This window comes from Binatus soli (SeqCode), from assembly GCF_050015535.1.
In the GTDB taxonomy this organism is placed as follows: Bacteria; Desulfobacterota; Binatia; order Binatales; family Binataceae; genus Binatus; species Binatus soli.
Genome location: NZ_JBEKBF010000007.1, coordinates 114,290 through 170,980, shown reverse-complemented (window position 1 = coordinate 170,980; position 56,691 = coordinate 114,290). Strand labels below are relative to the sequence as shown.

Annotated in this window: 53 protein-coding genes, 1 tRNA gene and 1 pseudogene (2 of these 55 only partly in view); 22 read left to right on the top strand and 33 right to left on the bottom strand. The window is 60.7% G+C overall.

What is annotated here, in order from left to right; translation table 11 throughout:
- Both ABR989_RS07515 and ABR989_RS07510 read left to right on the top strand, forming a co-directional pair.
- Positions 1 to 658, top strand: partial view of a tRNA1(Val) (adenine(37)-N6)-methyltransferase gene (locus tag ABR989_RS07515; RefSeq protein ID WP_428127138.1) — the 3' portion only. It extends 86 nt beyond the left edge of the window; 658 of the gene's 744 nt are visible here — the last part of the coding sequence; its start codon lies off the left edge, out of view; its stop codon occupies positions 656 to 658.
- Positions 659 to 733: 75 nt separating this feature from the next.
- Positions 734 to 1,294 carry a CPBP family intramembrane glutamic endopeptidase gene (locus ABR989_RS07510; RefSeq protein ID WP_428127136.1) on the top strand — a complete coding sequence of 187 codons (561 nt, stop codon included), beginning with the start codon at positions 734 to 736 and terminating at the stop codon, positions 1,292 to 1,294.
- A gap of 45 nt (positions 1,295 to 1,339) precedes the next feature.
- Here the strand turns inward: ABR989_RS07510 and ABR989_RS07505 are convergent, their stop codons facing one another.
- The gene (locus ABR989_RS07505) at positions 1,340 to 2,224 is read right to left on the bottom strand and encodes an alpha/beta fold hydrolase (RefSeq protein WP_428127134.1); all 885 of its coding nucleotides are present in this window, start codon (positions 2,222 to 2,224) and stop codon (positions 1,340 to 1,342) included.
- 101 nt (positions 2,225 to 2,325) lie between these two features.
- On the opposite strand from ABR989_RS07505, the gene ABR989_RS07500 reads away from it, so the two are divergent.
- Genes ABR989_RS07500 through coaE form a run of 3 tightly spaced genes read left to right on the top strand, consistent with a single transcriptional unit; the run spans position 2,326 to position 7,208 of the window.
- A complete protein-coding gene (locus tag ABR989_RS07500) occupies positions 2,326 to 4,779 on the top strand; it encodes a glycosyltransferase family 2 protein (protein ID WP_428127132.1) in 2,454 nt (817 codons plus the stop codon).
- Complete coding sequence (locus tag ABR989_RS07495; protein ID WP_428127129.1) at positions 4,780 to 6,558, top strand: ABC transporter ATP-binding protein; 1,779 nt, start codon at positions 4,780 to 4,782, stop codon at positions 6,556 to 6,558.
- 44 nt (positions 6,559 to 6,602) lie between these two features.
- Positions 6,603 to 7,208 carry a dephospho-CoA kinase gene (gene coaE / locus ABR989_RS07490; RefSeq protein ID WP_428127126.1) on the top strand — a complete coding sequence of 202 codons (606 nt, stop codon included), beginning with the start codon at positions 6,603 to 6,605 and terminating at the stop codon, positions 7,206 to 7,208.
- Here the strand turns inward: coaE and ABR989_RS07485 are convergent.
- Positions 7,205 to 7,981 carry an adenosylcobinamide-GDP ribazoletransferase gene (locus tag ABR989_RS07485; protein WP_428127124.1) on the bottom strand — a complete coding sequence of 259 codons (777 nt, stop codon included), beginning with the start codon at positions 7,979 to 7,981 and terminating at the stop codon, positions 7,205 to 7,207. The genes coaE and ABR989_RS07485 overlap by 4 nt on opposite strands.
- Before the next feature lie 124 nt (positions 7,982 to 8,105).
- Here ABR989_RS07485 and ABR989_RS07480 point away from each other — a divergent pair, with 124 nt between their 5' ends.
- Positions 8,106 to 9,029, top strand: coding sequence for a ketopantoate reductase family protein (locus ABR989_RS07480; RefSeq protein ID WP_428127122.1), 924 nt, complete (start codon positions 8,106 to 8,108; stop codon positions 9,027 to 9,029).
- A 15-nt stretch (positions 9,030 to 9,044) separates the two neighbouring features.
- Here ABR989_RS07480 and ABR989_RS07475 read toward each other — a convergent pair whose 3' ends face one another.
- The 8 genes from ABR989_RS07475 to alaS form a co-directional block, all read right to left on the bottom strand.
- Complete coding sequence (locus tag ABR989_RS07475) at positions 9,045 to 9,764, bottom strand: glutathione binding-like protein (RefSeq protein ID WP_428127120.1); 720 nt, start codon at positions 9,762 to 9,764, stop codon at positions 9,045 to 9,047.
- A gap of 93 nt (positions 9,765 to 9,857) precedes the next feature.
- Positions 9,858 to 12,302: a penicillin acylase family protein gene (locus tag ABR989_RS07470; RefSeq protein WP_428127114.1), complete on the bottom strand. Its 2,445-nt coding sequence runs from the start codon at positions 12,300 to 12,302 to the stop codon at positions 9,858 to 9,860.
- A 42-nt stretch (positions 12,303 to 12,344) separates the two neighbouring features.
- A protein-coding gene (gene prfB / locus ABR989_RS07465; protein ID WP_428127111.1) for a peptide chain release factor 2 occupies positions 12,345 to 13,473 on the bottom strand; the annotation gives its coding sequence in 2 pieces (ribosomal slippage) (positions 12,345 to 13,403 and positions 13,405 to 13,473; 1,128 coding nt in all).
- A 72-nt stretch (positions 13,474 to 13,545) separates the two neighbouring features.
- Positions 13,546 to 15,159 (bottom strand): apolipoprotein N-acyltransferase, encoded by a 1,614-nt coding sequence (lnt, locus tag ABR989_RS07460; protein WP_428127109.1) that lies wholly within the window; start codon positions 15,157 to 15,159, stop codon positions 13,546 to 13,548.
- 2 nt (positions 15,160 to 15,161) lie between these two features.
- Positions 15,162 to 15,716 (bottom strand): hypothetical protein, encoded by a 555-nt coding sequence (locus ABR989_RS07455; protein ID WP_428127107.1) that lies wholly within the window; start codon positions 15,714 to 15,716, stop codon positions 15,162 to 15,164.
- Complete coding sequence (gene ybeY, locus ABR989_RS07450) at positions 15,713 to 16,255, bottom strand: rRNA maturation RNase YbeY (protein WP_428127105.1); 543 nt, start codon at positions 16,253 to 16,255, stop codon at positions 15,713 to 15,715. Before ybeY ends, ABR989_RS07455 begins: the two co-directional genes overlap by 4 nt.
- Before the next feature lie 5 nt (positions 16,256 to 16,260).
- Positions 16,261 to 17,274: a PhoH family protein gene (locus tag ABR989_RS07445; protein ID WP_428127153.1), complete on the bottom strand. Its 1,014-nt coding sequence runs from the start codon at positions 17,272 to 17,274 to the stop codon at positions 16,261 to 16,263.
- A 109-nt stretch (positions 17,275 to 17,383) separates the two neighbouring features.
- Positions 17,384 to 20,065, bottom strand: coding sequence for an alanine--tRNA ligase (gene alaS, locus ABR989_RS07440; RefSeq protein ID WP_428127103.1), 2,682 nt, complete (start codon positions 20,063 to 20,065; stop codon positions 17,384 to 17,386).
- A gap of 207 nt (positions 20,066 to 20,272) precedes the next feature.
- Here alaS and ABR989_RS07435 point away from each other — a divergent pair, with 207 nt between their 5' ends.
- Positions 20,273 to 21,253 (top strand): DUF445 family protein, encoded by a 981-nt coding sequence (locus tag ABR989_RS07435; RefSeq protein ID WP_428127102.1) that lies wholly within the window; start codon positions 20,273 to 20,275, stop codon positions 21,251 to 21,253.
- 76 nt (positions 21,254 to 21,329) lie between these two features.
- On the opposite strand, the gene ABR989_RS07430 is transcribed toward ABR989_RS07435, so the two are convergent.
- The 5 genes from ABR989_RS07430 to ABR989_RS07410 are packed head-to-tail and all read right to left on the bottom strand — an operon-like array spanning position 21,330 to position 26,487.
- A complete protein-coding gene (locus ABR989_RS07430) occupies positions 21,330 to 22,463 on the bottom strand; it encodes an ABC transporter permease (RefSeq protein ID WP_428127100.1) in 1,134 nt (377 codons plus the stop codon).
- A 9-nt stretch (positions 22,464 to 22,472) separates the two neighbouring features.
- Entirely contained in the window at positions 22,473 to 23,585 is a 1,113-nt protein-coding gene (locus ABR989_RS07425) for an ABC transporter permease (RefSeq protein ID WP_428127097.1), read from the bottom strand.
- Positions 23,586 to 23,605: 20 nt separating this feature from the next.
- Entirely contained in the window at positions 23,606 to 24,559 is a 954-nt protein-coding gene (locus tag ABR989_RS07420; RefSeq protein ID WP_428127096.1) for an ABC transporter ATP-binding protein, read from the bottom strand.
- Between the two features lie 3 nt (positions 24,560 to 24,562).
- On the bottom strand, positions 24,563 to 25,504 hold the full coding sequence (locus ABR989_RS07415) for an ABC transporter ATP-binding protein (RefSeq protein WP_428127094.1): 942 nt from the start codon (positions 25,502 to 25,504) through the stop codon (positions 24,563 to 24,565).
- Complete coding sequence (locus ABR989_RS07410; RefSeq protein ID WP_428127092.1) at positions 25,501 to 26,487, bottom strand: HlyD family secretion protein; 987 nt, start codon at positions 26,485 to 26,487, stop codon at positions 25,501 to 25,503. The genes ABR989_RS07415 and ABR989_RS07410 overlap by 4 nt, the downstream gene beginning before the upstream one ends.
- Positions 26,488 to 26,613: 126 nt before the next feature.
- Here ABR989_RS07410 and ABR989_RS07405 point away from each other — a divergent pair, with 126 nt between their 5' ends.
- Positions 26,614 to 27,861, top strand: coding sequence for an alkaline phosphatase family protein (locus ABR989_RS07405; protein ID WP_428127090.1), 1,248 nt, complete (start codon positions 26,614 to 26,616; stop codon positions 27,859 to 27,861).
- 160 nt (positions 27,862 to 28,021) lie between these two features.
- On the opposite strand, the gene ABR989_RS07400 is transcribed toward ABR989_RS07405, so the two are convergent.
- Positions 28,022 to 28,348: a hypothetical protein gene (locus ABR989_RS07400; protein WP_428127088.1), complete on the bottom strand. Its 327-nt coding sequence runs from the start codon at positions 28,346 to 28,348 to the stop codon at positions 28,022 to 28,024.
- A 149-nt stretch (positions 28,349 to 28,497) separates the two neighbouring features.
- Positions 28,498 to 29,142, bottom strand: a complete 645-nt coding sequence (locus ABR989_RS07395) for an NYN domain-containing protein (RefSeq protein WP_428127086.1) — start codon at positions 29,140 to 29,142, stop codon at positions 28,498 to 28,500.
- A 153-nt stretch (positions 29,143 to 29,295) separates the two neighbouring features.
- On the opposite strand from ABR989_RS07395, the gene ABR989_RS07390 reads away from it, so the two are divergent.
- Positions 29,296 to 29,383: transfer RNA gene (locus tag ABR989_RS07390), tRNA-Leu, on the top strand.
- A gap of 136 nt (positions 29,384 to 29,519) precedes the next feature.
- Complete coding sequence (locus ABR989_RS07385; RefSeq protein ID WP_428127085.1) at positions 29,520 to 30,209, top strand: hypothetical protein; 690 nt, start codon at positions 29,520 to 29,522, stop codon at positions 30,207 to 30,209.
- 569 nt (positions 30,210 to 30,778) lie between these two features.
- Here ABR989_RS07385 and ABR989_RS07380 read toward each other — a convergent pair.
- The 3 genes from ABR989_RS07380 to ABR989_RS07370 all read right to left on the bottom strand — a co-directional run bounded on the left by ABR989_RS07380 (position 30,779) and on the right by ABR989_RS07370 (position 33,450).
- The gene (locus tag ABR989_RS07380; protein WP_428127082.1) at positions 30,779 to 31,276 is read right to left on the bottom strand and encodes a hypothetical protein; all 498 of its coding nucleotides are present in this window, start codon (positions 31,274 to 31,276) and stop codon (positions 30,779 to 30,781) included.
- A 490-nt stretch (positions 31,277 to 31,766) separates the two neighbouring features.
- Positions 31,767 to 32,588, bottom strand: coding sequence for a phosphonoacetaldehyde hydrolase (gene phnX / locus ABR989_RS07375; RefSeq protein ID WP_428127080.1), 822 nt, complete (start codon positions 32,586 to 32,588; stop codon positions 31,767 to 31,769).
- 52 nt (positions 32,589 to 32,640) lie between these two features.
- A complete protein-coding gene (locus ABR989_RS07370; RefSeq protein WP_428127077.1) occupies positions 32,641 to 33,450 on the bottom strand; it encodes a class I SAM-dependent DNA methyltransferase in 810 nt (269 codons plus the stop codon).
- 117 nt (positions 33,451 to 33,567) lie between these two features.
- Here ABR989_RS07370 and cysK point away from each other — a divergent pair, with 117 nt between their 5' ends.
- The gene (gene cysK / locus ABR989_RS07365) at positions 33,568 to 34,503 is read left to right on the top strand and encodes a cysteine synthase A (RefSeq protein ID WP_428127075.1); all 936 of its coding nucleotides are present in this window, start codon (positions 33,568 to 33,570) and stop codon (positions 34,501 to 34,503) included.
- A gap of 27 nt (positions 34,504 to 34,530) precedes the next feature.
- A complete protein-coding gene (gene larE / locus ABR989_RS07360; protein WP_428127074.1) occupies positions 34,531 to 35,382 on the top strand; it encodes an ATP-dependent sacrificial sulfur transferase LarE in 852 nt (283 codons plus the stop codon).
- A gap of 5 nt (positions 35,383 to 35,387) precedes the next feature.
- Here larE and ispD read toward each other — a convergent pair whose 3' ends face one another.
- The 4 genes and pseudogenes from ispD to ABR989_RS07340 form a co-directional block, all read right to left on the bottom strand.
- The gene (gene ispD / locus ABR989_RS07355; RefSeq protein ID WP_428127072.1) at positions 35,388 to 36,077 is read right to left on the bottom strand and encodes a 2-C-methyl-D-erythritol 4-phosphate cytidylyltransferase; all 690 of its coding nucleotides are present in this window, start codon (positions 36,075 to 36,077) and stop codon (positions 35,388 to 35,390) included.
- Between the two features lie 236 nt (positions 36,078 to 36,313).
- The gene (locus ABR989_RS07350) at positions 36,314 to 36,808 is read right to left on the bottom strand and encodes a CarD family transcriptional regulator (protein ID WP_324094479.1); all 495 of its coding nucleotides are present in this window, start codon (positions 36,806 to 36,808) and stop codon (positions 36,314 to 36,316) included.
- Between the two features lie 196 nt (positions 36,809 to 37,004).
- Positions 37,005 to 37,481, bottom strand: a complete 477-nt coding sequence (gene rimI / locus ABR989_RS07345) for a ribosomal protein S18-alanine N-acetyltransferase (protein ID WP_428127070.1) — start codon at positions 37,479 to 37,481, stop codon at positions 37,005 to 37,007.
- A 1,356-nt stretch (positions 37,482 to 38,837) separates the two neighbouring features.
- Positions 38,838 to 39,131 (bottom strand): annotated as a pseudogene (locus ABR989_RS07340) (4Fe-4S dicluster domain-containing protein); the annotation flags it as partial.
- A 307-nt stretch (positions 39,132 to 39,438) separates the two neighbouring features.
- On the opposite strand from ABR989_RS07340, the gene ABR989_RS07335 reads away from it, so the two are divergent.
- Positions 39,439 to 39,720 carry a hypothetical protein gene (locus ABR989_RS07335; RefSeq protein ID WP_428127068.1) on the top strand — a complete coding sequence of 94 codons (282 nt, stop codon included), beginning with the start codon at positions 39,439 to 39,441 and terminating at the stop codon, positions 39,718 to 39,720.
- A 118-nt stretch (positions 39,721 to 39,838) separates the two neighbouring features.
- Here ABR989_RS07335 and ABR989_RS07330 read toward each other — a convergent pair whose 3' ends face one another.
- Positions 39,839 to 40,342: a hypothetical protein gene (locus tag ABR989_RS07330; protein WP_428127065.1), complete on the bottom strand. Its 504-nt coding sequence runs from the start codon at positions 40,340 to 40,342 to the stop codon at positions 39,839 to 39,841.
- A gap of 163 nt (positions 40,343 to 40,505) precedes the next feature.
- Here ABR989_RS07330 and groL point away from each other — a divergent pair, with 163 nt between their 5' ends.
- Entirely contained in the window at positions 40,506 to 42,188 is a 1,683-nt protein-coding gene (gene groL / locus ABR989_RS07325; RefSeq protein WP_428127064.1) for a chaperonin GroEL, read from the top strand.
- A gap of 466 nt (positions 42,189 to 42,654) precedes the next feature.
- Here the strand turns inward: groL and ABR989_RS07320 are convergent, their stop codons facing one another.
- The gene (locus ABR989_RS07320; RefSeq protein WP_428127061.1) at positions 42,655 to 42,936 is read right to left on the bottom strand and encodes a hypothetical protein; all 282 of its coding nucleotides are present in this window, start codon (positions 42,934 to 42,936) and stop codon (positions 42,655 to 42,657) included.
- A gap of 297 nt (positions 42,937 to 43,233) precedes the next feature.
- A complete protein-coding gene (locus ABR989_RS07315; protein WP_428127059.1) occupies positions 43,234 to 44,256 on the bottom strand; it encodes an alcohol dehydrogenase catalytic domain-containing protein in 1,023 nt (340 codons plus the stop codon).
- A gap of 108 nt (positions 44,257 to 44,364) precedes the next feature.
- Here ABR989_RS07315 and ABR989_RS07310 point away from each other — a divergent pair, with 108 nt between their 5' ends.
- Entirely contained in the window at positions 44,365 to 44,802 is a 438-nt protein-coding gene (locus tag ABR989_RS07310; RefSeq protein WP_428127057.1) for an NUDIX domain-containing protein, read from the top strand.
- 93 nt (positions 44,803 to 44,895) lie between these two features.
- Here ABR989_RS07310 and ABR989_RS07305 read toward each other — a convergent pair whose 3' ends face one another.
- The 3 genes from ABR989_RS07305 to rsmD form a co-directional block, all read right to left on the bottom strand.
- Positions 44,896 to 46,095, bottom strand: coding sequence for a pyridoxal phosphate-dependent aminotransferase (locus tag ABR989_RS07305; RefSeq protein ID WP_428127054.1), 1,200 nt, complete (start codon positions 46,093 to 46,095; stop codon positions 44,896 to 44,898).
- 127 nt (positions 46,096 to 46,222) lie between these two features.
- On the bottom strand, positions 46,223 to 46,738 hold the full coding sequence (gene coaD / locus ABR989_RS07300) for a pantetheine-phosphate adenylyltransferase (RefSeq protein ID WP_428127053.1): 516 nt from the start codon (positions 46,736 to 46,738) through the stop codon (positions 46,223 to 46,225).
- A gap of 13 nt (positions 46,739 to 46,751) precedes the next feature.
- On the bottom strand, positions 46,752 to 47,399 hold the full coding sequence (gene rsmD, locus ABR989_RS07295) for a 16S rRNA (guanine(966)-N(2))-methyltransferase RsmD (protein WP_428127051.1): 648 nt from the start codon (positions 47,397 to 47,399) through the stop codon (positions 46,752 to 46,754).
- A 182-nt stretch (positions 47,400 to 47,581) separates the two neighbouring features.
- On the opposite strand from rsmD, the gene ABR989_RS07290 reads away from it, so the two are divergent.
- From ABR989_RS07290 to ABR989_RS07260, 7 genes are read left to right on the top strand one after another with little or no spacing between them, the layout of a single operon-like run.
- Positions 47,582 to 48,082, top strand: a complete 501-nt coding sequence (locus ABR989_RS07290; protein ID WP_428127049.1) for an NADH-quinone oxidoreductase subunit NuoE family protein — start codon at positions 47,582 to 47,584, stop codon at positions 48,080 to 48,082.
- Positions 48,072 to 49,187, top strand: a complete 1,116-nt coding sequence (locus ABR989_RS07285) for a complex I subunit 1/NuoH family protein (RefSeq protein WP_428127047.1) — start codon at positions 48,072 to 48,074, stop codon at positions 49,185 to 49,187. Before ABR989_RS07290 ends, ABR989_RS07285 begins: the two co-directional genes overlap by 11 nt.
- Complete coding sequence (locus tag ABR989_RS07280) at positions 49,187 to 49,720, top strand: NADH-quinone oxidoreductase subunit J family protein (RefSeq protein ID WP_428127152.1); 534 nt, start codon at positions 49,187 to 49,189, stop codon at positions 49,718 to 49,720. Before ABR989_RS07285 ends, ABR989_RS07280 begins: the two co-directional genes overlap by 1 nt.
- Entirely contained in the window at positions 49,717 to 50,019 is a 303-nt protein-coding gene (gene nuoK / locus ABR989_RS07275) for an NADH-quinone oxidoreductase subunit NuoK (protein WP_333648409.1), read from the top strand. Before ABR989_RS07280 ends, nuoK begins: the two co-directional genes overlap by 4 nt.
- A gap of 9 nt (positions 50,020 to 50,028) precedes the next feature.
- The gene (gene nuoL / locus ABR989_RS07270) at positions 50,029 to 51,951 is read left to right on the top strand and encodes an NADH-quinone oxidoreductase subunit L (RefSeq protein WP_428127046.1); all 1,923 of its coding nucleotides are present in this window, start codon (positions 50,029 to 50,031) and stop codon (positions 51,949 to 51,951) included.
- Entirely contained in the window at positions 51,951 to 53,534 is a 1,584-nt protein-coding gene (locus ABR989_RS07265) for an NADH-quinone oxidoreductase subunit M (protein ID WP_428127044.1), read from the top strand. Before nuoL ends, ABR989_RS07265 begins: the two co-directional genes overlap by 1 nt.
- Entirely contained in the window at positions 53,531 to 55,027 is a 1,497-nt protein-coding gene (locus ABR989_RS07260) for an NADH-quinone oxidoreductase subunit N (RefSeq protein ID WP_428127041.1), read from the top strand. Before ABR989_RS07265 ends, ABR989_RS07260 begins: the two co-directional genes overlap by 4 nt.
- Positions 55,028 to 55,046: 19 nt before the next feature.
- Here the strand turns inward: ABR989_RS07260 and ABR989_RS07255 are convergent, their stop codons facing one another.
- From ABR989_RS07255 to ABR989_RS07245, 3 genes are all read right to left on the bottom strand, one after another.
- Positions 55,047 to 55,562 (bottom strand): RidA family protein, encoded by a 516-nt coding sequence (locus ABR989_RS07255; RefSeq protein WP_428127039.1) that lies wholly within the window; start codon positions 55,560 to 55,562, stop codon positions 55,047 to 55,049.
- Positions 55,563 to 55,612: 50 nt separating this feature from the next.
- Complete coding sequence (locus tag ABR989_RS07250; protein ID WP_428127037.1) at positions 55,613 to 55,843, bottom strand: hypothetical protein; 231 nt, start codon at positions 55,841 to 55,843, stop codon at positions 55,613 to 55,615.
- Between the two features lie 750 nt (positions 55,844 to 56,593).
- Positions 56,594 to 56,691, bottom strand: partial view of a hypothetical protein gene (locus tag ABR989_RS07245; RefSeq protein ID WP_428127034.1) — the 3' end only. Its footprint extends 457 nt past the window's final position; only the last 98 of its 555 coding nucleotides appear in the window; its start codon lies beyond the right edge, outside the window; its stop codon occupies positions 56,594 to 56,596.

The window sequence follows — 56,691 nt, the reverse complement described above, 5'->3', positions numbered from 1 at the left end:
CCGCTTCTCGGTCGAGGCGATTTTGCTCGGCCGCTTCGCGCGCGCGAGTATGCGCGAGCGAGTGCTGGAGTTGGGCGCGGGCTGCGGCGTCGTCGCGATCGTGATGGCCGCCCTTTATCGACCGCGCGAAGTCGTTGCGATCGAGATCCAGCCGCCGCTGGCGGCCATGATCGCTCGTAGCGCCGCGATCAACGGCATCGAGTCGGTGAATGCGGTTTGCGCCGATCTTCGGCAGAGAAAAATCGCGGGCGTCGAGCCGGCAAGTTTCGACCTGGTCGTCGCGAATCCTCCCTATCGCGCGGCGGCCGCCGGCCGCGAGAATCCCGACCGCGGCCGCCGCCTGGCACGCGGCGAAAGCAACGCGGTGCTCATGGATTTCGTCGCGGCCGCGCGCCGCTACGCGCGCAGCGGAGGGCGGGTTGCGTTCGTCTTCACCGCACGCAGAAGCGCCGAGCTGATTTCCGCGATGCGCTCGAAGCAGCTCGAGCCCAAGCGCATCCGTTTCGTTCATCCGCGGATTGCGATGCCGGCATCGGTGATGTTGATCGAAGCCCGCGCCGGCGGCGGAATCGAAGTAACTATCGAGCCGCCGTTGATTCTCTACGAACGCCCGGGGATATACACCAGCGAAGCGCGCGCAATACTCAGTTCGCCCTGACTGAGCAATAGTACATTCGAAATTGTACTATGGTAAATATCATCACCAACAAGCGCGACAAGCGTATACGAACCAATGGCGAATAGCGCTCCGATCATTTCGATGCAAGAGCTCGGACTCAGTAGCTCCGTATCATGGCTCTCGACAATTGGATTTGCCGTAGCATGGCTGGCGATAATGTTGGCCTATAGCCCATTAGCGGACAGGCTGGCGACACGATGGGTTGATAAGCCGCCAATCCTGGACGCGTTTCGCGCGCTGCAGCAATCCAGGAGCAAACTCTTGATTGGGATCGTAGTGGCTTGGGCCCTCGGGGGATTTTTGGAGGAACTTATCTTCCGGGGAATCATCCTTCAATCGATTGAAGCACTACTGTCGGCATGGCTCGTCGCGCCGATGGCGACTGGTATCGCGGTATGTGCCGCCGCGGCGGGAGCGGGTCTCATTCACTTATACCAAGGTCTGCGAGCCGTGATCATCGTAACTCAGCTCTCAGTTCTATTTGGCCTGCTATTTGTCGTAAGCGGGCACAACCTGTGGGCTGTCATATTGTGTCATGGGCTGTACGACACGATCGCGTTCGTCAGGTTTGCCAACAAAAAATCCAAGTACTCAAGACTTGACGGTGATTCGTAGCCAGGTGTTGAGGAGTCGCTTGCGCGTAACGTTAATGGGCCACTATTACTCAGACGTCAGGAATTCGCTCGCTTGATCCGCGACGTAACCGGGCATTTCCATCGGCATAAAATGACCCGCGCCGGCCACATCGATCACGCGTCCGTTCTTGAGCTGCCTCGCGACTTTTCCGGATAGCGCCACGCCGAGCGAATCGCCGCGCGCGCCGAACATTATCAATAGCGGCGCCGTGCAGCGGAGAATTCGCCCGAGCCCGTCGAAATCGCGCGACGTCTCGTAGAATTTTGCCTCGACCTCGGGCGCGCATTTGAGTTCGCGCCTGCCATCGCTGGTCGGGCGCGTACCGAACTGGCAATAGTCGTGCAGAATATCCTTCTGCCAGGTGCTATATGGCGGCTTGTCGTGGAAGCTCGAGTACATCGCCTCGACGCTGTCGAAAATGCGCCTGCGCTTCAGCGTCCGCTCGATGAACGGATTGCGCCATCCGAGTTCCGGCGCGGTCGGCGACTCGAAGATTACCGGCTCGACCAGGATCGCGCGTGAGATCAGGTCCGGGCGCTCGCAAGCAAGCCCGCCGATCGCCGTCGCGCCGGCGGAATGGCCGACCGCCCGGACGCCAGACCATCCCATGGCAGTTATAAACCCTTCGAGGTCCCGCATCGTCGAGTCCCAGCTATAGTCGCCGTCGGGTGGCGCCGAACTGTCGCCGTGGCCGCGCTGGTCGTAGCCGTACACGTGGCCGATCGCGCGCAGCTGCTCTGCGAGCGGCCGGTAGATGCGGGCGAGAAATCCGGTCGCGTGCAGGATCACGATTGGCGCACCGTCGCCGCCCCAGTCCAGCGTATGGATTCGGATGCCGTTGACGTTCATGAAGCTCGACGCCGGTTCACTGAATGTCGAGTTGATGCTGCGGGGTTCGATTTTTTCCATGTCTTGAGGAATCGATTGTCAGGGCGTGACTTGCGCGATGTCAAGGGTGCGGCCGCACCGCGCGTTGCGCGCCCATGCGCTTTGCGATTAGCTCATCGTTCATGACTCGGCTGGCAGCGCACGGAAAATACCTTCTCGACGGCGCGCAAAAATTCTACCTTCGCGGCGTTTCGTACGGGCCGTTTGCTCCGAATTCCCGCGGCGAAAGGTATCCCGAGCCCGAACGCACCGCCGCCGACTTCGCCCTGATGAACAGGCTCGGCGCCAATCTGATTCGTCTGTACGTTCCACCGCCGCCGTGGATGGTCGAGGAGGCGCAGAAGGCTGGACTGCGCATGATGCTCGGCATCCCGTGGCCGTTTCACATGGCGTTTTTGGATTCACGCGACATGATGCGCGAAATCCGCGACGCGATCCGCAAGACGGTTCTCGAGACGCGCGAATTCGGCGAAACCATCGCAGCCTACAGCGTCGGCAACGAGATTCGATCGGATATCGTGCGCTGGCACGGGCCGCGCGCCGTCAGCCGCTTTCTCGCCGAACTCCGTGACCTCGGAAAACAGATCGATCCCGGCGCGCTTTTCACCTATTCGAACTATCCGTCGGCCGAATATCTCGATCTGAGTTTTCTCGATTTCATTTCGTTTAACGTGTATCTGCATCGCGAGGAAGACTTCCGCCGCTACTTGACGCATCTGATGGGACAAGCTGGGGAACTGCCGTTGGTGCTCAGCGAAACCGGCATGGATACGGTTCGCGAAGGCGAGCAACATCAGGCCGAACTCCTTTCATGGCAGTGCCGCGCGGCATTCGAACTCGGATTGTCCGGCTTCATCGTGTTCGCGTTCACCGACGAATGGCACACCGGCGGATCCGAGATTACCGACTGGGCATTTGGACTGACCCGCCGCGATCGCTCGCCCAAACTCGCGTTCGATGCGGTCGCCAAAGTCTTCGGCGGCAATCTGCCGCCCCCGCTTGAGGCCGCTCCCAAAGCGACCGTGGTGGTGGCCGCCTACAATGCGGCATCGACGCTTGGTGAATGTCTCTCCTCGATTCGCGAGCTCAACTATCCAGACTACGAAACAATCGTCATCGACGACGGATCGACCGATTCGACTTCTGAAATCGCCGGCCGATCCGGGGTCCGCGCGATTCGCATCGAGCACAATGGCCTCGCCGCCGCGCGCAACGCAGGCGTCGGCGCCGCATCCGGCGAAGTCGTCGCGTTCATCGATGCCGACGCGCGTGCCGATCGCGACTGGCTGTATCATCTGGTCGAGACGATCGAGCGCCGCGATGCGGCCGCGGCGGCCGGCCCGAATTTCGCCCCCGCTCCCGCATCTGCTCGCGCCGCCGCGATGGCTGCCGCGCCCGGACTGCCGCGCGAGGTGCGTGCCGGCGACGATCGCCTCGCGCAGCTGTGCGGATGCAACATGGCGATTACCAAAGCCGCGCTGCTGAAGGTCGGCGGCTTCGATCCGATGTTTGCCACCGCCGGCGACGACGTGGATCTTTCCTGGCGCCTTGCGGCGTCGGCTGAAACGCTCGCGTACGCGCCTGGAGCGGTCGTGATTCATGAGCGGCGTGCGACGCTCGCTGCCTACCTCCGCCAGCAACGCGGCTACGGCGCCGGCGAAGGCTTGCTGCTGCGCAAATATCCGCTCCGGATCGCAGACCAGGACGGGATCTACGCGGGGCCGTCATGGATCGGCTCGATGCTCGGCGGCGCGCGCGTCTATTACGGCGCTTTCGGCCGCGGCCTCTTTCAGACCGTCTATTCGGCGGACAACTCGTACGCCGACCTGCCGCTGACCATTCAATGGGTCGGGTTGTCGCTGATTCTTCTGATCCTTGGCGGGGTCAATCGGTTGCCGGGCGTGCTCGGCGCTGGTGGAATCGCGCTCTCGATGCTGGCCGCGGCGGCGGGCGCAGCGTCGGCGCCCTTGCCGCGCGCGCATTGCGGCCCGGCGGCGCGAATCTATCTCTGGATTCTCAATCTGTTCGGCCCTGCCGTTCGCAGTCTTGCGCGCGAGCGCGTCAGATGGCGATTTGAGCCCGCGACCGCCGGCGGAGATTACAACGGTCCGGTTGAATTAAACGGCCAGGTCGAGTTCGTCATGTCAGGCGGCGCTGCGCGAATCGATTCCGCGACGATACTTGCCGCCATCCGCGAAGCACTGGTTCGCCGCGGCGTTGCAGTGGCCGAGACCGACGGCTTCCAGTCCTACGACCTCGAGATCGTGGTTGCGCCGACGATTCGCGTGCCGATAAACGCGTTGCTCCGGAACGACGGGAGCATCGCGCTGCTCTGGCGTCTTCGATCGGCGCCGCGCCGGGCGCTGATCGCCGCGGCGATCGCGCTGCTGGTCTTGCTGGCCGCGGGATTCTCGCTTCGCGCGGGAATCCTCGGCGTATTATGGGCCGCAATCGTAGTCGGGCTGTTGGCGATCAATCGCGCGCGGCGTATTCCCGCGATCATCAAAGTCTGCGCAGTCGAGGTAGCCGGGTCGCTTGGAATCTCAATGGCAAAGCGCTCGGAAGACGAAACGTAAATGCGCACGCTGGAACTTTACGGCCACGTTATTCGCAGGATGCGCCCGCATCTGGGCCGTCTCGCGATCGCAATCGGCGGTGTGCTGCTTGCCTCGGCGACCGAGGTGCTCAAGCCGTGGCCGCTCAAGATTGTAATCGACAATGTGCTGCGTGGCGCGCCGTTGGTGAGCAAATGGATTGCGCCGATGCCGCGCGGCGAGCTTCTGGCAGCCGCGTGCATCAGCCTCGTCATCTTGTACGCGCTGCTCGGCCTGCTCAACGTCATGACGAATTACGTCACCGTTTCGATCGGCCAGCGGATGGTCAACGAGTTGCGCGCGCGCCTGTTCGATCATTTGCAGCGCCTTTCGCTGTCATTTCATCGCCGGCGCGAAGTCGGCGACTTGATGGTGCGCATCACCTACGACACCTACTCGATTCAAACGATCGCCATGAATGGATTCTTCCCGGTGTTGTCGTCGCTGATTCTGCTGGGTGGGATGTTCGTCGTGATGATCAGGATGGACGCGACGCTGACGCTCGTGGCGCTCGCGATCATACCGCTCCTGATTCTGCTGATCATGTCGATCAGCGGTCGAATCGACGCGATCGCGGGCGGCGCGCGAATCAAGGAGAGCCGTCTGTTCACCGTCGCGCAGAGCGCGCTCGCCGCGATTCACGTCGTGCAGGCCTTCACGCGAGAGGGCGAGTCGTACCGCGAGTTCGTCGAATCGAGCAGCGAAAGTCTGGAGGCGACCCTGCGTCTGTACACCCTGCAAACGATTTACGCCGGCGCGGTCGGCGTGTTGATCGCGTGCGGCACGGCGATCGTGATTTACCTCGGCGCGCAGCACGTCCTTGATGGGCGGCTCACCATCGGTGACCTGATCGTTTTTACGACTTACCTCGCCTCGCTCTACGCGCCGGTGAACCAGATTTCGCAAACCTACGGACAGATCGAAGGCGCGAAGGCGGGACTCAGGCGATGCCTCGAGTTGCTCGCAATCGATCCTGAAATCAAGGACCGTGCGGGCGCGCAGACGCTTGGCCGCTCGCGTGGCGAGATCGAATTCGACAATGTCGTGTTCGGCTACGATCCGGGCCGAACCGTGCTCAAGGGGATCAGCTTCAAGGCTGCGCCAGGCGAGACCATCGCGATCGTCGGTCCGAGCGGCTCCGGAAAAACCACGATGGCCAGTCTGCTCGCGCGTTTTTACGAACCCCAGCAGGGCGTGATCAAGATTGACGGCAACGATACCCGATACCTCACCCTCGATTCGATCCGCAGCAACATCGCGATGGTCCTGCAGCCGCCGCTCGTGCTCGGCGATACTTTGCGCGTCAACGTCGCGTTCGGGAAGCCGGCGGTTGACGACGCGAAAGTGCTCCGCGCGATCGAAATGGCGCGGCTCGGACCCGTGCTCGCCAAGTTGCCGGACGGCCTGAACGAAGTGTTGGGGCAGGGCGGACACAGTCTTTCCGAAGGGGAGGCGCAGCGCGTCACGATCGCGCGCGCGTTGCTGAAGGACGCTCCGATTCTGATCATGGATGAACCGACCAGCGCGCTGGATTCTGAAACCGAATCGATGGTGCTCGCCGCCGTGCGCGAGGCGATGCGGGGACGGACCACGCTGGTGATTGCGCACCGGCTCTCGACGGTTCAGAACGCCGATCGAATACTCGTGCTGCGCGATGGCGTAATTGCCGAGCAGGGATCGTTCAACGAGTTACTGGCTCGAGGCGGCTTCTTCAGCTACCTCTACAACATTCAGGCGTGGAGCCGCGAAGCCGCCGGCTAAAGATTCACGGCGCTTGGCGCTGCGCGCATTTGGCGGGAAGATAGATGCTTACAATTGGTCTCACTGGTGGAATCGGTTCGGGCAAGAGCACCGTCGCGGGGATCCTCGGCGAATTCGGTGCGCCGATTCTCGACGCCGACAAAATCGCGCACACCACTTACGCTCCCGGCGGTCCCGCCTACGACGCAGTCGTCGCGGCCTTCGGCGCGGATATTGTTGCTCCCGATCGCACAATCGATCGCAAGAAACTCGGTTCCATCGTGTTTGGAAATCCCGAACAACTGGACAGGCTGACGTCGATCGTATGGCCCGCCACGTCCGAGAGCATCCGCCGCAACGTCGCCGAATTGCGCGCGAGCGGCGTGAAGATGCCGATCGTTGTCGAGGCTGCGATTCTGATCGAAGCAAATTGGCAACCGCTGTTTGACGAAATCTGGCTGGTGCGCGCCTCGCGCGAGCAAGTGGTTGGCCGAATCGAGCGCCAACGCGGGCTGAAACCGGCTGAAACCGAGGCGCGAATCCGCGCGCAGTTGCCCGACGAGCAACGCGCGAAGCATGCCAGCCTCGTGATCGAGAACAATGGATCGCTCGACGAGTTGCGCGACCTGCTGAAATCGGCGTGGTCCGATGCGCTCAAGCGAAACGGTTAGGCACGAAGCGCCGCCAGCACCGCGAACGTAACGACTTCGACCAGCGCACATCCTCCCGCCAGCGTATAGCCCGAGGCCCCGCCCATGCGGCGGCTGAGCATCAGACGCATCGCAAGAATGGTCAGCGCCAGCGCGACGATCACCGCCAGCCCGACGTTTTGATACAGCCCCATCGTGAGTCCTAGAGCGACCGCGCTGGAGACGGCGAACTCGCGAAACGAGATGCCGCCTTCATACGGGATGCCGAGGCCCCAATGCTCCAGCGGTTTCAGCCCGTAGCCGATCGGAATGATCGCCCATCGCGACAGCATCATCGCCATCACGATCGCCGCCGCCCGTCCCGCGTCGTCGGTGATTCGCGACAAGCACCAAACCTCGAATGCGAACGCTACGATCGATGCGCCCGCACCGACCGGTCCGATTCGCGCCAGTCCGGTCGAGGCTGGCCGTGCGCCCCGCCGAATCACCTCGACCGTGTCAGCGACTCCGCGATTTGCCAGCCCCAGCGACAGCCCCGCTCCTGCGATCAGCACGACGAACGAGCGTCCGACCGGTCCGGATACCAAGCCGGCGGTTCGATCGGCAATTGCGAGAATTACGCCGAGGATGAATCCGACAATCGGGAAATAGACCATCGCGCGCGAGCGCTGCGCGGCGTTGCCCTGCGATCTTTCGTCGAGGATCGGCCACAGTGTGAGCGTCGCGGCTGCCAGCACGGCTTCGAACAGCAACTCGCGCGCACTTGGAAGACTCGTATCGCTCGCCGATTCCATCGCGACCCCGGTTGAATAGCTGATTACAACAGATCGCGGCGGCGCTACGATAGGCAGTGAAAAGTGAAAAAGTGAAAAGTGAAAAAGTGATTACTCGGAAAAGAAATCGGAACCGCACTGTGCCATGAAAATTCTGGTAATGGGCGCGGGCGCGGTCGGATCCTACTTCGGTGCGCGGCTGCGGGCGTCTGGCGAGGACGTCGTATTGTGTGCACGCGGCGAAAATTTGCGCGCGATTCGCGAGCGCGGCCTCGACATCACGAGTATTCGCGGCGATTTACGAATCGATGTCGTAGCGACTGACAAGCCGCGCGACTTCGCACCGTACGATCTGATTTTGTTCTGCGTGAAGGCCTACGACACCGACGCCGCCGCCGATGCTGTGTCAGGATGCCTCAAGCCGGGCGGCGCGATTCTGACGCTTCAGAACGGCGTCGAGAATGAGGCAAGGCTCGCCGGGATCTTCGGCCGTGAGGCAGTCATGGGCGGGAACGCGCGCGTGGGAGTCGAGATGGTCGCGCCGGGCAAAATTGTTCATCTGAGCACCGGCGACATCGACTTCGGCGAACTCGACGGCCGCGAGACGGATCGTGTCAGGGCGATCGCCGACGTGTTTCGACGCGCGGGGATTCTCGGCCAGACCTCGGCCGACATCATGACTGCGCGATGGGACAAGCTCGTCTGGAATGGCGCGCTCAACACCGTGACGACGCTGACCCGCCGGCGCGTCGGGGAAATTCTCGATGACCCCGAAGGCCTGAAACTCCTGCGCACGCTGATGCGGGAGATTGTCGAGGTTGCGCGCGCCGAGGGCGCGCTGATTTCCGACGACCGCATCGACGCGTACATCGCTCACTCGCAGAAGAACTTGCGCGCGCTCAAGACCTCGACCCAGCAGGACCTCGAGCGCGGCAAAGCGCTGGAATATGAGGCGCTCAGCGGCGCCGTCGTGCGCGCGGCGCGCCGCCACGGCCTGAGCGTTCCCGCGGTCGAAACCGTCTATGCGCTTTTGCGATTGCTCGACGGCGCCCCGAAGCCGCGCAGCTAGCTAAGCGCGTCGTCTTCAGCGCTTCTCGAACTGTTTGTTGCCGAACAGTATCTCCCACGATTTCTGGTCATGGGCCGGTTGATTCGCCGCCGCCGCCGCGCGCATCCTTTCGACAACCTCGCTCATCACGGCAAACCCGCGCTGGGTCGCGGGCCGCGCGCGCAGCTCGTCGTACCATTTCTTCAGGTTCGGAAAATCTTCGAGGTTCTGTCCCTGCATCGAATGCGGCACCAGCCACGGGTAGGTCGCGATATCGGCGATCGAGTAATCGCCCGCCAGGTACTTCGCTTCGCCCAGCCGCTTGTCGATCACTCCGTAAATGCGCTTTGCTTCGTTGGTGTAGCGGTTGATCGCGTACTCGAGTTTCTCGGGCGCGTAGCGGCGGAAGTGATGCGCCTGGCCGAGCATCGGGCCGACGCTCGCCATCTGAAACATCAGCCACTCAATCACGTTGTACTTTCCGCGCGTGTCCGACGGCATCAGCTTGCCGGTCTTCTCGGCCAGGTACATCAGAATCGCGCCCGACTCGAAAATCGAAATCGGTTTTCCATCTGGACCGTCGGGATCGGTGATCGCGGGCATTTTGTTGTTCGGGCTGATTTTCAGGAACTCGGGCTTGAACTGATCGCCCGTACCGATATTGACCGGGATCACATTGTACTTGAGGCCGACTTCCTCGAGCATCCACGTGATCTTGTAGCCGTTGGGCGTTGGCCAGAAATATACGTCGATCATCCGCGACTCCTTGTATGATTTAGTCGAACCGAAGCGTCCGTTTCACATTGCAACTTTGATCAGTCCGGCGCGCGACGCAAACTGAAAACGCAACTAGCGCGGCACCAGATCCAATTCCGCCTCGGCCGACGACTGCGCGCGGCTATAACTCGGGTCGAGTGCATGATACTCGCCGCGGCTCCAGGGGCCGATCATATCGTCGTAGTGACGCGCCGCCGGGTGATCCGATTCGCCGCTGTGATTCATTCCGAGCGCGCCTTCGGGGTCGGCAAGGTCGGCGATGAACCGGTACGACGAAATCTGCGTGACCTTGAATTGATCCGGCGCATCGCCCAAATCGAACCACGAGTTGTTGACCGTATGCCGTCCGCCTTCGGTCTGGTATGGCCCGCGGTTGAAGTACCATCCGAGCACGCCGCCGCGCTCGCCCAGCGGATGCGTAAATTCGATCGTCGTCAACGCGCCCCATCGCCACTTGTCGCGATCGTTGCCGAGCCGGGAAGCCAGCAGCGCGAGCGAGTCCTTCAGACTCGCGCGCAGCGTCGCGCTCGCGCCGCCGGCTCCTCGCGGCCACAGCGCACTTGCGGGTCGTACGATTATGTCTTCGCTCGCCGGATATGTTCCGGTGTCCTCGAGCAGCATGAACGATTTGTAATCGTCGCCGAGAAGAGGCTTAAATACGCGCCTCGCCATCGTCACTTCGGTCGCCGCGACAATCGCGGCAGGCCTGCTGTTCGCCGTCATTGCACCGTCCCATCCGCGGATTTCGCCAAGCGCCCACCGCACGTCTTCGTCGTCGCCGTCGCCGGCCTGTACGAGCGCGTCGCGCAGCTTGAGCGCGAAGATCGATACGCGGTCGCGCTGGATCGATTTGAAATGGTCCGCCGTCATCTTGTCGCCCGCGCGGATCAGGTCCGAGATACGATCGAAGCGCCACGGCGCGACCCAACTTCCATTCCAGGGTACGTCGGCCAGGCGATTGTTCGCAGTGACGATGAAATGCGAGGGCGGATTCTCGATATGCGGCAAACTGTCGAACGGGATCATTCCGTTCCATTCGAAATTTCCCGTGAATCCCGCGGTCGGGTATTTGCCGTCGAAGCCGGTGCGATTCGGTATCGCGCCAACGATATGCCATCCGATATTTCCCGAATCATCGCCCCAAACGAGATTGAGCGGCGTCGTCGTGAAGGTGCGATAGGATTCGACCAGCTCCTTTCCCGTGCGCGCGGTGGCCGAGCCGAATCCAAACGCTGCCGACGGCCCGGGAGTCAGTCCCGCAAATCGCAAGGACAGCGCGTAATTCCCCCGCATCTTGACGCCGCTCAGCGGGTTGTCCTCGCGCGCAAGCACGTCGCTGACTATAGGGCCGTGCCGCGTCGAAAGGATCGTCCGCGTCACGTCGCTCGCGTCTCTGACGTGAATCGTCACGTCGCGCCGCTCCAGCGGAAGCCATTTTCCCTGAAACTCGTAATTCATCCCGTCGGCCGAGAGATGCTCGAGGCTGAGATCCATCACATCCGCGCACACGCTCGTCACGCCCCACGCGACATGCCCGTTGGTGCCGATCGCGACTGCCGGGGAACCCGCCGCGAGCGCGCCCGACGTGAAGCCGTCGGGAGTGACCAGCACCGCCTCGTACCAAATCGACGGGATCGATTGCGGCAGATGCGGGTCGCTCGCGAGCATCGGCTTGCCGGACATCGACTTGGTGCCATCGACCACCCAGTTATTGCTCGCGGGGATGCCCATATGCCCGATGCGCGCGAAGCCGGGCGTGAGATGGAACGACAGCTTTGCGCCGCCGAACAGCGCGGTTGTCTCGGGCGGCGGCGCCTCCAGCGGCAGCGACGGATACACCGGCATCAGCGCAGCGATCTCGCTCGGCGCCATCTTCGGCGCGAGGTTGATATACACCGACTCCTCGGTCGCGTTGTAACCGAGCAGCATCGCAATCGTCAGCGCGCCTGCTTCGAGGTCTTCGGCCGTGTAATGCGCCGGCTTGATGCCGAGCAGCCGAAACGCGGGCTCCAGACTGTCCTGATGGCCGTCGATATATGCGTTGATTCCGCCGACGAACGCGTCCACTTGCGCGCGCATCTCGGGCGGATAGGTCGCGACACTGTCGCGTGCGAATTTCTCAGGATCGAACAGCCGATAGACATAATCGCTTTCGACCAGGTCGGCGCCAAACACTTCGGCCAGACCGCCCTCGGCCAGCCGCCGGCGCATCTCGAGCTGGAACAGCCTGTCCTGCGCCTGCGTGTAGCCCAGCGCCCGCGCGAGGTCGAGCCGGTTCTGTGCATAGATATGCGGCACGCCGGCCGTGTCGCGAATCACCTTGACCGGCGCAGTCAGCCCGGCGAGATGGACGACGCCCGACTCCGGCGCGAGCCCGCTCTGGGTCGCTTGGTAGAACAACCCCGTCATCACGGCCACAAAAATGAACGCGACCACGAGTCCGACCACCGCGCGTCTGCGCGCGCGCGGCGAACGATACTGACGGCGCCGGGGACCTTCGCTTGGATGTTCCGCCATCGGTGGGTTCACACTGGATCGGCGGAGACTCGGCGCGCAAGCCTAGGTTGGCACCGAGTCGGCGTCGCCCTTGCGCACGCCCATCAGGTAGGCCTGGATAAATTCGTCAATCGCGCCGTCGAGCACCGCGCCGGTGTTGCCGACCTCGATGCCGGTGCGATGGTCCTTGACCATCTGATAGGGCTGCAGCACGTAAGAACGAATCTGACTGCCCCAGGCGATATCTTTTTTGTCCTTGCTGAACTTCTCGAGCTCTTCTTTTTTCTTGCGCTGCTCGAGTTCGAACAGCCGCGCGCGCAATATCTTCATCGCCATCGCGCGGTTCTTGTGCTGCGAGCGTTCATTCTGGCAGGTCACAACGATGTTGGTCGGGAGATGTGTGAATCGTACGGCGGAGTCGGTCTTGTTGACGTGCTGGCCGCCCGCACCCGATGCGCGGAACGTATCGATTCTCAAGTCGGCGGGATTGATCGTTATCTCGACCTTGTCGTCAACCGCCGGAAAAACAAAGACCGATGCGAACGAGGTATGGCGCCGCGCGTTGGCGTCGTACGGCGAGATTCGCACCAGCCGATGAATCCCGGTCTCGGCCCGTAAATATCCGTACGCGAAGTCTCCTTCGACCGTGACGGTTGCGCTCTTGATTCCCGCGCCGTCGCCCGGCTGCAAGTCTGCAATCTCGGTTTTGAAGCCGCGCCGCTCGGCCCATCGAAGATAAAGGCGCAGCAACATCTCGGCCCAGTCCTGCGCCTCCATGCCGCCGGCGCCGGGATGTATCGAAACGATCGCGCCGAGGCGATCGTGCTCGCCGCCGAGCATCAGCCGCAGTTCCTGGCGCTCGAGCTCGGCTCGCGACGCCTCCAGGGCGGCGGCAGTCTCGCGCGCCGCTTCGGAATCGTCGGCGCCTTCTTCTTCGGCCATCTGCAGGAACACGCGCGCCTCGTCCAGCTTGTCGCGGAGCATCTTGTAGCCCCCCAGCTGAGCGCGAATCTGTTCCTGCTCCCTGAGCGCCGCTTGTGCGGTCTCCTGCCGATCCCAGAAATCGGGCTTGGCAGATTGTTCGACGAGTTGGTTCTGGCGGCCGGTCAGTGCGGGGACGTCAAAGACGCCTCCCGAGCTTTTCGGCGCGGTCGTCAAACTCGGAAAGCTGCTGTCTCATGTCGCTGAGCATCGGAAAATCATACCTCACGCCGGCGCCGCCCGCCGGCCAATGTCAGTATTATGTCACGAAACGCTACTCGGATTAATGGGGCCTGCGGTTTGTAGGTAGCCGCCGCGATCGAGCGGCTTCAACCGGGGCGGAGCGTGGCCATCGCCACGCGAGCAGTAATCCAATCGCCGTCAGCACGAAGCAAATCTCCGCAAATAAATCGCCCACGATCGTGTACACGGTCCGCACCGGCCGCCACGACACGTCCACCATCACCGTGCCACGCTTGAACAGCGGCGTGCGATTCGTGATTTGCCCCGACGGCTTGATGAGCGCGCTGATTCCCGTGTTCGCCACCCGTACCATCGGGACCTTCGTTTCGACCGAGCGCATCGCCGCCATTGCGAGCACCTGGTATGGCGCTGAACTTTCGCCGTACCACGCGTCGTTGGTGATGTTCACGAGCACATCGGCGCCCCGGTTCACCTCGCGCCGCGTGAAATCGGCAAAGATACTCTCGTAACAGATCAAGATTCCGAGCTGCGCGCCTTTGACGTTGAACAGCGTCTGCTCTTCGCCGGGAACCAAATCGCCGAAGCCCTCCACGACGCGGTTGACGAAGTAGCCGAGGATCGAGCGAGCCGGGACATACTCGCCGAATGGCACCAGCTCGATCTTGTCGTAATGCGCGGCCACTTCGCCCTTGGCCGACACCAGGTACGCGCGATTGTAAAATCCCAGGCGCCCGTCCTGGCGCGCCAGCGCCGGTGCTCCGAACAACACCGGCTCGCCGATATTGCGCGCGAGCGTCAGCAGCGCAGTGCGATACGCTGCGTCGTTTGCGAGCTCGGCGGGATATTGATCATCGGGCTCGAACAGGAACGCCGCCGCTGCCTCGGGCCAGACGATGAGGTCGGCGCCGCGCTTCGCCGCGCTCGCGGTTTCGTCCTGGTAGACTTTGTAGCTCTCGGGCAGGAACTTCGGATCCCACTTGAGCGATTGCGGGATATTTCCCTGCACCATCGCGACCTTGAAACTCCCCGCGTGCGGTGCGTTCTCGAGATTGCTGATCCGCCACGCGCCAAACCCGCACAGCGCGATCATTATCGCGGTCAACGCGCTCAGGCTGATGGCCTGCAAGCGATAGACGCCGCGGCGGAAAATCACGACATACACCACGGCGTTGAAGAACACGATCAACGCCGAAACGCCGTAAACGCCGGTGAACTCCGCGAATTGGATCAATTCCAGATTGCGGTAAGCCGCGTATCCGAGCAGATTCCACGGGAAACCGATCGGGGCATAGGTGCGAATCCATTCGACCGCCGTCCACGCAACCGGCATCGTGAGCACGGCCGGAATTCGCATCCGCCGCGCGACGAATTCACCCGCCCAAATGGCAGCCGCCGTGTCGGTCGCGACGATGCCCGCCAGCAGCAGCATCGGAAAGATCGCGAACGTCATGCGCACGTCGGCGAAGTCGTGCAGCGGAATCGGGATCCAGTAGAGCGATACGACGTACGAGGCGAAACCTTGCAGGTATGCCCACGCGAATACGCGCCGCATGCTTTCGCCTTCGATCGCGTAAAAGAGCGGCACCAAGGCCACCCACGCCAGCAGTCCGTAATCGAACTTCGGAAATGCCAGTCCCAGCGCGAGACCGCTGGCTACGGCGAGCGCCGCGCGCGTTGCATTGTTCGACGACATCGTCAGGCGGGCGGCGCAAACATCTCGGCGATCGGAATCACGCCGGCGCAAGGCGGCCGGCCGTTGAAGCGCTCGAAAATCTCGTCCACGTCCTTCCAGGTTTCGACCAGCGCGGCCGCCAGCGGCGGCTCGAACGCGAGATCGCCGGCGGCGCGCCATTCGCGCTCGAAGCTCCAATCGACCGGCGGATTCTTGTCGATTTCGATCGATACCACACGCCAACTCTCTTCCGGAGCGAGGATTTTTTCCGCCTCGCGCCATGGCAGGTAAATAACCGGGCGCGCACCCATCGTGAAAGCATACCGCTTGTCCACCGCGATCCCGAATGGTTCATAACGGCGACGATTGCGCCGGTCGAGGATCGTGCGCAGTTCCGCAATCGGCACGTCGAACATGCAAACTGCGGGACGCGCGCCGCGGACCATTCGGCTTCCGCCACGAATAACGCCATCCTTGAGAATCGCCACCAGGTTGTCCAGGGCAGACGCAGCCGTCGAGGCGCGCGTGAAATGCGTCAGCATCGCGACCGCGGGAATCCTGGCGGGCTCGCGCTTCATCGCGACGATTCGCGCCGGCCGGCGACTTTGCGTTTGCGTTGATCGCCGGCCTTGCGCCGCGACCGGACGACGCGTCTTTCGCCGATCTTCGCCGCCAGCGTTCGCTCGCGCGCAAGCATCCGCCGCGCGTCGGCTGCCGAGCGTTCGTGGTCGTAACCGATCAAATGCAGAAATCCGTGAATCAGAAGCCGGCGCAATCGCGACGCGGGGCTCACGCGGAACTCGCGCGCCTGCCGGATTGCCGTATCGATCGAGATCACCACGTCTCCGACCGGAAGTCCCGGACTGTTCTTTACGCTGCGGGGATCCAATGGCGCGGCGCCTGCTTGTTCAATCTGCGAGAAAGAAAGAACGTCGGTGGCCGCATCGATTCCCCGAAAATCACGATTCAGCCTGCGCATCGCGCGATCGGTTGTGAGCGTAAGCGACAATTCGCATTCCGCAAGCCCCGCCGCGCGCATCAGCCGATCCGCATCGGCGCGAAGCCCGTGCGCGTAGCATCGTCCGCGCGCCGTCGCGCATCGGAACTCCACCGCCACGCGCTTCAATCCCGACGGTTACCGTCAGTTTGCGGCGCCGACGCCGGTCCTTCAGCGTTGAACGATTCGTACGCCTTGATGATCGATTGCACCAGCCGATGCCGTACGACGTCGCGGTCGTTGAACCTCACGAAGGAAATCCCCGGCGTGTTGCCGAGCACGATGCTTGCTTCCTTGAGGCCCGACAGCTTGCCGCTGGGTAAATCGATTTGCGTGACATCGCCGGTGATGACCGCCTGGGAATTGTAGCCGAGCCGCGTCAGGAACATCTTCATTTGCTCGGAGGTCGTGTTTTGCGCCTCATCGAGAATGATGAACGAGTCGTTGAGCGTGCGCCCGCGCATGAACGCGAGCGGCGCGACTTCGATCGTCCCGCGCTCGAGCATCCGCCGCGCCCGATCGAAATCCACCATGTCATGCAGCGCATCGTAGAGCGGCCGCAGGTACGGATTCACTTTCTCCGCGAGGTCGCCCGGCAGGAAGCCCAGCTTCTCGCCCGCTTCGACCGCCGGCCGGCACAGCACCATTCGCGTGACCTGGTTCTTCATCAACGCGGCCAGCGCCATCGCCATCGCAAGGTACGTCTTGCCGGTGCCCGCGGGACCGATTCCGAAAACGATATCGTGGCTGCGAATCGAGTCGATGTAAAGTTTCTGGTTGATGCTCTTGGGAGAGATGACGCGCTTGTTCGGGGAGATGTAAACCGTGTCGAGAAAAATATCCTTCAGCTCGGCGTTGCGGTCGCCGCGAATAATCCGGATCGCATACTCGACGTCGCTCGGAAAGATCGGGTAGCCGTGCTTCAGCAGATCGTAAATCTCGCCGATCACCTTGCCCGCGAGCGCCTGCTCGGCGTGCGCGCCCGAAATTTTAAGCGAGGTTCCGGTCACGCCAATCCGGACTCCCAGCGTCGCCTCGACGGTGCGGACGTGGGCGTCGTGCTGGCCGAGCAAATCGGTGAACAGGCGCGGATCGTCGAAATGGAGTTCGAGCGAATCTTCAGTGGCTAACTGGGAAATCGCCGGGGCCTCTTGAGGTACTGATTTCGTCTCTGTCGCCCGCCGGCCATGCAGTCGTTCACGCACCGGCGAAAATAATCGTAATCATTTCGCCGGGCGTATGAAAGCGCTACCGAAATGCTAGTGCTGCCAGCGCGGCGACTTTGGCCAGCGCCTCGTCGAGCTTCGACGCGTCGCGGCCACCGGCCTGCGCGAGGTCCGGCCGCCCGCCGCCCGTGCCGCCGACGATCGGCGCGATATTCTTGATGATGTCGCCCGCTTTGATCTTCGCCGTCAGGTCAGGCGTCACCGCGACCAGCAGCGCCACCTTGCCCTCGCCGAGGTCGGAGCCGAGCGCGACCACCGCGGAGCCGTGCTTTTGACGCATCCGATCCGCCATCTCGCGCATCGTGCGCGGATCGACTCCGTCGAGCTTGCGCGTCACGACCTTGACGCCGCTGATCTGGCGCACTTCTTCTTCGGCCGCCGCGCCGCCGGCGCCCGCGGCCAGCTTCTGCTCCATCGCGCGGAGCTTTTTCTCCAGCTCCTTTTCGCGCGCCAGAAGTTTTTCAAGCCGCTCGATCGCCGCGCCGTCGCGCGCGCCGAGCTGCGCGCCGATTTCCTCGAGGATCTTCTCGCGCTTGCGAATCGTTTCGAGCGCGCCCTGTCCCGTCACCGCTTCGATCCGCCGCACTCCCGCCGCGACGCCCGATTCCGCTTCGAGTTTGAAAACGCCGACGTCGCCGGTGCGCGAGATATGCGTGCCGCCGCATAGCTCGACCGAAAAATCGCCCATCCTGACCACGCGCACGCGGTCGCCGTACTTGTCGCCGAAAAATGCGAGCGCGCCCGCCTTGATTGCGTCGTCGTACGCCATCTCCTCGGTCGTCACTTCGGCGTTCTCGCGGATGCGCGCGTTGATCTCTTCCTCGATCGTCGCCAGAGCGTCGTCCTTGACCGGCCCCTGATGCGCGAAGTCAAAGCGTAGCTTGTCCGGATCGACCAGCGAGCCCGCCTGATGCACGGTATTGCCCAGTATGTCGCGCAATGCGTAATGCAAAATGTGCGTCGCGGAATGATTGAGCATGGCGGCGTCGCGCCTGATTCGATCGACCTTGAGCTTGACGCGCGCGCCGCGTGCGAAGTCGCCGGCCTCGCCGTGGATAATCCGCCCGACATGAACTATCGAGCCTTCGGCCTTGCGTGTGTCCGACACTTCGAGAATTGCGCCTGACGCGGCCTCGATTACTCCGCGGTCTCCCACCTGCCCGCCGCCCTCGGGATAGAAGGGCGTCTCCGCGACGACGACCGCTACGTGCTCCCCGTCCTTGCCTCCCGCCGCGAGCACTTCGGACTCGCCCTCGTAACTGCGATAGCCGACGAATCGCGACGCAGTTCCTGCCCCGAGGCTGATCTCCGGTGCGACCGCGTCATCCTTGCGTGCGGCGCGCCCGCGCTCTTTCTGCTCGTCCATCAGCCGGTTGAAGCCCGCGACATCCACATCGACGTGATGTTCACGAAGCACGTCTTGCGTCAGGTCTAAGGGAAACCCGTATGTGTCGTGTAGCCGGAACGCCAGCTCTCCAGGAAATCTTCGGCCATGGTTTCGCTCTAGCCAGCCAGCTATTAATTCCAATCCGCGGTCAAGAGTCTGATCGAAGCGGAAGGACTCGGCAGCCGTAACCTCGCCAATTTCCCCCGCTTTTTCTCGCAGTTCAGGATAAGCATCGCCCATTGCTTCGACTACGATGCCGCAAACGCCTTGCAGAATATCGCCGTGTATCCCAATCCTCCGGCCATGACGAATCGCTCTACGCATCAGCCGCCGCAGCACGTACTCGCGATCGGTGTTGCCTGGTTTGATGCCGTCCGCTATCAGGAAACTGATTGCGCGCGCATGGTCCGCGATCGCTCGGAAAGAAATATCTTTCTCGGCATCGGCCCCGTACTTGACCGGCTGTCCGTAGATTTCACCTCTCAGCTCTACCTGGCGGATGATTGTCTGGAACAAATCGATGTCGTAGTTGCCGAGGATGACCTGCTTGCCGAGCCTTTTGCTTTCCTCGATGCTCTGCAATGCGGCCGCAACACGCTCGAGCCCGGTGCCTGTATCGACGTGCTTCTTCGCCAGCGGCATCAGCGCGCCCGACGCATCGCGGTTGTATTGAATGAAGACCAGGTTGCCGATCTCGATGAATCGCTCGCATCCATCGACGTTCACGAAACATTTCTGCCCCGGATGATTTTTTTCCGGATTGCACGCGCCTTCGCCGCGGTCGATGCTGATTTCCGAGTTGGGACCGCACGGCCCCGTCTCACCCATCTCCCAGAAATTATCTTTGTCGCCGAATCGCAGAATCCGCTCGCGCGGCAGCACGCCCATTTTCAGCCAGATGTCCTCGGCCTCTTTGTCGTCCTTGTGAACGGTCGCATAGAGCAGCTTCGGATCGATTTCCCAGACCTTGGTGATCAGCTCCCAATGCCACCGAATCGCTTCTTGCTTGTAATAGTCGCCGAACGACCAGTTGCCGAGCATTTCGAAAAAAGTGTGATGGTAAGTGTCGCGGCCGACCGCTTCGAGATCGTTATGCTTGCCCGAGATGCGCAGGCATTTCTGACAATCCGCCACGCGCAGGTGCTGGGGCGAGCGCACGCCCAGGAAATAATCCTTGAACTGCACCATCCCGGCGTTGGTGAACAGCAACGTGGGATCGCCCTTGGGAATCAGCGACGCCGACGGCACGATCGTATGACCGTGCGCGGCGAAGAAATCGAGAAACGATTGCCTTATCTTTGCAGTAGTCCAGCGCATGCAGTCCTGATTCTATTTGAGCGACGGCCCGGAAAGAATAATCGCAGGGGTGACCTCTGGCCGTTGGCACGGCTGGCCAGTATTAAGAGGCCGCGCTCCGTTGTCGCGCGCGGCCTCTACCAACGGCTTAATACTGCGCTGCCGTCGCCACGGCTTGGACTGCGGCGAGTGGTTGGCCCGGCGCGCAAGGTCGGCCAAACTGGATCCATGGATATCAGCATCGACGCGCCCACCCGCACCGGAGAGCACTTCTCCTTCACCAATTTTTTTCTTTCCCATAAAGGTGATCTGACGCTGGCTTTTTCAGCGTTCGTTTACCTCGTGAGCCTGGCCGCCCTGATGCTTACGCATTGGAGAACCTCGTCGGAGATTGCGGTCTCGATGGCGGAGGCGGCGCTCATCGGCGGTCTATGCGACTACATCGCGCTCAAGATGATCTTCGAGCGGCGGTGGTACCTGCCCAACTCCGGCGTGCTGCCGCGTAATCGCGCGAAGCTGATCGACGGAATCGCCGCCACCATCGAGAACGAATGGCTCACGCCACAGATGATCGGGCGCAAGCTCAGCGATATGGATCTAGTCGGCCGTCTCGGCACGTATCTACAGGAGCTCAAGCTGCACGACGTGCTGGGGCAGGCAGGGCTCGAGCGGATACTGAGCAATGCGATCGAATACCTGGAATCACCGGAGAAACGCGATCGCCTTGAAGCCGTCCTCAAGCGGATGCTTCCGAAGACGGTCACGCGAATCTACGCGGTGATGAGTCGGCTCGGCGCGGATTCGATCGGCGCGCGTATCGCGGCGAATTTGCGCAAAAGACTTCCCGAGCTGCAAAACGACCCCGAGCTGCGCGACACGCTCGAAAGCGCAATTCACGAGTTTGGGAGTCAGCTTCACGATCCCGACAGCTACGCAAATCAATTTGCACAGCGATTGATCGACAACCTGGTGCGCAGGACCGTCGAATCAAGCCGCGGTCAGATAACGCAAATGGTCCGCGAGAATCTGGCGCGGCTCTCTGACGACCAGATCAGAATTCAGATCGAATCGAAGACGCGCACGCACCTGGACTGGATTCGCGTCAACGGCGGCCTGTTCGGCGCCTTCTTCGGGCTGCTCTTCGCGCTATCGCGAATCCTTTCGCACAACGGCCCCGCAATCCTCGCCCACTTCCACCTCGCGATGTAACGCGTTACACGACCGTCAAGGAATTGATGAATTTCCTGTCGCCGAGCGAAGTCGCCGAGCCCATCAACGAGCTTTCTTAATCGATGGACTTGTGGAAGCGCGCCACGCTGGCCAGCAGCAGAACCGAGGTCAGCAGGGCGAGCGCCAGCATCTGGGGCCACAGGATGCCGAGGCCCACGCCTTTGAGGAAAGTGCCGCGTAAGATAACTAGAAAATACCGTAGCGGATTGGCGTAGGTGATCATCTGCATGGCCTTGGGCATGCTCGTGATCGGGAAGGCGAAGCCCGAGAGCGTGAAAGCCGGGTTGAGGAAGAAGAACCCCAAGACGAAGGCTTGCTGCTGGGTCGATGAGAGTGTGGAGATGAGCAGGCCCACGTTCAGGGTGCTCATAAGGAACAGAACGACGCCCAGCAGCAGCACCAGCGGGTTGCCGCGAAAGGGCACCTGGAACCAGAGGGTTCCGACCACCGCCACCAGCACAACGTCCGCCAGGCCCACCACGAAAAAAGGAATGGTCTTACCGAGGATCAACTCGAAGGGCCTGATCGGCGTAACCATGATCTGTTCGAGTGTCCCGATTTCGCGTTCGCGGACGATCGCGAACGCGGTCAGGGTCACTACCATCATAAGCGTGATGCTGCCGATAACTCCCGGGACGAAAAACCATTGACTGTTGAGGTCGGGGTTGTACCACGGCCGTTGCTCGAGGCTTATCTGCGGAACGGTTGCAGCGAGTGCGGGCATCATCTGATTGAGTCGATCGCGCGCGTAGTCCTGGGAAAACTGATTGGCGATCTGGTTGACGTATCCGACGGCGATCAGGGCGGTATTGGAATTGGTGCCGTCGACGATGACCTGCAAATGCGCGGTCTGTCCCTTGCGCAGCAGCTCGGCGAAGCCGGGTTCGATCTTGAGCGCCATCGGGATGTCGCTACTGCCGATGAGCGATTTCAACTCATGCTCATTGGAAAGGACCTTCGCGACTTCAAACCGGCCTGTAAACGTGAAGCGGCTCAAGAGGTCACGGCTTTCCTGGCTATGGTCAAAGTCCATCACCGCGATCTGGACCCGGTTCACCTCAAATGTGGCTGCGTAGCCGTAGATGAGCATCTGGAGGATCGGCGGAACTATCAATCGAAACCTCGCGTACTTGTCGCGCCTTAGCTGTAGGAACTCCTTGACGATCATGCACCAGATGCGGTCGAACATGGCTTTCCTCTACTGCAGGCTTTTGTGAAACGCGCGCGTGGCAAAAAAGCCGATGACCAGCGCGTAGATGGTCATTGCCACGATCTCCGGAACAAGGTCGTTAATGCCCGCGCCGCCGAGAAAAATACGTTTGAGGGCGCTCACGTAATAGCGGCTATAGACCAGGTAAGTGATAGCTCGTATGGGCGCCGGCATCTGATCGATCGGAAAGGCGAAGCCCGACAGCATCGAGGTAGGCAGCAGCGTGACCAGCACCGCGTACTGGCTTGCGCCGAGCTGGCTCTTGGTCGCAACCGAGATCATGTAGCCGATGCCGAGAATCACGATCAGGAACAAGATTGTCGTGAAAAAGAACGCCCCCAATCCGCCGCGGAAGGGCACCCCGAACCAGCCGACCGCGAAGACCGCGCAGAGTGCGGCGTCGAGCAATCCGATACCCACGTAGGGAACCAGCTTTCCCACCATTATCTCCAGCGCGGTTACCGGACTGGCGATCAGCTGCTCCATGGTGCCACGTTCCCACTCGCGCGCGATCGTAAGCGATGACAGCAAAGCGCCCATCAGCGCCATCACCAGCGCGACAGTTCCCGGTATGATGAAATTTTTGCTTTCCAGGTCTTCGTTGAACCAGGTGCGGTAGTCGACACTGAGAGGGTTGCTTGCATCCTGGGCAAGACCATGACGTCCAAACCATTCAAGCTGCACGTTGCTGGCATAGGTTGCCACCACCGCCTGGGCGTAACCCTCGGCGAGTTGGGCGCTGTTGTCGTCGGTCCCGTCAACTATAGCTTGGACACTGGTCCGGCCGGCATCGTCAAGACGCTCGGAGAAGTTCCAGGGGATCACAATACCGAGCTTGCATTGGTCGGCATCGATAGCCCGCACGAGGGCGTGATAGTTGTTAACGGCCTTGATCACGTCGAAGTAAGGCGATGCTTGAAATGCCTTGAGCAGAGCCTGACTGTCCTGGCTCCCTTCCTGGTCCAGGACGTACACAGGTATATGGTTGGCATCGAGCCGCGCCCCGTAGCCGAGCAACAGGATCTGAATCAGGGGCAGGAAGAGCACAATGATCAGGCTATGCGGATCCCGCCGAATCTGGGTGAATTCCTTGCGGCTCATGGCCGCTGTTCGTCGCAGATTCATTGAGGAGGCTCACTGCTGAGGGCCCGGCTTCCAGTAAGAGAGACAAAGGCGTCCTCAAGCGATGGGCTGATGGGTTCGATTCGGCCGACTCGGACGTCGTGACCCGCCAGGAAGGCGGGGAGTTCTGTCACAGGATCCCGCCCGGCGCTGACTACCACATGCAGGGCGGCGCCGAAGACCGAGGCGTCGATCACGCCGGGCGCCTGCTTGATGGCCGCGAGTCCGCCACCGAGCGGGCTGCATTCGATCAATAACAAATCGCCTTTTACGGCGGTCTGCTTGATTTCCGTTGGGGTTCCCATCTCCACTATCCGGCCCTCGTCTATCAAGGCCAGCCGGTTACAGTATTCCGCCTCGTCCATGTAGTGGGTGGTGACCAGGATCGTCACTCCTTCGCGCGACATCTGGTGAATCAGTTCCCAGAACTGACGGCGCGAAAGCGGATCGACTCCGGCGGTGGGTTCGTCGAGAAAGAGCACCCGCGGGCGGTGCAGTACGGCGCAGCCCAAAGCGAGTCGCTGTTTCCAACCGCCTGACAGCTCGCCCGTCAGCAATTGCTCGCTGCCTGCGAGCCCGGACATTTTGATTGCCCAGGCGATGCGCTCGTCGAGCGCGCGCCCCTTGACCCCGTAAAGGCCGGCGAAGAATTGAAGGTTCTCGATCGCAGTCAGATCGTTGTAGAGAGAAAATTTTTGCGACATGTACCCGATGTGCCGGCGGACATCTTCAGCCTGGCGCGCGACGTCAAAGCCGACGACCGTGGCGGACCCTGAGCTGGGAGTCAGGAGGCCGCAGAGCATCCGTATGATGGTGGATTTTCCCGATCCGTTAGGCCCCAGCAGACCGAAGATCTCGCCGGAGCGGATTTCAAAGCTGACCTGGTTGACGGCGGTGAAGGCGCCGAACCGCTTCACCAGCTGATCGACTACGATTGACGGTACGTCGTTCATTGCTCACGAGCCTTGCTGCGTTTCTTGCTGCGAGATTACGTAAACAAAAACGTCCTCGACGCTCGCCGCTATGCGCCGCGGCTCGCCGAACGGAACTCCCGCGTGTTCAAATCCCGCGCGCAATTGCGCAAGGCGGCGGTCAGGATCATCCACCACCACATGGAGCGTGTCGCCCATAGCCGTTGCGCTCAAAATACCCTGCTCACCGGCGACCGCCGTTTGGAGCGCCTGGGGATCGGGCGAGCTGATCGACAAGACCGCACCGGGCAGCATGTTCTTAAGCTCGTCGGGAGTGCCAAAGAAGAGACGGCGGCCTTGATACATCAGCAGCAGCCGGTGGCAGCGCTCGGCCTCATCGAGATAAGCGGTCGAGACCAGCACCGTTACCCCCTCGAAGACCAGCGAGTAAAGGATGCTCCAAAGCTCACGGCGCGAGACGGGATCGACCCCGGTAGTGGGCTCATCGAGCAGCAGCAGTTGCGGCGTGTGGATCAGGGCACAGGCAATGCCAAGCTTGCGCTTCATACCTCCGGAGAGCTGGCCGGCAAGCCGGTTTCGAAAACGGCTCATACCCGAAGCTTCAAGCAGCTGATCTTCCCGTTGTTGCCTCACGGTCCGGCTGACTTCGAAGATGTCGGCATAGAAGCGGATGTTCTCGGTGACCGTCAGATCCTCATAGAGGCCGAATTGCTGGGGCATATAACTGATCCGGCTCTTGACGGCTTCCGGCTGCACCAGAACATCCTGCCCGGCGACAAGGACGGCGCCGGCATCGGCGGAGAGAACTCCCGCGAGAATCCGCAGCGTCGTCGTTTTCCCCGCGCCGTCGGGACCCACCAATCCAAGGATCTCCCCTTTGCGCGCGTTGAAGCTCAGGTTGTCGACTGCCACCACGCCCGCGAAGCGCTTCGTCAATCCATCGACCTGTACGATTTCGTCGCTCATTGCGATCCCGGCGGACTCAGTTCAACGGTGGCGTCGGCCGGCATTCCCGGCTTGAGCTCGTGGCTTTGGTTCTCGATGTCGATCCTGATCCGGTAGACCAGCGTCACCCTTTCGGCGTGGGTTTCGACGCTCTTCGGCGTGAATTCGGCGTTTTCCGAGATCATCGAGATGCGGCCGACATACTTGCGCCCCGGATAGCTGTCGGTCGTGATCAGCGCGGCCTGCCCGAAGCGAACGCGGCCGATATCGGTTTCGTTGACATAGGCGCGCAGCCACACGTGGTCGAGGTCAGCCAGGGTGAATACCGGCGTCCCCGGCTGCATGTCTTCACCCAGTTCCGCATTTCGCACCAGAACGACGCCCGAGAAGGGGGCGTATAAGGTTGTGTACCCAAGGATGATCCTGGCGAGCTTCAGACCCTCTTGCGCGCTCTTGATGTTGGCCTGCGCGACGCTGATGCTTTCCTCGGCCGCCGCTTGCAGAGCCTGGTCGCGCAGAATCGCCGCGCGCGATTGCTCCAGCGCGGTCTTGGCAAGGTCACGGATCTGAGTCGGAGCAACGTTATTTTGCCAAAGCTCCTGCTCGCGCTGATAGTCTATGGTCTTCTCCCAAAGATCGGCCTGATCGATGGCCACCGTGCGCTTGGCGGCTTCCAGATTGCGCAAAGCAAGCGCGAGTTGACGTTGCTGGACCAACAGAGCTGCCTCGTCCACCACAACCTGCTGCCGGTAGTCGTGGTCCTCCAGGCGCGCCAGCAGAGTGCCGGCTTTTACCCACTGGCCCTCGTCAAACGGAAGCTCGACGATCCGCGACTGCACCGTCTTGAAGCTGAGCACGCTTTCGTGTGCCTCGATGTCGCCGGAGACCACCAGCTCATTTGTGGTCGGTTGCCGCCACAGCCAAAAGTAGGCGGCGGCCACGGCCGCCGTGGCGACCAGCAGCGCGATGGCTGAAATCCCTAAATTCTTCCGACGAGATGCCACGTCCGATCCCCTTACCATTGCGCGAAATTCGTCTCTGCGCTGGCACAAATAGCAACATTAGCTCGATCGTGCGATCGATCAGTGCGCCTTTACCCGCTCGTCTGCCGATTTGCTAGGGTAGTCACGATGGACCAAACATTCCATTCGAAAGCAGCTTCCTTCAACACCGGTCGCCAGCCGCAATCCGGCCGAATCGTCATCGTCCTCATGATTGACGGACTCTCGGAAACGATGCTCGATTCAGTCGCAACTCCCAATTTTGCCAGGATTCGGACCGAAGGCGTGTGGACCCATCACTTGACCCCGGTCTTCCCTTCGATATCCGAGCCGAACTGGGTTTCAGCTTCCACCGGATGCTGGCCCGAAAATCATGGTGTGGTCAGCGCCCAGTTCATCGATCCTCGCCTGGGGCTGTTCAATCATGACGTCGATGCGGACTGGCTCGCCGGAGGCGAACTGCTGCATCAGGTCGCCGAGCGCCAGGGGGTCCGGACGGCCGCACTCGGATGGTTTGGGCGATACTCGAAGACTCGCGGAGCGCTGGCGACCTATGTATCGCCTGAGCGGAAAGTGCCGTGGCAACTCTCGGAGTATGCCAGTGAGCCGAAACGGACGGATGAGATCATCCACTATCTGGAAATGCCCGGAGATCTGCGGCCGCGCCTGATCCTTGGATACTTCGCTCAGCCGGACGAGGTAGTTCATAGCGACGGGCTCCATTCCGAGCGCGCGCGTGAGGCGATCATCCGGGCCGACAGTGAAGTGGGCAGGCTGCTGGAGGCTATCGATCGGCTCCCTCACCGGGACCAGGTCACGTTGTTCGTCATGTCGGACCATGGCCATCTCCCGGTCACGCACCTCATCAATGTTCGGCGAATCCTGAGCCGGCATGGTATTCGCGGGCGCGACGTAACCACCGGGACTACCAGTTTCGTCTACTTTGACGACAAGTCGCAGGTCGATCGCGCCTGCCAGGCGCTCGCCACGTATCACGAGTTCGACGTGCTTCGCCGCGACAATCAGCCGCAATTCGCGCAGCTCGGGCAGAGCGACCGGGTAGGGGACCTGATTCTTTCGGCGCATCCGGGTTACTACATGGTCGACCCTGATCTCGCGCCCTGGTATCTGAAACCATTGGCGACATTTGGCCGCGACATCTATCCGAGTCCCTTTATGGGTGTCGGATTAGTATCGGCTCACGGCTATCCTCCCGACACGCCGGGTATCCATGGGATTCTCTACGGTTGGGGGAGCGGGCTCCCGCGCGGCCGTGAGATCAAGGGCGCGCGCATGATCGATGTTCATCCAACGGTGACCCGTTTCCTGGGAATCGAACCTGGACGCTCGGTCGACGGCCTCCCTCTTGAGTTTTAAACGCCGATCACCGGCTGTGCTTTGATTTGAAGACGGGCCCGCGCGAGTTGCCTGCTACGTCGAGGGCGGTGTGCGAATGGTGAGGTGGCTGCTGCGCTTGCCTACGCCAGTTGGTTCACGAATTGGCTTTTAACTGGCCACAAAGCCGAGGCTGAAGGATTTACTCAAGATTGCAGGGCGGATCATATTTCGCAATAAGGTCTTGCTCTTTCGCTTTTCTTAATCTTTCGTTGGCTTCTGCATGAATGCAGATATGCGTCGCGCGCTCGCGCCTTACGCAAGGCCATTTCTCATGTTTTGGGATGCGAATCCCAAGCTGGTCGGTTTCGCCAATATATACGGGGGTATGTGTGCCCACGTTGGTTTGGTGAGAAAAAATATAGATGGCGCCGAAATCATCTTTGAACTTTGTGTCTAGAGCGTAAATTTCAAAGACGTATTTGTTGCCGCTGCTCCCGACGAATGTCACTTGACCAAGAGATGCCATATTGATTCCCCGATTTTAGAAGTATCGTGATTTCTATCGCTGTGGCAGGCTCGCGGCAAGGAATCGGGCGCATGACAGGCCGCGCGCTTAGCAATGCCATCTTGGCATTGATAGCGAGCCGATGTGACAGGTCGGCGGGACAGGATTAGTCAATGACAGTCGTCGAACCAATCGGACTTTAGGTGAATGAAGGAATTTGCGACTTTGGCAAGCTCGGCTCCGTGGCCAGATGGTGGACAAGCTGCATAGACTTTCTTCGCAAGCCTCTGCCGCACGAACTCCACAGCGTCCGTATAGTCTCCGTCTGCGGACAAGATGTACGCTGCGTCATATTCGTTCCGCATCGCCATTACCACCAGATCAACGGCAAGGTGAACATCGACCGCTTTTTCGACCCAGACCACCGTCTTTTCGTGTCTTTTCCCCAAATCAATCAGGTCTTTGAATACCTGCGGATCGATTTTTGTTTTAAGTGCATGCATGTAACCGAGCAATTCCTTGGCCGCTTCGCTTTCGGTTTCGCGAGGCTCGATTCGTCCAAAGTGAACGGTTATTCGTGAATCGGTTTTCTTTAGAGCGTCGGTGAATTTCCGCTGATCCGCATAGACTTTAGCTCCCTGCCGCTGATCAACTTGGCCGATGTAGTATCGGGTACCGGCCCAATCCCGTGAAGGCCCGATTAACTTCTGTGAGATTTTGGCATAGTCGAGGTGAAAGAGATCGGTTATCCCCGAACTCTTGAGGTAGTGGTACCAGTTGTTGCCGTCTATGAAGAGAACAGCTCGATCCGACATCCCCGCTATCCCCAAAAAAAACCCCGGCGTGTGGCTTTCGCCAGACCCCGGGGGCGTAAAAAGATTGCCTCCCGTAGAAGACAATCCAAACTCATTACCCCACCACAGCGCCTCGCTTGTTGCGCTTCGCTTGGGGGGCGTAAAATAATTCCGGGGAAGTTGGCCGAATGGGTATATGCCACTGGTCTCAAAAACCAGCGAGTCCCATGGGGCTCCGGGGGTTCGAATCCCCCTCTTCCCGTCTTTGATCACAATTAGCGCGATTTTAGGGGGGCTGTAAGATATACCGAAATATGATATAAATCAACGACTAGAGAACGGACTTGTGCATACCGCATGCATGCAAACAAGGTAGGTAGGACGCCAAGAGGCCAGAAATGAGCCAAATCAAAACCCTGTTGCAAAAACACAAGGAGGAGCGGGCTCAATTAGAACGCGATTTTCACGCTAAACGGGAAAAACTCGACTTTCTGATTGAAACTCTAGAGGGTGCCCTTTCTGAAGCCACTCCGAAACGACGGGGTCGCCGAAAAACTGGTCAATCTGCTGCTGATTTAGCAGAAAAAGTCCTTGATTCTCGGCCCGAAGGAATGTTCATACCCTCGCTCTTGGCCGAACTCAAAAAGCTTGGATACGAAACGCAATCAGAGAACGCAACCAATACACTCAATGCCGCTCTACATAGAGAGAAAGACCGTTTTGTCCGCATAGAAGACCGTTGGATTCTAAAGAAAAATCAAGCAATTGGAGAGACGCAAGAGCCTGAACAAATTTCCAAATCAGCCTCTATTGATGCGGCTGAACTTCCGGCTTTCCTTATCAGTATTCTTGCGGACGGCAAGGGACGGACAACAGAACAACTTGCCAGAGAAGCTGCCGCACGCGGTTGGCAATTTGGAAAGAAGAGTCCGAATCGCGTTGTTCATTTCGGCCTAATCAACGCAGCAAAACGAAAACTTGTCGAGCGACGCTTTGGGATTTGGTACAAGCTTCCCAGGCACCTTGCCGCAGTGGAGCGGGTGGCAGTTGATCGAATGGAGCCTGCGCTGTTAAGCAAGGCTCGATGATGTGCCCTTCCTCCGATCACCCGCTGTGCTTTGATTTGAAGACGGACCCGCGCGAGTTGCCTGCTACGGGCACTCTACTTTCCCTTCAGACGCGGATCGTCACTAGCGATGCACTGTGCATCAGATGATGCCAACAGCTCCGGAGTGAAGCCGTCGCACCTGTTGTTTGGGTTTTTCTTGTCCCGCGTTCGCAATGTGGTCCATCTCTTGTAAGTGGACAGTTCGTTCTTGCACTGCTCGGCGGTATCGAACACTCCTTGAATTGTCCATTTCGAAAGCGGTGTATTGCTATCAGGACAGCCCTCCAATCCCTGGATTCGTTGCCAGAATGAAGGAGTTGGGTACGGTGGTATCATCAGATACCAGCCCACGAGCGCGAGCGCAGCGTCGTGACGGGGTTTCATGACTCTTTGTCTTTCTGCCTCGCTTCCCATTCATCCACGATTCGCACCATATCTTCAAGCGACCAGAGCCGGTCGGTACTGTCTTAATTCGGCGCTGAGTGTCTGAATTTGAAATCGTCAGTGTCTTAATTTGCGGGATTAGCCGGGATGAAGTGGGATCGCGAACTAGTCTTTGCGGTCCCGTTCCGAGCACCCGACAGGGGCGCCTGCTGATTTGGGGTTGAGTATCATAAGTTGAAACTCGCGAATCTCCTCATTTCCCTTGAGTCTGGGGTCATCGCCCGCAACGCATTTTGCGTTGGCGATTAAAGCCTGCTCCATTGCCTGGATTCTCTTTCGATCGCGGCCTCTCTTTGCATTGCCTTCACTCTTGTCTTTACTCTTGAATTTATTGAGAAAAGCTTGGCAGTCCTGCATTGAATCGCTGTAGTGCCCGATCATCCATTTCGATAAAGGTGCTTTAAGATCGACCCGCAACTCACCGGTAAGATAGTGCAGTTGTCCGCAGTCTGATTCCGACGTTTTCGCGCCCATCGGCGGACTCACAGTTTCAACGAACTTCTTGTTTTGAACCAGCGGCATCATCAGATACCAGCCCACAAGTGCGAGCGCAATTGCGTGGCGGGGTTTCATGACCCTTTGTCTTTTTGCCTCGCTTCCCATTCATCCACGATTCGCACCATATCTTCAAGCGACCAGAGCCGGTCCGTGCTGGCTTAATTTGCCCTTGAGTGTCTGAATTTGGAACCGCGAGTGGCTGAATTTGCCGGGATCAACCGGGATCGGGTGGGATTGAACGAGATCACTTTTCCTTGAGGCGCGGATCGTCGGAAGCGATGCATAACAGGGCCGCCACTGCTGCTGCCATTAGTCTCGCCGTAATTCGCTCTTTGGGGATAACGGCGGGGTCTCCGAACGCGGACTTAAAGGCCTGTCGATCAGCCTCGCATTCTTCTTTAGTGGCGTATTCCTTATCCCCAAAATTCGTCCACGGTGTAGACGGACCAGTACTTGTGGGTCCGGGACCGGGAAATGGATTGTTTGGGTAGTACTGATCTCCATATTTTCCGCCTCGCGGTGGCTGCACCAGATACCAGCCGACAAGTGCGAGCGCGGCAGCGCGGCGGGTTTTCATGTTGACGTTGGTTGCCTGCTACGGGCACTCGCCTTTCCCGATGCGCGCTTCGATCGCGTCGAGCGCGGCCTCGCAATCGGCGACCGCGTCGACTACTTCGTGCGCGCCGGCGGCACAGAGCGCAATCCGCGCATTCTTGAGCCGAGTCGCCTGCTCTGCGGGCGCCAGCACGGCGAACTCTTCGGCAGACAGGCCGATCATGTTGCCGGTGCGGGCGACCCCAATCGTCCACACACCCGCGCGCAGTCCTTCCTCGATATCGACGGATGTGTCGCCGACTTTCACGATGGCCTCGAGCGGCTCGACCTGGAGCCGGATGGCGTTGGCGAAGATCATCCAGGGATGCGGGCGGCCGCCACCGACGTCATCCGGAGTGATCGCGCAGTCGGGATGGTACCCCTGCGCGGCGGCGGGCCGCAGGATCATGTCGAGCATCGCGCGCGTGTATCCGGTGGTGCTTCCGATCTTGATTCCGCGTTTGCGGATACGCGCGACGGTTCCCGCGACTCCATCGATCACAGCGGAATATTTTACCAGGCATTCGAGTTGAAGCGGCACGAAGCTCGCGAACAGACTCTCGACGTCCGCTTCGGTCGGCTCGTGGCCGACGGCGGCGCGCCACCTGGCCAAGACGTTTGGCCCGAACAGAATTTTTCTGATGTGGTCCTTTTTGAGGACGCCCATGTCGTGGCGCGCTTCTTCCTCCGAAATGGGAACGCCTCGCTTCGCAAACACCTGCTGCAGAACGCGGACCGGGGCGAGGCTGCCGTGATCGACGGTCGTTCCCGCCCAATCGAAAATGACGGCCTTCACCGGTCCCGAGTATGATTTCGTCATCATATGCTCATCTCGCGAATCATCTGCTCGGCCAAGCCGAACGACAGGATTGTATTCACGATTTGCGAGTGGGTTTGCGTGCCACGGCTCGTTTCGAAGTGATTCTTGGCGATGCGGACTCTGCTTTTGGCTGGAGTTCGTAAACGGAGATGTGAACCGGGCTCGCCGCTGTGAACGGGCTTCGGTCCCATCCGCCGTATCGCTCCCGCAGCCGCATTCCGGAAAGGCGCGCCATCAGGTCCAACTCGCTCGGATACGCGAAGCGCAATTGCACCGGATACATCTGCACTCCGCCCGCGGTGAACAGGATGTGCTGTGCGCGGACAGTCTGGTTCACGACATCGTTGATCGCCAAATCGAGCAGGACGTGATCGGTTCCGACATCAACCGCCGTGAAACGCTGGCGCTGCGCAAGAATCGAATGGTCGGGATTGAATGCGTCGACTACGAACGCGCCCGCCGGAAGAATGCGCTTGGCCACGCGCTGAAAGCATCGTAGTTGTTCGTCCTGATTTCGAAGCGCGAAAAGAGTGTTGAACACGATGTAGACAAGACCGAAGCCGCCGCCGGAAACCTTCACATCGGCGAAGTTGCCCATTACGACCGGGATGTCCGCGCCGCCCGGTTTGTCACGCATCTTCGCGACCATCGCCGGCGACGCATCGATTCCCATCACCCGCACGCCGCGCGCGGCCAGCGATATCGCTATTCTGCCGGTGCCGATTCCGAGTTCGAGAGCCCGGCGCTTGCCCGCGAGCGGCGCCAGAAAATCCGCGACCGTTTCGGGATTGTCGCGCCTCCCGTAAAAGCGGTCGTAGACTTCGGCGATTCGCTCTCCGTAAGTGGTTTCGTCGTACTCGGCCATGCCTGGACGAAATCAAAATAGCTCCGTGGCGTCAAACGGAAAGATCGCGCGCGGTGTCGATTCGGCCGCTTTTGGACATTCGCAACCAGCCGCATTTTCCGGCTAGAATCGCCGCCCATGCCTGTCAGCGTCGCGCAATCGCCGCTTGAACTTATCGGCAACACGCCCGTCGTGCGGCTCAATCGCATTCCCGGCAAGGACGACGCCGAAGTATGGGCGAAGCTCGAGTATTTCAATCCCGGCGGCAGCGTCAAGGACCGAATCTGCCCGGCGATGGTCGAGGCGGCTGAAAAATCCGGCCGGCTAAAGCCGGGCGATACGATCGTCGAGCCGACCTCGGGCAACACCGGGATCGGTCTGGCGCTGGTCGCGGCGGTGAAAGGCTACAAGCTGATCCTTACGATGCCCGACACGATGAGCGAGGAACGGCGCTCGTTGCTGGTCGCTTACGGCGCGGAGCTGGTGCTGACGCCGGGCACGCGCGGGATGCACGGCGCGATCGCGAAGGCCGAGGAACTGTGCCGCGAGAATCCCGGCTACTTCATGCCGCAGCAATTCAGCAACGCCGCCAATCCCGACATCCACTATCGATCCACCGGGCCCGAGTTGCTCGAACAGCTCCCGCGCGTCGACGCGTTCATCTCCAGCGTAGGGACGGGCGGAACGATCACCGGCGCGGACCACTATTTGCGTGAGCATCTCGACAAAAAAATCCTGATCGTCGCCGTCGAGCCGAAAAATTCGCCGGTGTTGTCGGGCGGCAAGCCGGGCTTTCACAAGATTCAGGGAATCGGCGCCGGCTTCGTGCCGGGCAATCTCGACACCAAAGTTTACGATGAGATAATCGCCGTCAGCGACGAAGATGCGGCCCTGTACGCGCGCCGTCTCGCGCGCGAAGAGGGCACGCTGGTCGGTATCTCGTCCGGCGCAAGCTGCTACGCGGCTATCCAGATAGCCAGGCGGCTTGGCAAGGGCAGCGTCGTGGTCGTGGTTTTCTGCGACACCGGCGAGCGATATCTAACGACCGATCTTTTCCAGGCCGCGGGAATCTAGCAGGCAGGCTGATTCGATGGACACAATTTGAAAACGCTGGACGCGAAGCTTGACCGGATGCGCGCGATATTTGCGCCGATGCGCAGCCTTATCGTGGCGTTTTCCGGAGGCGTCGATTCCACCTTGGTGCTGAAAGTTGCGCACGACGCGCTTGGCGACTCCGTGCTCGCGCTGACGACGACTTCGCCCACGATGCCCGACGAGGACCGCGACTCGGCGCTGGCGATGGCGCGCCTGATCGGCGCGCGCCACCTGATCGTCGAATCCAATGAACTCGAGATTCCGGGCTACGCGGCAAATCCGCTCAACCGATGCTACCTGTGCAAGCACAATCTGTTTACGGTCTGCGAGGCAAAGGCCGCGCAACTTGGTATTGAGGAGATAGCGGACGGGCTTAACCTGGACGACCTGCACGACTATCGCCCCGGGATGCAGGCGGCGAGCGAGAAACGCGTGCGCCATCCGATCGTCGAAGCCGAAATGACCAAGGCCGATGTTCGCGCGCTCTCGCGCTCGATGGGGTTGCCGGCCTGGGATCGTCCCGCGTCGCCGTGCCTGTCGTCGCGCTTTCCGTACGGCACCGAGATAACACCCGAGCGGCTCAAGAAAGTCGCGGCGGGTGAGAAGCTGCTTCATTCGATGGGCTTTGCAGTCGCACGCGTGCGCTACCATGGCGAGGTCGCGCGGTTGGAGCTCGAACAAAGCCAGATCGCGCGCATCTTCGAGCGGCGTATTCGCGAAACCATCGATCGCGAGTTCAAAAAAATCGGCTTTAGATTCGTCGCGATCGATCTGAAGGGCTTTCGCTCCGGCTCGCTCAATGAAGGCCTGATTGTGAATGCAGTAGAGCCGGCGAATCCGATGCGCCCGCCCGACTAGGTAGATCAGCCGTCCTTGTGAGCGGCTACGATTGCCTCGACGATCGCCAAATCGGATGGCGTCGTGATCTTGATGTTCGCGGTCGAGCCTTCGACCACTTCGACGCGAACTCCCGTCCGTTCGACCAAATCCGCGTCATCGGTCGCGACAACTCCCTCGCTGAATCCGCGTCGATGCGCCGCGACCAGCACCGCGCGGCGAAATGCCTGCGGAGTTTGCGCTTGCCATAGCCCGGCCCGCGCGACGGTCGCCGCGATCGCGCTGTCAGCGACGCGCTTCAAAGTGTCGGCCACCGGTATCGCCGCGATCGCACCGCCGGCTCGCGCCGCCGCCGCCAGGCACGCCTCGAAAATTGCCGGCGTCGCCAGCGGGCGCGCCGCGTCATGCACTATCACCAGTTCGCTCTCCGAACTGGTCAGTCCGAGCGCGATTCGAACCGAATCCTGGCGCTCGATGCCGCCCGGTGTAATCTTGACCGCCACGCCAAGCCCGGCAGCCGCGGCTTCGGCGCGCGCCGCGCTTTCGAATCCCTCGGGCACTGTTATCACAACTTCGCCAATCGAATTGACTTGTCCGACGGCGCCAAGCGAATACGAGAGCATCGTGCGGCCGCCGATCTTCACGAACGCCTTGGGCACGTCCGACCCAAGCCGCACGCCGGTTCCCGCCGCAACGATGATCGCCGAAGCTTTCAATTTACGGCCGTGCCCGAGGAAATTGCCGCGAGCAGGATTATTCGCTTTCGCTGTTTCACGGGTTCACTTTTTCACTGTTTCACTGTTTCACTGTTTCGCGGTTTCGCGGTTTCGCCATGCCAGCGAGATTCGCACACCGAATCTTCGCCTTCAACAAAATCGCAGGCCCCTTCGACAAAAGGAAAGGCCGGGAGAAAATCCCGGCCTTATTCGCACAATTGGATTGATGGCGGCGGCTAGTTCGCGAAGATCGTCTTCAGTTCTTCCATGATTTTCTCTTCAGGATGCGCCTTAGCGATCGACAATTCCTTGACGAGCAAGGATCGCGCCGTGTCGAGCATCTTGCGCTCGCCGAACGACAATTCCTTGTCGCTCTTGAGCACCAGCAGGTCGCGCAGCACCTTGGCGATTTCCAGCGGAGAACCAGTCTTGATCTTCTCCGTATATTCGCGATAGCGGCGATTCCATGTTTGCGTGTCAACCTCGACCTTGCGCTGGCGGAGGATACGGTAAATTTTTTCCACCATATCTTTTCCGATAACGCGCCGAAGTCCGACCGACTCGACGTTCTCGGTCGGGATCATGATGGTCATCTTCTCGGTGCCGAGGATTCGGAGCATGTAGAAACGTCGCTCCGTCCCGGAGATGACCCGCATCTGGATGTCTTCGATGACGGCCACCCCATGGGCGGGGTAGACCACTTTTTCACCCTTCTTGAACGGCAAATTCATCGCGCTAATGGCACTCGATGGCAGGCTCTGGATTTCGGACAGGGTTGACGACCACGGGGTTCATCACCGATCCGATCAGCCTGGAATGTGAGCACATTATGACACAAACTTACTTGATTTGTAAGCCCAGTCTGAAAAGAAAGTGAAGCTGGCCGGACTGGATAGAACAATGTTCGGAATTAACCGTCGAATCAAGTCAGTCGAACCGCAGTTCCATAATGATCGCATCTTCACCGGGACCGTAGTAATGCCGTCTCAAACGCCGTTCTTCGAACTCAAATTTGCGATAAAGCTGCCGCGCAGGCAGATTTGAACGGCGAACTTCCAGCGTAACCACGCCGACGCCAGCCGATTTTGCCTCGGCGATTGCTTCGGCTAGCAACACGGTGCCGATCCCGAGTCGGCGCGAATCCGGATGCACGGCGATATTGAGGATGTGGCATTCGTCGGCGATCAGCCATCGGCAGAGAAAGCCGGCAATCTTTCCGTTGTCGTTGTCGTCCCGCCCATGCTCGTGGCTCGCCGCCGGGACCGCGACCATGATGCGCGAGAACGGCAGAGTCAGTTCACGTTGAAAGGAGGCCGGGGTCCAAGGGGCAGGGAAGGCGAGCCGCTCGATCTCGAGGATACGGGGCAGGTCGCGATCTGTGGCGTCCCGAATGTGGATCGCCATCTCAACCAAACTCAAGTGCACTGTCTGCGCGCCCAATCCGCCGGTCCAGCTCGTACGCCGGTTTAAGCTCGCGAGAATTTTTCAGGCGGCGTGCTGAAACTGGGCCGCCTCCGCCTTGAGAACGACGACCTCGAGCACCTTGTCGCGCATCCGATGCTTGAACGCGCTCACCGGCTTGCCGAACTCGATTCGGGTCATGAAATCGGCCGGGAACGCCGACGAGACGTAGGACAATCGGCGGATCGTCTCGCCACGCACGCTCGCGTTGATCGAAAGCACGTTGTCGCCGAGCATGATGTTGTAATCGTAGTCGGGCATCTCGTCGGGCAGATCCCACAACCGCTTGAGCGATGACAGCGGCAGCTTGCGCGGCATCTCGAGCCGAACCAGGTATGCGTTGGCATACTCGGCGACGGTGTAAACGGTCCCGTAGCGGCGATCGCGCTCGGTCTTGTCTTCATGCATGGCGCCCTCGAACCCGTCGAACGCCACCTTGCGCTCTGTTCTCCTGCCCGCGCCCCCCGCACGTGCGAGGATGGAGCCGATCGGTGCGAGCGCGAGTCCGTACCAGCATCCACGATACGTCAGCTCGCTGGCGGGCTTGGCGTGAATCACTCCCTCGCGCAACCGCCACGCGGCCTCGGCCGACGCAATCAATATGCCGAGCATGATCCATCCGCCGGTACTTTGCGAAAACAGCCGGTCGCCGAGCACCACAACCGCAAATGCAGTCATGATTACGGGGTACAGAATCAGATTCAGAATCATGTTGAGCGCGGTCGAGCGGACTCTCGAAAATCCTCCGCTGCTGCCCACTGCCTCTTCGAGTTGCGCCTTTACGCCGACCGGCATCGCGCCGAGAATCGGCTCGGCAAGCCGAAACGCGATCCGCACCGGCGTCGGCGCTATGCGAACCGGCGAAGCGTTAACTGAAGCCAGGACGGCATCGAAATCAGCTTCGAGCTCGCTGGGGAAATGTTTCTCGCCAATTGGTCCTGGCAACGCACCGACGTCATTGGGCAAACGCATCATCGCGAGACCCGGTGCCGGCGCGGTTGCTGCTGGCGCCGCTGCCGGCGTTGGCGCTGGCTTGGGTGCGGACGCTGCTGGCGCCGCCGCAGGTTTCGCAGGCTCCGCGGCGGGCTTGGGTGCGGACGCTACTGGCGCGACTGCAGGTTTTGCAGCCTCCGCCGGCGCGGGCTTGGGTGCGGACGCCGCTGGCGCGACCGCAGGTTTTCCAGCCTCCGTCGCGGGCTTGGGCGCAGGCTCCGCCGCTGGCTTGGGCGCGGCCGCCGCTTCCGCGCCGGTGGCGACCGCCTGTTTGCGAAAACGCGACGGCGCGTCGTCGGGGAACCTCTCGTCGGGATGCAACTGCCTCGCGCGCGCGAGCAGCACGCCTTCACTCTCCACGTTGGCCGGGTCGGGGATGCAGCAATCTACCGGACACACCGTCGCGCACGCTTCATGGTCGTAAAAGCCGACGCATTCGGTGCACTTCGACGGCACGATGTAATAGATGTCCTGTCCGATCGCGGGACTCGTCGCGCCGTTGAGCTCCCACGACACTCCGCCCGCGTAAATCGCCGTGTTCGGACACTCCGGCTCGCACGCTCCGCAATTGATGCATTCGCTCGTGATCGTCGTCGCCATCTTGTAACCGGATCCCAGTTAAATGATGTTGGAAAACCCGACAGGGAAAGCCCGCAACAGCACTGGCTTGCCGAAGCTGACCATAACCGCTGAAAGTTTTGCCTGTCAATCATACACAATTCAGTTCATCTAATCGCGTAGCGAGCGCGATGTTCCGAAGAGAACCGGCCCGGGACTATATCGCCTTGCGTTCGTAAACGGGTTTTGCAAGTATTACCGGGATTACTCGTCCAGCCCTGACAATTGAATCTGTACGAACAGTGTACCGGGACTGGCTGTTGACTTGAACTACTGGAGGAGAGCTCGGATGAAGACAATCGTAAAGTTGCTCGGTGTCGTGGCCGTGACAGCGTTCATGACCGCGTGCGGTCCTGACATGAAGACGATCAACAGCGCCAGCGAAAAAGCTGAAGCGGATGCGACCAAGACGGAAGCATCGGCGAACGCGGCGGAAGCTTCGGCCAATCAGGCTGCGACTGCCGCTCAGCAGGCCGAGACTGCGGCCAGCGGCGCGGAGGATGCGGTCCGTCGTGCTAACGACGCAGTGTCGCGCCTGGAAGCGGCGTTCTCGACTTCGGTTACGAAGTAATCGACCAGACCCGGTTACAGAACCAGCCATGTGAAGCGGTGGCGGAAGGAGCAATCTCCTTCCGTCACCGCTTAGTCTTGTGCGTGATCGCAGTTGTCGTCGATCGGGGGCCGCGCGGTTACTCGTCCGACGAGTCTGTAGCGGCGGGATTCGCCGCGTGCCTGAGCGCCTTGCGAACCCGCTCGCGCAACGTGTCGTTGCGCTCGATTCGTCCCTCAAGCTCCCTGAACTGCGCAACCGTGAGACCTTGTTTCGAAGCGGCTTGCTCGATCGTCAGGTTGTGGTCTTTCTGCATCACCTCGTAAACGCTGATGTACTTGTCGACCTGGCTGGTCGGAACGTCCTTGTCATCATCGTCGGTCTCTTCCTGGGCCACTGGGGCCGCAGACTGCGCTGCGAGTTGAAGAATTTGCTGTTGACGTTGGGATTTAATCTGGCGAGAGCTGTCGGTTGACGCGACCGGCGCCGGCCACGCGAGCGAAGCCGGCATCATCCCGATTGCTCCACAGATTATCGCCATCACCGCGATCGCCGCGCCGGCGCGCTTGCCCGTGATCGGCTCATTGATTTGGTGCACCTTGATAGCCTCCGCCAGAAATCCAGCCAGCTTGCGACGGTACATCCTTGCACGCCGCGCGAACTTCATAAAGATACTTGGGGTGTGGCGACAGCCCCTTGCATTGCCTGATGCGATGCTTAAATTGCAAACGGTCCAGCGGCCACCGGTGTGGTGGTCTGCTCAGGCTGAATCGATGACGAGATAGCAAGAACGGAGATATATCTACATGCCAGCCAAAACGGTTGAGCTGCACGAGAGAGCGCGGGCCGGAATTGTCAAGGGCGCGACGCTGGTGATGGAAGCAGCGCGCGTAACGCTTGGCCCCAGGGGCCGCAACGTGATGATCCAGAGGAGTTTCGGCTCGCCGATCGTAACCAAGGACGGCGTGACCGTGGTCAAGGAAATCGAACTCGAGAACCGCTTCGAGAACATGGGCGCGAAGCTGATTCGCGAGGTCGCGCAGAAGACCTCCGACGTCGCCGGCGATGGCACCACGACCGCGACGGTGCTGGCGGGAGCGATCGTGCGCGAGGGGATCAAGCTGCTGGCGGCGGGATTCCCCGCGATGGAACTGCGGCGCGGAATCGACGCCGCGGTGGTCAAGGTGGTCGCAACTATCAAGGAGATGTCGCGGCCGGTGAAGGAGCGCGAGCGGCTGGAGCAGGTCGCGACGGTAGCGGCCAATGGCGACAAGTCGATTGGCAAAATTGTTGCCGACGCGATGGACAAGGTCGGCAAGGAAGGCGTGATCACCGTCGAAGAAGCGCGCGGCCTGGATACGGTGCTCGATCTCGTCGAAGGAATGCGCTTCGATCGCGGTTATCTGTCGCCGTACTTCGTCACCAACGTCGACAAGTTGACGGTCGAACTCGACGAGCCGCTGATTCTGTTCCACGAAAAGAAACTTTCGAACCTGCGCGAAATCCTGCCGCTGCTCGAGAGCGTCGTGCAGACCGGACGCCAACTCCTGATAATCGCGGAGGACGTCGACAGCGAGGCGCTGGCCGCGTTGGTCGTCAACAAACTGCGCGGAACGATCAAAGTCGCGGCCGTGAAGGCGCCGGGCTTCGGCGATCGACGCAAGGAAATGCTGCAGGACATGGCGATTCTGACCGGCGGCACTCTGATCGCCGAGGAACTCGGCGCCAAGATCGAGAAGGTCGAGATCGCCGCGCTCGGCAAGTGCAAGAAAGTTCTGATCGACAAGGACAATACGACAATAATTGGCGGCGCCGGCAAGAAGTCCGAAATCCAGGGACGAATCGAATTGATCCGCCGCCAGATCGAACAAACCACCTCGGACTACGACCGCGAGAAGCTGCAAGAGCGGCTGGCCAAGCTCACCGGCGGCGTCGCCGTGATCAAGGTTGGCGCGGCGACCGAAGTCGAACTGAAGGAAAAGAAGGCGCGCGTTGACGATGCCGTTCATGCGCTCCGCGCCGCGGTCGAGGAGGGAATCGTGCCCGGCGGTGGCGTCGCGCTCGTGCGCGCGATCGCGGCGGTGAAGTCGCTCAGACTCGATGACGACAAAAAGGCCGGCGCGGGAATCGTTGCGGCTGCGATGGCGGAACCGCTCAAGCAGATCGCGCGTAACGCCGGTCACGAACCGGAAATCGTTCTCAACGCAGTGCTCGAAGGCAAAGGTGATTTCGGTTTCAATGCCGCCACCGAAGTTTACGAAGATCTCGTCAAAGCGGGCGTGATCGATCCGGCCAAGGTGGTCCGTTCCGCGCTCGAGAACGCGGCCAGCGCCGCATCGATGATACTGACGACTGAGGCCGCCGTGGCTGAAGCGCCGAAGAAGCCGGCGCCGATGGCGGGGATGCCCGGCGGCGGTGGGATGGGCGGCGGCATGGGTGGCATGGGCGGCGGCATGGGCGGAATGGACGACTACGGCGACGACTTCTAGTCGCTCGGCGAGTATTGGCGATCGCCAGTGGAACGGTGCCGGTGGGAACCAAGAAAGCGCTTTGTCGGGAACCAGATGCCAAGTGCATCAAATAGTCGTTTTCGCGCTCTCATTATAGTCACATCGTAAACTCTCAAGAGTAGCTACGACAACTCCGACGAGCGCGAGAAGATTAGCAATGAGGCCGAATATCCCGCTGTGAGTGGACGTAAATGGAATCGACATCACTGGTTCACCCGTGACTTTTGATCGCATCTTCATAACGCGCCGTCGCGATACGCAAGATACATATAGCTAGTCCATCAATGGTATTTTTCTTCGAACATTTCGCACGATGAAGGCTTGCAAGGGACTGGGAGTTTGTGAGACAAAGATGAGTGTCTTAAATGCAGGGGCCGTGAATTACTTAGCAACGCTTCTGCGCATTCCTTAGGAGGAAGAAATGGAAGGGTTAATGAGAAAATCTTCAAAACTGGTTGGTCTTGCCGGGGCTGTGTTGGCCCTTTCGTTGCTCGCGGGATGTGCGTCGAACGAGCCGGATCCGGCACAGCGCGCCGTCAACGCGGCGAACCGCGCTGATCAGGCTGCGGCCCGCGCGGACTCGGCGGCCCAGAAATCCGCGGCGGCTGCTGCGCAGGCTCAGGCGGCTGCGAGCCGCGTAGAGCAGGCGGCCAGCGATGCGAAGGCGGCTGCGGATCGTGCAGAGGCGATCGCGTCGAAGACGATTTCGGAACATCATGAGGCGCACCGCGCTGCTCGTCGCCACAGGAAGGCGGCCGCAGCAGGCGCAGCGGCTGGCGAAGCAGCTGGTGCTGAGGCAGGCGCAGCGGCAGGTGCAGCGGCTGGTGGCGCAACGGCTCCGGCTCCGGCTCCCGCTACTCCGTAATTTCGCTCAGGCTTGATAATCACGAGGGCGGTTGCATCCGCAGCCGCCCTCGTTCGACTTTGCCTCTTCCCTCGCCGGACTGATTACTCAGTTACGGCTTCAGATTTGCTGATCAGCAGTGCCACGCGTACGCGGCTCGGCGGCGAGTTGCGTAGTAACTCAACTCGCAAATGTGACTATTACTTTCAGCGATTCGGGCTTTTGCGCGGTCGCAAACGCCTCGGTGATCTGCGCCAGCGGAAAGCGATGCGTCACCAGTTCGGCGGCGTTGATCACGCCGCGCTCGACCAGCGACAATGCCCGGCGCGTTTCGTCGGGTCCGCATGAATAGCTCGGAATGAGCCGGGTCTCGTTGAAGTAGAGATCGTGCGGTTTGACGAGCAGTTCATCGTCGGGCGGCGTCGCCGTGAATTGGACGACGGTCGCGCCCCTTCCGGCGGCGGCAATGCCCGCGGCGATTGCTTTCGAAGTGCCGGGTCCGACGATCACGACGTCGGCCATCGCGCCGTTGGTGACTTCGCGCACTTGCTCGATCATGTTGTCGCCCTCGACGACGATTCCACAATCAGCTCCGAGTTCGACCGCGCGGTTGGCGCGCGAATGGAACAGGTCCGCGCCGATTATCATCCCGGCGCCGAGATGCCGCGCCAACTTCACGTGCATCATGCCCATGATGCCGAGACCGATGACCAGAATTGTCTCGCCGGCCTTCAGGCCCGAGCGCTTTAGTGACTTGACGACGCAGGCGGCGGGCTCGATGAGCACGCCGTCGGCGTCGTCCATCGAGTCGGGGAGCCGTAGCGTGTCGCGTTGATTGGCCGCGCTCACGAGAAAAAACTCCGCCATCCCGCCCGGAACGATGTTGGTCGAGCGCCAGGTCGCGCACTGCACGTATTCGCCGCGCCTGCACGCCGCGCATTGAAAGCAGGGCGCATGATGGTGCACGAAAACGCGGTCGCCGGCCTTGAATCCGCGCACCGCCGCGCCGGTCTGCTCGACGACGCCGACCGGTTCGTGGCCGAGCACGAGCGGCGCCTTGCGCTTCATGTACCAGGGCATGATGTCGCCCGAGCAGATGCCGCACGCGCTCGCGCGGATCAGAATGTCGCCGTCGCCGACCTCGGGCCGGGCGCATTCCTCGACGCGGATGTCGCCGAAATCGTAGAGCCGTGCTACCCGCATAGATGATGGAACTTTGTGGTCCGCGCGCGCGCTTGTCAACGCCACGCGGCGCTGACGGGCAAAAATGAACCGTGCCGCGCGAACGACGCGCCGTGTTAGAATCGCATCATGGCACGGCCGAAATGCCCGCCGATAGCCGCCGACATAATCACGGAGATCGGCGACAAAGTCGTTTTGATCGAGCGCAGGAATTTTCCACTCGGATGGGCGATTCCCGGCGGATTCGTCGATTTTGGCGAGACCGTCGAGGATGCCGCGGTTCGCGAGGCACGCGAGGAGACCTCGCTCGAAGTCGCGATTCGCGCGATCCTCGGCGTTTATTCGCGGCCCGATCGGGATCCCCGCGGCCAGACGATCACGGTGGTGTATGTCGCGCGCGCATCGGGGACGCCGCGCGCCGCCGATGACGCGAAGAACGCCGCGCTGTGCGATCCGCGCAATCCGCCCACTCCGCTCGCGTTCGATCACGCGGAGATTCTCGCCGACTACGTGCGCTGGCTCGAGACCGGTGAATTTCCCGCTCCGTGGCGCAAGCGCCGGGGCTAGGGCGCAAGCCGCCGAGCTTCACCGCGCGGCGAATCCGAATGACCGGAAGCCGCGGCTTCGAGGTGGGCGAACCTGCCCGCTCGGCCGTCGCTGCTAGCGCTTGAGCTTCGCGACGGCGCGTTCGATGCGATCGAATGCCTGGTTCAGATTCTCCATCGAAGTGGCATACGAAATCCTGACGTGATCCGGCGCGCCGAAGTCGTTGCCGCCGACCAGCGAAACGTGCGCCTGGTCGAGCAAAAAAACCGCGAGCCCGTCGCCGTCGGTGATTTCCTTGTCGCCAAAGCGGCTGCCGAGCAACTCCGATACGTTGGGGAAAACGTAAAACGCTCCCTGCGGTATATTGGGCAGCTTGAAGCCCGGGATGCGCCGCACGCGCTCGACCACCAGCGCGTTGCGTTTGCGAAAGGCCTCGAGCATCGGTTTGAGCTCGTCCTGTGGGCCGGTCAGCGCCTCGATCGCGGCGGCTTGCGCGATGGAATTGGGATTGCCGCTGTTCTGGCTCTGCAAGCGTCCGGCAGCCGCGATCGCTTCCTTCGGCCCGGCCGCAAATCCGATCCGCCATCCCGTCATCGCGTAGGTCTTCGACAGCGAGTTGAACACGATGCCGTGGGACTTGAGCCGCGGCTCGAGATGGAAGATGTGCGGTGCGAGCCCGTCGAACACGATGTGCTCGTAAACGTCGTCGGACATCACCCAGATGCCGGTGTCGACCAGCACTTTGGCGATGGCAGTGAGCTGTTCGGGCCCGTACACGGCGCCGGTTGGATTGGACGGCGAGTTGAGAATGATCCCGCGGGTGCGTGGCGTAATCGCGCGGCGCAAAGTTTCGGGCTCGAGCAGGAAGCCTGTCCGTTCGGGGCACGGCACGAACTTGGACTCGGCGCCCGCCAGAGAGACCATCGCGGCGAAGCTCACCCACGCCGGAGTCGGGATGATCACTTCATCGCCTTCGTCGAACAGCGCGGCGATCACGTTGGCCTCGGCCTGCTTGCATCCGGCCGACGCGATTATCTCGCCCGGCTCGTAGTCGAGGTTATTGTCGCGCTTGAGCTTGAGCTTGATCGCATTTTTGAGCGCCGCGGTTCCACCCACCGGCGTGTACTTGGTTTGGCCCGCGGCGAGCGCTTTCCCGGCGGCCTCCTTGATGCGCTCGGGGGTGTCGAAGTCGGGCTCGCCGGCACCCAGCGAGATGACGTCGATTCCGGCGAGCTTCATTTCGGTGGCGCGGGCGTCGGCCGCCAATGTCGCGGACGGTTTGATAGCGGCAATTCTGCGATTGAGCTTCAGCATTGGTTAAATCCAGATGTCGAATGATCCGCGCATGGCGCAGGCCAGGCACGGATAGATTGTATCTTTCCCGGCGGTTTGAAAAAACCGCCTGTTAAAATGCGCTGCCACGCTTTTCAAATCACACGGCTCAAGCGACTTTGAGTTTTGCGCGCAGCCGCTCGATCACGAGTTCCGGGACCAGCTCCGGCAAGCGCTTGCCATATCCTGCGACTTCCTTGATCAAGTGCGAGGAACTGAAGAACAGCCGCGGATTGGAGAACATGAAGACGGTTTCGACGCTCGGGCTCATCTGCTTGTTCATCTGCGCCATCTGCAGCTCGTAATCGAAATCCGTCACGGCGCGCAGTGAGCGAATCAACACCTTGGCGCCGATTCGTTCCGCGTAATCGACCGACAGTCCGCTGAACTTGTCCACGCGGGCGCGCGGCTCGAGGTCGCGGATGACTTCGCGGATCATTTCGACGCGTTCGTCGGCGGAAAACAGCGCCGCATCCTTGTGCGGGTTGTAGGTGACCGCAACGATCACCTCGTCGAAGATCGCGACGCTGCGCCGGATGACGTCAACGTGTCCGTTGTGGATCGGGTCGAAGCTGCCGGGGTAGACCGCGATCAACGGGGAACGCTCTTTGCTTTTGTTGGTCATTTTCCTGGGGCCATCACTCCGCACTCGGCGCCGGATTGAGTCGGCGGTAAAAGGCGATCCGGTGATCGCCGATGGTTGCAACAAACGCGCGCTCATGGGCTTTGGGAGCTGGTAGCGCTGCAGGCGCGCGCTTCGATTGCTCCACTACCACCCATCCGCCGGGCGCGACGAGCTGGAATTCACCAAGCAGAGCCAGCACCTCCGCGCTCATGTCATCCTTGAACGGCGCGTCAACGAAGACCAGGTCGAAAGACTCGTGCGAGCGCTGGAGTTCGCCGAGTGCGCGACGCACGTCGGACACGACCATGCGGGCCCGATCGCCCAGTTCAAGCTCGGCAAGATTGGCGCGAATCGCCGCGGCGGCGTCGCGCGAGGAATCCACAAACGTCACGTGTGCGGCGCCGCGCGAGAGCGATTCGATTCCCAGCGAGCCGCTGCCGGCGAAGATGTCGAGCACGCGCACCCCGCTAAGATCCATCCGCACCGCCAGCCGCGAGAAAATCGACTCGCGCGCCCGCGCCGAAGTGGGGCGGGTGTGCAGGCCGCGCGGCGCCTTGAGCCGCCTGCCGTGAGCTTGTCCCGCAATAATTCGCATCGCATCAGTTTTCTTCGAGGCGTGTTTTGATCGAACCGGCGAACGCGTTTTGAGCGAATCGGCCAACGCCTCTTGCCTCGAAGTCGCGAACGATAGATAACCCGTTCTGCCCGGATCCCGCAAGTTCGCGGCCAAGGTTAAGCCGCGCAAGCTTGCGCCTCTGGCGGATTGGCGAAATTTTAGCTAGCAATCATTAAGATTCCTGAACTCAAGAACTTTGATGTTAAAGGACCAGTAATACGCCCGCCATGCCTGCAAACCAGCCACCCAAGTTTTCCGACGCCGCGCTTGCTGAGTACCGGCAACTGCTTGGTCGGTACCCGACGCAGCGGGCTGCGCTGCTGCCGACGCTGTGGATCGCGCAGCGCGAGTTCGGATGGCTCAGCGATGAGACGCTGGACTACGTCGCGCATTTGATGGAACTGCCGCCCGCGCACGTGCGCGCGGTGGTGTCATTCTACACGATGCTCCATCGCAAGCCGGTCGGCCGCTACCTGCTCGACGTGTGCACGAATCTCTCGTGCCGGCTGCGCGGCGCCGACAAAATCGTGGGCTGCATCCGGCGCCGGCTGAATATCGAGATGGGCGAGACGACCCCCGACGGCAAGTTCACGCTGGGCTCGGCCGAATGCATGGCGTCATGCGGGACCGCGCCGATGCTCCAGCTCAATCAGGACGCGTACGTCGAAAACCTCACCGAAGAAAGCATCCTCAAACTCATCGACGAGCTTGCCGGCCGTGACAATTGAGTTAATCGCCGGCGCGATCAAAGCGATCCTGATGATCCTGGCCGGATTGAGTCTGTCGCTGTTCCTGCTCTATTTCGAGCGCAAGGGCAGCGCGCTGATCCAGGACCGAATCGGATCGAATCGCGCCACGGTAACCGGACTCGGCAAGCGCATGGGGATGCCCAACCTCGGAATCATCAACACCACCATCGCCGACCCGATCAAAATGTTCACCAAGGAAGACTTCGTTCCGGCTGGCGCTGACAAATTTCTGCACACGCTGGCGCCGTTCCTATCGCTGTTCCCGGTTATGATCACGTTCGTCGTGATCCCGTTTGGCGACACGATTTCGATTTCCGGCCATCGCATCGATCTCGAGGCGGCCAATCTCAACGCCGGCGCGCTCTATCTGCTCGCGACGATCGGCCTTGGCGTGTATGGCACCGCGTTCGCAGGATGGTCCTCGAACAATCGATGGGCGCTGCTCGGCGGGATTCGCGCGACGGCGCAGATGATCTCGTACGAGCTTGCGATGGGACTCGCAATCGTGTCGGTGATCATGACTTTCGGCACCCTGAACTTGCAGGAAATTGTGCGCGGGCAGGGCGGTGTGTGGTTCGGATTTTTGCCGCGCTGGGCAATTTTCACGCAGCCGCTCGCCTTCATTCTCCTGCTCGTGGCGGGCGCTGCGGAGACCAAGCGCATTCCGTTCGACCTGCCAGAGAGCGAGTCGGAACTGATCCAGGGTTTTTTCATCGAATACTCCGGCGGCAAGCAGGCGGTCTTCATGCTGACCGACTTTGCCGAGCAGGCCCTCGTCGCGATGCTGCTGACAACGTTTTTCCTCGGCGGATGGCAGATTCCGTGGCTCATGCGCGACGGATTTCATCTCCCGGGCGGCGCATTTCTTGCCCTCCCCGCACTGGCGGTCTCACTGATGGGCGTAGTCGCATTCCTGTTCAAGGTCGTCGCGCTGTGCATGTTTCTCGGCATGGTGCGATGGACTATGCCGCGCTTCCGCTACGATCAGTTGATGCGTCTGGGATGGAAAGGACTGGTGCCGCTCGGGCTGTTCAACGTGCTGGTAACCGCATTCGTCGTGGTGGCAACCGGGAGAGTCCAGTGATGCCGCCGTTCCTGTATATCTTTCTCGGCGCGTTGGCGATCGTCTCGGCGCTCGGCGTTATCGTCCAGCGCAATCCGATTCATTCGCTGCTCGCCTTGATCGCAACGCTGATGACCGTAGCCGTTCTGTTTATTGGCGAAGACGCCGTTGTGGTCGGTTTCCTGCAAATCATCGTCTATGCCGGCGCGATCATGGTTCTGTTCCTGTTCGTGATTTGGCTGTTGAATCTTCAAGTCGAGACCGGTCCGACGGGTCATCTCGCGCTCAAGTTATTCGGCTCCCTCACAGCGGCTCTGCTGGCGACTGAGCTGTTTTTTATCCTCGCTCCCCCTCATCTGCAGGTGAAGTTCACTCACGAACCCGTGGGCTACGGTTCGCTCGCAAGCCTCGCCGGGAAGCTGTTCACCGACTACCTGGTCGCTTTCGAGGTGACCTCCGTGCTGCTGCTGGCCGCGGTGGTCGGTTCGGTCGCGCTGGCGCGGCGGCTGCCGGGCACGGATGACCCGCGCGCTGCGAGGAAGACCGCATCATGATTCCGCTCACCTACATGATGTCGCTGAGCGCGATCATCTTCGCGATCGGCGTGGCCGGCGTGATCATCCGCCGCAACATTCTCGTGATGTTCATGTCGATTGAGTTGATGCTCAATGCCGTAAATCTCGCCTTCATCGCGATCGGCAGCCGGCTCGGTTCGATGGACGGCCAGGTGATCGTTTTCTTCGTAATGACGGTCGCGGCGGCCGAAGCGGCGGTTGGCCTGGGCATCATCATCTCGATTTTCCGCAATCGTGAAACCGTCCACGCCGACGACCTGACTCTGATGAGATGGTGATCAATACCAATGACGGTTGAGTTTCCAGCACTCGCGCTTATCCTGCTGTTCCCGGCGCTCGGCGTCCTATTCAACCTGTTCCTCGGGCCCAGGTATGGACGCGGCGCGGTCAACGTCGTCGGACCGGGTGTCGTGTTCGTCGCGTTCGGCGTTGCGACGTGGGCATTTTTGACGCTGCTCGCGATGCCCCCGGGCGGCGCGCTTGCCGTGCACCTGTGGGGATGGATCGAGGCAGGGAGATTTCACACCGAGTTAGGCCTGCGCCTCGACGCGTTGTCGGGCGTGATGGTGATGATAGTCACTGGGGTCGGCGCACTAATTCATCTTTACTCAGTCGGATACATGGCGCACGACGAGGACTTTGCGCGCTTCTTTACCTACATGAACTTGTTTGCGTTCTCGATGCTCATACTAATTCTTGCGGACAACTTGCTAATGATGTTCGTGGGATGGGAGGGTGTCGGGCTATGTTCCTACTTGCTAATCGCATTTTGGTACACGAACCCCCAGTTCGCCTATAATGGCCGCAAGGCATTTGTCGTCAACCGAATTGGCGACGCGGGCTTTTTGCTCGGGATCTTCACCATCGTCGCCACGCTCGGTGCGCACGACGTCTGGACGCTGGACTTCGTCGAGCTTCGCCAGCACGCGGCTCTGCTCGGCGGCGCCGCCGCGACCGCGGCCGGCTTCCTGCTCTTCATCGGCGCGACCGGCAAGTCGGCCCAGATTCCGCTCTACGTATGGCTGCCCGACGCGATGGTCGGCCCGACTCCTGTCAGCGCACTGATCCACGCGGCGACGATGGTCACCGCGGGCGTGTACATGATCGCGCGGCTCGGTTTCATCTACACGATGGCGCCCGCCGCACTCGGTCTGGTTGCGACAATTGGCGGATTAACGGCGCTGTTCGCCGCGACCATCGCGCTCGTCCAGCCCGACATCAAGAAGGTGCTCGCTTACTCGACCATCAGTCAGCTCGGCTACATGTTTCTCGGCGTGGGCTCCGGCGCGTATGCGTCGGGCATCTTCCACCTCATGACCCACGCGTTCTTCAAGGGCTTGCTGTTCTTGTGCGCCGGCTCGGTGATTCACGCGCTCGGCGGCGAGCAGGACATGAACAAGATGGGCGGATTGCGGCGCAAGCTGCCGATCACGTTCTGGACGATGTTCATCGCGACGCTCGCGATCGCCGCCGTGCCTCCGTTCTCCGGCTATTTCTCCAAGGACCTGATCCTCGAAGCCGCGTACGATTCGGGACATTCGTGGCTCTGGTTCCTCGGCGTGATCACCGCCGGGCTCACGTCGTTCTATATGTTCCGGCTGATCTTCATGACGTTCTTTGGCGAATCGCGCGTCGATTCTGAAAAAGAGCATCACCTGCACGAATCGCCGGCCGTAATGGCTATTCCGTTGATCGTACTGGCTATTCTCGCGACGGTTGGCGGATGGGTAAATCTTCCCGGCGGACTATTGTGGGGAAATGCGTTCGTGCGATTCCTCACGCCGGCCGTCGGTGCTTTCAAACCGATTGTCGAGGCGAGCCCGACTTCCCTGTCTCTCGCCGCGAGCATCGCCTCGGCGCTCGGAATAGCGCTCGCATACCTGTTCTATCTGCGCTTGCCGGGAGTCCCGATGCTTCTTGCGTGGCGGCTGAAGGATCTCTACAACTTGCTACTCAACAAGTACTATATCGACCAACTGTATAATTTTATTGTCACGCGTCCGCTGTTCTGGGTATCGGACAATGTGCTCAACCGCGCGATCGACAGCTTTGTGATCGATGGCGCCGCCGACGGCGCCGGCCTTGCCGTCCGGACTTCGGGCCAGATAGCGCGTCGCGCTGAAACCGGCAACGTCCAGCACTATGCATTTGTTTATCTACTCGGCGCACTGGGCATTGTGGCTTATTACCTGTTCCTGGTGACGCACTGATGAACGGCGGCTTGCTCACAGCGTTGATTTTCCTGCCGCTGATCGGCGCGCTCTTCATCCTGATGCAGAGCGAAGAGCGTGCGATTTGGAACTCGGCGTTCATTTTTTCGCTGCTTCCGCTGGCGCTGAGTTTCTATGTCCTGGCGGAATTCAATCCGCACGTCGCGGAGTACCAGCTCGCCGAACAATATGACTGGATTCCCGCATTCGGCATTACATACCATATCGGTATCGACGGCATTAGCCTGTTTCTCGTTCTTCTGACTACTATTCTGATTACTCTGTCGCTGCTTTACTCTGGCGGCGGCGATATCGAGGAGCGTCCGCGCGAATTCTGCTTCTTCATGCTTGTGCTGGAGACCGGGCTGCTCGGCGCGCTGCTCTCGGTCGATCTGTTCCTGTTTTATATATTTTGGGAAGTGATGCTGATTCCAATGTACTTCCTGATAGGCATGTGGGGACATGGCCGCAAGATTTACGCCGCCATCAAGTTCGTATTGTTCACGGCGGTTGGGTCGCTGCTGATGCTGGTCGCGATCCTGTACTTGGTGTACTCGGCGCACGAGCATTTCAACCGGACCAGCTTCGATTTGCCGCTGCTCTACCAGGTGCCGCTCACTGTTACCGAGGGCCGTTGGCTGTTTGCAGCGTTCGCGTTGGCTTTCGCGATTAAGGTGCCGATGTGGCCGGTGCATACCTGGCTGCCCGATGCTCACACCAACGCGCCGACCGCCGGCTCGGTCATTCTGGCCGGCGTGATGCTCAAGATGGGCACCTACGGCTTCCTGCGCTTCGCCGTTCCGCTGTTCCCCACCGTCGCCGTCGAGGCGATTCCGCTGTTCATGGCGCTCGCCATAATCGGGATCATCTACGGAGCGTTGGTCGCGATGATGCAGCCCGACCTGAAGAGGTTGATTGCATACTCATCGGTTAGTCACATGGGGTTTGTGATGCTGGGAATTTTCGCGCTTAACCCCGAGGGTGTCGATGGCGCGATTTACCAGATGCTCAATCATGGCGTTTCCACCGGCGGATTATTTTTGCTGGTTGGAATGCTCTACATGCGGCGCCATACGCGCGAGATTTCCGAGTTCGGCGGTCTGTGGAAGCGCGTGCCCGTTTACGCCGCAGTCTTCATGGTCGTGATGCTCTCGTCGATCGGCCTGCCCGGGCTCAACGGCTTTGTCGGCGAGTTTCTGATCATGCTCGGGGCGTTCCTGCGAATTAGGCTGGCTGCTGTTTTCGCAGTTGTGGGTGTGATCCTGGGTGCGCTCTACATGCTCTGGACCTACGAGCGCGTGATGTTCGGACCGATCACCAGGGCGGTGAACGAAACGATCGGCGATCTGACCGGTCGCGAGATTGCGGTGATGGCGCCGGTGATCGCGTTGATGCTGTTCATGGGACTTTTCCCGCGTCCGCTGATCAGCAGGATCGAACCGTCGGTGACTGCAATGCTCGCGAGAGCAAATGTCGCGCAGGCTCGTCTCGAGCTTGAACGACAGCCGAATCGTCTGGCTGCTCTTTCGCCGGCTCGGCAGATATCAAACCGCAAACCCGAGATGGCGGCGGCCGCACGATGAGTCCTTTTAACCTGGCTGCAATCAACTTCGTCTGGCTGCCAATCCTGCCACTGGTCGTGGTCACCGTGGCCGCGATGGCGGTGCTGCTGGCTGGAGTGCGCGTCGACGACAGCGAAAGCGAAGGGCTGGGGTTGCTGACGCTGGCGTCGCTCGCGGTTGCGTTCGTATTCACGCTTGGAATCCTGGGACAGTACGGTGTCGCTTTTGCGGGCGCGATCTCGGTCGACAGTTTTTCGGCATTTTTCGAACTGGTGATTTTGATCGCCGCGATGTTCACCGTGATGATGTCGCTCGATTACGCCGCCGAGAACCGTATTCCCGGCGCCGAATACTATTCGTTGCTGCTGTTTTCCGTGCTCGGCATGATGCTGATGGCGGCGGCTGGGGACCTGATAGTCATCTTCCTCGGTCTCGAGACGATGTCGATTACGGTTTACGTGCTGGCGGGAATCATGCGCCGCAACGCCAAATCGAATGAAGCGGCAATAAAATATTTTTTGCTGGGCGCGTTCTCGACCGGCTTCCTGCTCTATGGAATCGCGCTGGTGTACGGCGCGACGGGCACTATCAAGCTTGGCCCGATTCATGACGCACTCGCTTCGGGCGCGATGGGATCGAATCCGCTGCTGCTGGCCGGAATCGGCATGATGGTGATCGGGTTTGGCTTCAAGGTCGCCGCAGTGCCATTTCATATGTGGGCGCCGGACGTTTATGAGGGCGCGCCGACTCCGGTGACCGCCTTCATGGCGGTGGGCGTGAAGCTCGCCGCGTTCGCCGCCTTTATTCGCGTCTTCATGGTCGATTTTGCGTCCGTCGGCGCGCACTGGCAGACAGTGCTGTGGGTAATCGCGGCGTTGACGATGACGGGCGGAAATCTAATCGCCGTCGTCCAGACCAATATCAAGCGGATGCTTGCATACTCGGCGATTGCGCACGCGGGCTACCTGTTGCTTGGCATGGCGGCAGGAGTGCGATCGGGGCCGGCGATTCTTTACTATCTTCTCGGCTATACATTCACAAACCTGGGCGCGTTCTCAGTAGTAATCGCGCTCGAACGGCGCGGCGAAGCAGGTAATCAGATTAGCGACTTTCGCGGCCTGGCGGCGCGCCAGCCGTTGCTCGCCGGCGCAATGGCTATCTTTCTGTTGTCGTTGACCGGGGTTCCTCCGATGGCCGGCTTCGTTGGCAAGTTCTACATCTTCAGCGAGGCGTTGCATCAGGGATACGTGGGACTGGTAATAATCGCTGTACTCAATAGTGTAGTCTCTGCCTATTACTACTTTTATGTGCTGGTCGCGATGTATATGCAGGAGGGCGGTGTCGAAGTTGAGCGCCTGAGTGCGCGGCCTGCGCTGGTGGCGGCAGTCGGACTGGCAGCGCTCGCTACGATCCTGATCGGGGTTTATCCCCAGCCGTATATCGCGTCCGCCGCCAACGCATTTCATTCCGCCAGCGGCGCCGAAGGAAGCCACTCCGCCGCGCTCGAACCGTAGCCGCGTCTTTCGAGCGCTGTTACTTGCGGCGCGAGGGCTTCTTTGCGGATTTCATCGGCGGCTTCGTCGCCGCCTTCGGCTTGGCCTGCGCTCCCGGCTTCGGCGCCGTCGTGGCGACAACGCTGCCCGCCGTTTGGCTATTCGCAGCGCCTGCGTATGCGTCGGCTTCGATCTCGATCATCATGTCGGGATTAGCCAGCCGGCGCACTTCAACGACCGTGGACGCGGGAGGCGAGTCAGCGAAGAATTCCTTGTGCGCGCGCGCCGCTTCCGCAAAACGTCCCATGTCGGTGACGAACATCCGCGTGCGAATGACGTGATGCATCGCGAGCCCCGCGCGCTCGAGCGCGGCACGAATATTGACCAGCGCCTGGCGCGCCTGCACATACATCTGTCCCGCGCCGACGATTAGCCCACGCTCGTCGGTGGCGGTGGTGCCCGAGACGGCGACAATGTCGCCGGCCCTTACCAGCCGCGAATAGCCGACGTTCGGTTCCCACGGCGTATTGGTCGAGATTCGCCAAATCGCGCTCATCGTAATCTCCCTCCCCGCGGGCGAAGCACGATGCAGCCCCGACTCTGTGCTCAGCTATCGCGGCCGGGGTAGGTCTCTTCAAGCTCCCGCGCCACCGAGCGCATCGGCGGACCTACCAGCCGTCCCGAGGGCATCAGCCAGTTGAGAATTCGCGTGAGCGGCCGCACACCCGCGACCGGACGCTCCGCGCTTCGCACCATGTCGAGTTCATGCTCGACGATTCGAGAATTGTGCCGATTTGCGAGCCCAATGCCCGCGAAAATAACGCGCCGTTCTTCCACCGCTTACCTCCACCTCATCCGCCCCTAAAAATCTAAGGCGCCAAACAAAGATCGCCAAATAATGATCGAATCATACAGATGCCCACGAAATAGTCAAAAAATTTCTTTGCCGGTCCCCCGCGATTCGCGCCGACAGGCGGAAAATGCGACGCGAAATGCGCGCTTGAAGTTACGCCGCGCCTATCGTATTCTTGGCGCGTTTCGAGTTTCTGCGTTCAAGTGAGCACCGAGCAATCAAGGAGAAAGCGATGCGCAAGGTTCTGCTTCTGGCACTAATTTCTATGTTCTTCGCCACGGCTTGCAACAAAACCGAAGAGACGGCTCCTGCCCCTCCCGAGGCTGCCGCGTCTGCGGCCGCGCCCGCCGAGGCGGCCAGCCCCGCCGCGGCGGCAACCGGCGCGACGGGCGAGACCGGCGCTCCGGGAGCACCTGGCGCACCGGGAGCACCTGGCGCGCCCGGAGCACCTGGCGCTCCGGCTAGTCCGTAGCATTGCCTGGTGCTTGATGCGTTGCGGTGACCGATCAATGCGGTCACCCTGACGACGACGTACCTTTCTCGTTCCTAGCGGGTTCCCGCGCGCCGTCTAGAGCCGTCGGCGCGCGGGAGACTCGTTGACCGGGCGCTGGTGGGGAGGAACCCGCCGAATCCCTGACTCGGACCCTATTGGGTCCGTGCTCGAGTCTCGGCGTGCGTCATTTCCGCAAATAAACTCTCAGTCCGCCCGCAGAATCGCGGCCGACTCCCGCGATCTATTGCTCTTCATCGGGCTCCTTCTCATATCTGCTGCCCGCAGTTTCATCCGGGGGGGCTTCTTTGTGCGGTTCCGGGCTCGCACCCGCTTCGGGCG

Excerpts from the sequence above, each read along its gene's own strand:
- ABR989_RS07385 (WP_428127085.1), top strand. The coding sequence starts at position 29,520 with ATGAGCCAAATCAAAACCCTGTTGCAAAAACACAAGGAGGAGCGGGCT.
- ABR989_RS07260 (WP_428127041.1), top strand. The coding sequence starts at position 53,531 with ATGAGTCCTTTTAACCTGGCTGCAATCAACTTCGTCTGGCTGCCAATC.
- rimI (WP_428127070.1), bottom strand. The coding sequence starts at position 37,481 with ATGGCGATCCACATTCGGGACGCCACAGATCGCGACCTGCCCCGTATC.
- ABR989_RS07350 (WP_324094479.1), bottom strand. The coding sequence starts at position 36,808 with ATGAATTTGCCGTTCAAGAAGGGTGAAAAAGTGGTCTACCCCGCCCAT.
- ABR989_RS07505 (WP_428127134.1), bottom strand. The coding sequence starts at position 2,224 with ATGGAAAAAATCGAACCCCGCAGCATCAACTCGACATTCAGTGAACCG.
- alaS (WP_428127103.1), bottom strand. The coding sequence starts at position 20,065 with ATGCGCTGGACTACTGCAAAGATAAGGCAATCGTTTCTCGATTTCTTC.
- ABR989_RS07305 (WP_428127054.1), bottom strand. The coding sequence starts at position 46,095 with ATGCTGAAGCTCAATCGCAGAATTGCCGCTATCAAACCGTCCGCGACA.
- ABR989_RS07480 (WP_428127122.1), top strand. The coding sequence starts at position 8,106 with ATGAAAATTCTGGTAATGGGCGCGGGCGCGGTCGGATCCTACTTCGGT.
- ABR989_RS07265 (WP_428127044.1), top strand. The coding sequence starts at position 51,951 with ATGAACGGCGGCTTGCTCACAGCGTTGATTTTCCTGCCGCTGATCGGC.
- ABR989_RS07430 (WP_428127100.1), bottom strand. The coding sequence starts at position 22,463 with ATGTTCGACCGCATCTGGTGCATGATCGTCAAGGAGTTCCTACAGCTA.
- ABR989_RS07425 (WP_428127097.1), bottom strand. The coding sequence starts at position 23,585 with ATGAGCCGCAAGGAATTCACCCAGATTCGGCGGGATCCGCATAGCCTG.
- ABR989_RS07370 (WP_428127077.1), bottom strand. The coding sequence starts at position 33,450 with ATGGCCGAGTACGACGAAACCACTTACGGAGAGCGAATCGCCGAAGTC.
- ABR989_RS07335 (WP_428127068.1), top strand. The coding sequence starts at position 39,439 with ATGAAGACAATCGTAAAGTTGCTCGGTGTCGTGGCCGTGACAGCGTTC.
- ABR989_RS07255 (WP_428127039.1), bottom strand. The coding sequence starts at position 55,562 with ATGAGCGCGATTTGGCGAATCTCGACCAATACGCCGTGGGAACCGAAC.
- ABR989_RS07435 (WP_428127102.1), top strand. The coding sequence starts at position 20,273 with ATGGATATCAGCATCGACGCGCCCACCCGCACCGGAGAGCACTTCTCC.
- ABR989_RS07470 (WP_428127114.1), bottom strand. The coding sequence starts at position 12,302 with ATGGCGGAACATCCAAGCGAAGGTCCCCGGCGCCGTCAGTATCGTTCG.
- ABR989_RS07310 (WP_428127057.1), top strand. The coding sequence starts at position 44,365 with ATGGCACGGCCGAAATGCCCGCCGATAGCCGCCGACATAATCACGGAG.
- cysK (WP_428127075.1), top strand. The coding sequence starts at position 33,568 with ATGCCTGTCAGCGTCGCGCAATCGCCGCTTGAACTTATCGGCAACACG.
- nuoK (WP_333648409.1), top strand. The coding sequence starts at position 49,717 with ATGATTCCGCTCACCTACATGATGTCGCTGAGCGCGATCATCTTCGCG.
- ABR989_RS07280 (WP_428127152.1), top strand. The coding sequence starts at position 49,187 with ATGCCGCCGTTCCTGTATATCTTTCTCGGCGCGTTGGCGATCGTCTCG.
- ABR989_RS07315 (WP_428127059.1), bottom strand. The coding sequence starts at position 44,256 with ATGCGGGTAGCACGGCTCTACGATTTCGGCGACATCCGCGTCGAGGAA.
- groL (WP_428127064.1), top strand. The coding sequence starts at position 40,506 with ATGCCAGCCAAAACGGTTGAGCTGCACGAGAGAGCGCGGGCCGGAATT.
- ABR989_RS07395 (WP_428127086.1), bottom strand. The coding sequence starts at position 29,142 with ATGTCGGATCGAGCTGTTCTCTTCATAGACGGCAACAACTGGTACCAC.
- ABR989_RS07380 (WP_428127082.1), bottom strand. The coding sequence starts at position 31,276 with ATGGGAAGCGAGGCAAAAAGACAAAGGGTCATGAAACCCCGCCACGCA.
- ABR989_RS07405 (WP_428127090.1), top strand. The coding sequence starts at position 26,614 with ATGGACCAAACATTCCATTCGAAAGCAGCTTCCTTCAACACCGGTCGC.
- ABR989_RS07495 (WP_428127129.1), top strand. The coding sequence starts at position 4,780 with ATGCGCACGCTGGAACTTTACGGCCACGTTATTCGCAGGATGCGCCCG.
- ABR989_RS07330 (WP_428127065.1), bottom strand. The coding sequence starts at position 40,342 with ATGTACCGTCGCAAGCTGGCTGGATTTCTGGCGGAGGCTATCAAGGTG.
- ABR989_RS07485 (WP_428127124.1), bottom strand. The coding sequence starts at position 7,981 with ATGGAATCGGCGAGCGATACGAGTCTTCCAAGTGCGCGCGAGTTGCTG.
- coaE (WP_428127126.1), top strand. The coding sequence starts at position 6,603 with ATGCTTACAATTGGTCTCACTGGTGGAATCGGTTCGGGCAAGAGCACC.
- ABR989_RS07420 (WP_428127096.1), bottom strand. The coding sequence starts at position 24,559 with ATGAACGACGTACCGTCAATCGTAGTCGATCAGCTGGTGAAGCGGTTC.
- coaD (WP_428127053.1), bottom strand. The coding sequence starts at position 46,738 with ATGACCAACAAAAGCAAAGAGCGTTCCCCGTTGATCGCGGTCTACCCC.
- ABR989_RS07475 (WP_428127120.1), bottom strand. The coding sequence starts at position 9,764 with ATGATCGACGTATATTTCTGGCCAACGCCCAACGGCTACAAGATCACG.
- nuoL (WP_428127046.1), top strand. The coding sequence starts at position 50,029 with ATGACGGTTGAGTTTCCAGCACTCGCGCTTATCCTGCTGTTCCCGGCG.
- ABR989_RS07415 (WP_428127094.1), bottom strand. The coding sequence starts at position 25,504 with ATGAGCGACGAAATCGTACAGGTCGATGGATTGACGAAGCGCTTCGCG.
- ABR989_RS07290 (WP_428127049.1), top strand. The coding sequence starts at position 47,582 with ATGCCTGCAAACCAGCCACCCAAGTTTTCCGACGCCGCGCTTGCTGAG.
- phnX (WP_428127080.1), bottom strand. The coding sequence starts at position 32,588 with ATGATGACGAAATCATACTCGGGACCGGTGAAGGCCGTCATTTTCGAT.
- ABR989_RS07500 (WP_428127132.1), top strand. The coding sequence starts at position 2,326 with ATGACTCGGCTGGCAGCGCACGGAAAATACCTTCTCGACGGCGCGCAA.
- ABR989_RS07400 (WP_428127088.1), bottom strand. The coding sequence starts at position 28,348 with ATGGCATCTCTTGGTCAAGTGACATTCGTCGGGAGCAGCGGCAACAAA.
- lnt (WP_428127109.1), bottom strand. The coding sequence starts at position 15,159 with ATGTCGTCGAACAATGCAACGCGCGCGGCGCTCGCCGTAGCCAGCGGT.
- ABR989_RS07510 (WP_428127136.1), top strand. The coding sequence starts at position 734 with ATGGCGAATAGCGCTCCGATCATTTCGATGCAAGAGCTCGGACTCAGT.
- ABR989_RS07455 (WP_428127107.1), bottom strand. The coding sequence starts at position 15,716 with ATGAAGCGCGAGCCCGCCAGGATTCCCGCGGTCGCGATGCTGACGCAT.